The organism is Actinoallomurus sp. NPDC052308, assembly GCF_040679195.1.
Taxonomy (GTDB): domain Bacteria; phylum Actinomycetota; class Actinomycetes; order Streptosporangiales; family Streptosporangiaceae; genus Actinoallomurus; species Actinoallomurus liliacearum.
The window spans coordinates 1-54062 of sequence record NZ_JBFAUM010000034.1 but is presented as its reverse complement, the minus strand read 5'-3'; the positions used below and the strand labels follow the sequence as shown (position 1 = coordinate 54062).

57 protein-coding genes and 1 riboswitch (1 of these 58 running past the window's edge) are annotated in these 54062 nt (G+C 72.8%); of the genes, 20 read left to right on the top strand and 37 right to left on the bottom strand.

Annotated elements, in window-relative coordinates; translation table 11 throughout:
* On the top strand, positions 1 to 626 hold the 3' portion of the coding sequence (locus AB0L00_RS40640) for a DUF58 domain-containing protein (protein WP_364442997.1). It extends 607 nt beyond the left edge of the window; the window shows 626 of its 1233 coding nt (coding positions 608-1233); its start codon lies beyond the left edge, outside the window; the stop codon is at positions 624 to 626.
* The gene (locus AB0L00_RS40635; protein ID WP_364442995.1) at positions 623 to 3010 is read left to right on the top strand and encodes a DUF3488 and transglutaminase-like domain-containing protein; all 2388 of its coding nucleotides are present in this window, start codon (positions 623 to 625) and stop codon (positions 3008 to 3010) included. The genes AB0L00_RS40640 and AB0L00_RS40635 overlap by 4 nt, the downstream gene beginning before the upstream one ends.
* A 120-nt stretch (positions 3011 to 3130) precedes the next feature.
* On the opposite strand, the gene AB0L00_RS40630 is transcribed toward AB0L00_RS40635, so the two are convergent.
* From AB0L00_RS40630 to aroC, 11 genes are all read right to left on the bottom strand, one after another.
* Positions 3131 to 3523: a DUF3040 domain-containing protein gene (locus AB0L00_RS40630; RefSeq protein WP_364443015.1), complete on the bottom strand. Its 393-nt coding sequence runs from the start codon at positions 3521 to 3523 to the stop codon at positions 3131 to 3133.
* A 183-nt stretch (positions 3524 to 3706) separates the two neighbouring features.
* A complete protein-coding gene (locus AB0L00_RS40625; RefSeq protein ID WP_364442994.1) occupies positions 3707 to 4978 on the bottom strand; it encodes a DNA polymerase IV in 1272 nt (423 codons plus the stop codon).
* Between the two features lie 29 nt (positions 4979 to 5007).
* Positions 5008 to 5760, bottom strand: a complete 753-nt coding sequence (locus tag AB0L00_RS40620) for a methyltransferase domain-containing protein (RefSeq protein ID WP_364407024.1) — start codon at positions 5758 to 5760, stop codon at positions 5008 to 5010.
* A 195-nt stretch (positions 5761 to 5955) separates the two neighbouring features.
* Positions 5956 to 6372, bottom strand: coding sequence for a transcription antitermination factor NusB (gene nusB, locus AB0L00_RS40615; protein WP_345358402.1), 417 nt, complete (start codon positions 6370 to 6372; stop codon positions 5956 to 5958).
* A gap of 3 nt (positions 6373 to 6375) precedes the next feature.
* On the bottom strand, positions 6376 to 6933 hold the full coding sequence (gene efp, locus AB0L00_RS40610; RefSeq protein ID WP_345358399.1) for an elongation factor P: 558 nt from the start codon (positions 6931 to 6933) through the stop codon (positions 6376 to 6378).
* Positions 6934 to 6969: 36 nt separating this feature from the next.
* Positions 6970 to 8037: a Xaa-Pro peptidase family protein gene (locus AB0L00_RS40605; protein ID WP_364442993.1), complete on the bottom strand. Its 1068-nt coding sequence runs from the start codon at positions 8035 to 8037 to the stop codon at positions 6970 to 6972.
* A 208-nt stretch (positions 8038 to 8245) separates the two neighbouring features.
* A complete protein-coding gene (locus AB0L00_RS40600; protein ID WP_364407031.1) occupies positions 8246 to 9292 on the bottom strand; it encodes an LLM class F420-dependent oxidoreductase in 1047 nt (348 codons plus the stop codon).
* A 90-nt stretch (positions 9293 to 9382) separates the two neighbouring features.
* Positions 9383 to 9829, bottom strand: a complete 447-nt coding sequence (gene aroQ, locus AB0L00_RS40595; protein ID WP_364442992.1) for a type II 3-dehydroquinate dehydratase — start codon at positions 9827 to 9829, stop codon at positions 9383 to 9385.
* Between the two features lie 29 nt (positions 9830 to 9858).
* Complete coding sequence (aroB, locus tag AB0L00_RS40590) at positions 9859 to 10926, bottom strand: 3-dehydroquinate synthase (RefSeq protein ID WP_364407036.1); 1068 nt, start codon at positions 10924 to 10926, stop codon at positions 9859 to 9861.
* Positions 10923 to 11423, bottom strand: coding sequence for a shikimate kinase (locus AB0L00_RS40585; RefSeq protein WP_364442990.1), 501 nt, complete (start codon positions 11421 to 11423; stop codon positions 10923 to 10925). Before AB0L00_RS40585 ends, aroB begins: the two co-directional genes overlap by 4 nt.
* A complete protein-coding gene (aroC, locus tag AB0L00_RS40580) occupies positions 11420 to 12598 on the bottom strand; it encodes a chorismate synthase (RefSeq protein ID WP_364442988.1) in 1179 nt (392 codons plus the stop codon). The genes AB0L00_RS40585 and aroC overlap by 4 nt, the downstream gene beginning before the upstream one ends.
* Before the next feature lie 353 nt (positions 12599 to 12951).
* Between aroC and AB0L00_RS40575 the strand changes: the two genes are divergently transcribed.
* Positions 12952 to 14163: an MFS transporter gene (locus AB0L00_RS40575; RefSeq protein WP_364442986.1), complete on the top strand. Its 1212-nt coding sequence runs from the start codon at positions 12952 to 12954 to the stop codon at positions 14161 to 14163.
* A 49-nt stretch (positions 14164 to 14212) separates the two neighbouring features.
* On the opposite strand, the gene AB0L00_RS40570 is transcribed toward AB0L00_RS40575, so the two are convergent.
* From AB0L00_RS40570 to AB0L00_RS40555, 4 genes are all read right to left on the bottom strand, one after another.
* Positions 14213 to 14677 (bottom strand): hypothetical protein, encoded by a 465-nt coding sequence (locus AB0L00_RS40570; protein ID WP_364442984.1) that lies wholly within the window; start codon positions 14675 to 14677, stop codon positions 14213 to 14215.
* A 134-nt stretch (positions 14678 to 14811) separates the two neighbouring features.
* On the bottom strand, positions 14812 to 15375 hold the full coding sequence (locus AB0L00_RS40565; RefSeq protein ID WP_364442983.1) for an A24 family peptidase: 564 nt from the start codon (positions 15373 to 15375) through the stop codon (positions 14812 to 14814).
* A 150-nt stretch (positions 15376 to 15525) separates the two neighbouring features.
* Positions 15526 to 16212, bottom strand: a complete 687-nt coding sequence (locus AB0L00_RS40560) for an SseB family protein (RefSeq protein WP_364442981.1) — start codon at positions 16210 to 16212, stop codon at positions 15526 to 15528.
* A 37-nt stretch (positions 16213 to 16249) separates the two neighbouring features.
* Positions 16250 to 17419 carry a pyridoxal phosphate-dependent aminotransferase gene (locus tag AB0L00_RS40555; protein WP_364442980.1) on the bottom strand — a complete coding sequence of 390 codons (1170 nt, stop codon included), beginning with the start codon at positions 17417 to 17419 and terminating at the stop codon, positions 16250 to 16252.
* A gap of 76 nt (positions 17420 to 17495) precedes the next feature.
* Between AB0L00_RS40555 and AB0L00_RS40550 the strand changes: the two genes are divergently transcribed.
* Positions 17496 to 18287, top strand: coding sequence for a carbon-nitrogen hydrolase family protein (locus AB0L00_RS40550; protein ID WP_364442979.1), 792 nt, complete (start codon positions 17496 to 17498; stop codon positions 18285 to 18287).
* Between the two features lie 141 nt (positions 18288 to 18428).
* Here AB0L00_RS40550 and AB0L00_RS40545 read toward each other — a convergent pair whose 3' ends face one another.
* On the bottom strand, positions 18429 to 19811 hold the full coding sequence (locus AB0L00_RS40545) for an APC family permease (protein WP_364442978.1): 1383 nt from the start codon (positions 19809 to 19811) through the stop codon (positions 18429 to 18431).
* Between the two features lie 161 nt (positions 19812 to 19972).
* On the bottom strand, positions 19973 to 20590 hold the full coding sequence (locus tag AB0L00_RS40540) for a DsbA family oxidoreductase (protein ID WP_364442976.1): 618 nt from the start codon (positions 20588 to 20590) through the stop codon (positions 19973 to 19975).
* Positions 20591 to 20697: 107 nt separating this feature from the next.
* Between AB0L00_RS40540 and AB0L00_RS40535 the strand changes: the two genes are divergently transcribed.
* Entirely contained in the window at positions 20698 to 21072 is a 375-nt protein-coding gene (locus AB0L00_RS40535) for an FKBP-type peptidyl-prolyl cis-trans isomerase (RefSeq protein WP_345358352.1), read from the top strand.
* Positions 21073 to 21144: 72 nt separating this feature from the next.
* On the opposite strand, the gene AB0L00_RS40530 is transcribed toward AB0L00_RS40535, so the two are convergent.
* The gene (locus AB0L00_RS40530; protein ID WP_364442974.1) at positions 21145 to 21780 is read right to left on the bottom strand and encodes an SDR family oxidoreductase; all 636 of its coding nucleotides are present in this window, start codon (positions 21778 to 21780) and stop codon (positions 21145 to 21147) included.
* Between the two features lie 77 nt (positions 21781 to 21857).
* Here AB0L00_RS40530 and AB0L00_RS40525 point away from each other — a divergent pair, with 77 nt between their 5' ends.
* The 3 genes from AB0L00_RS40525 (at position 21858) to AB0L00_RS40515 (ending at position 24358) form a co-directional block, all read left to right on the top strand.
* Positions 21858 to 22439 carry a helix-turn-helix domain-containing protein gene (locus AB0L00_RS40525; protein ID WP_364442972.1) on the top strand — a complete coding sequence of 194 codons (582 nt, stop codon included), beginning with the start codon at positions 21858 to 21860 and terminating at the stop codon, positions 22437 to 22439.
* Positions 22440 to 22560: 121 nt separating this feature from the next.
* Positions 22561 to 23391: a polysaccharide deacetylase family protein gene (locus AB0L00_RS40520; protein WP_364442971.1), complete on the top strand. Its 831-nt coding sequence runs from the start codon at positions 22561 to 22563 to the stop codon at positions 23389 to 23391.
* Positions 23392 to 23488: 97 nt separating this feature from the next.
* The gene (locus tag AB0L00_RS40515) at positions 23489 to 24358 is read left to right on the top strand and encodes a polysaccharide deacetylase family protein (protein ID WP_364442969.1); all 870 of its coding nucleotides are present in this window, start codon (positions 23489 to 23491) and stop codon (positions 24356 to 24358) included.
* An 8-nt stretch (positions 24359 to 24366) separates the two neighbouring features.
* Here AB0L00_RS40515 and AB0L00_RS40510 read toward each other — a convergent pair whose 3' ends face one another.
* Positions 24367 to 25305 carry an alpha/beta hydrolase gene (locus AB0L00_RS40510; protein WP_364443014.1) on the bottom strand — a complete coding sequence of 313 codons (939 nt, stop codon included), beginning with the start codon at positions 25303 to 25305 and terminating at the stop codon, positions 24367 to 24369.
* A gap of 94 nt (positions 25306 to 25399) precedes the next feature.
* Here AB0L00_RS40510 and AB0L00_RS40505 point away from each other — a divergent pair, with 94 nt between their 5' ends.
* The 3 genes from AB0L00_RS40505 (at position 25400) to AB0L00_RS40495 (ending at position 28484) form a co-directional block, all read left to right on the top strand.
* Positions 25400 to 25966: a PadR family transcriptional regulator gene (locus AB0L00_RS40505; RefSeq protein ID WP_364442968.1), complete on the top strand. Its 567-nt coding sequence runs from the start codon at positions 25400 to 25402 to the stop codon at positions 25964 to 25966.
* A gap of 112 nt (positions 25967 to 26078) precedes the next feature.
* Entirely contained in the window at positions 26079 to 27080 is a 1002-nt protein-coding gene (locus tag AB0L00_RS40500) for a hypothetical protein (RefSeq protein ID WP_364442966.1), read from the top strand.
* 300 nt (positions 27081 to 27380) lie between these two features.
* Positions 27381 to 28484 carry a radical SAM protein gene (locus AB0L00_RS40495; RefSeq protein WP_364442965.1) on the top strand — a complete coding sequence of 368 codons (1104 nt, stop codon included), beginning with the start codon at positions 27381 to 27383 and terminating at the stop codon, positions 28482 to 28484.
* 89 nt (positions 28485 to 28573) lie between these two features.
* Here the strand turns inward: AB0L00_RS40495 and AB0L00_RS40490 are convergent, their stop codons facing one another.
* The 4 genes from AB0L00_RS40490 to AB0L00_RS40475 form a co-directional block, all read right to left on the bottom strand.
* Positions 28574 to 29428, bottom strand: coding sequence for an aldehyde dehydrogenase family protein (locus tag AB0L00_RS40490; RefSeq protein ID WP_364442963.1), 855 nt, complete (start codon positions 29426 to 29428; stop codon positions 28574 to 28576).
* Positions 29425 to 30849, bottom strand: a complete 1425-nt coding sequence (locus AB0L00_RS40485; RefSeq protein WP_364442962.1) for an aldehyde dehydrogenase family protein — start codon at positions 30847 to 30849, stop codon at positions 29425 to 29427. The genes AB0L00_RS40490 and AB0L00_RS40485 overlap by 4 nt, the downstream gene beginning before the upstream one ends.
* Before the next feature lie 4 nt (positions 30850 to 30853).
* On the bottom strand, positions 30854 to 31765 hold the full coding sequence (gene deoC, locus AB0L00_RS40480) for a deoxyribose-phosphate aldolase (RefSeq protein WP_364443013.1): 912 nt from the start codon (positions 31763 to 31765) through the stop codon (positions 30854 to 30856).
* Between the two features lie 369 nt (positions 31766 to 32134).
* Positions 32135 to 33004: a bifunctional 5,10-methylenetetrahydrofolate dehydrogenase/5,10-methenyltetrahydrofolate cyclohydrolase gene (locus AB0L00_RS40475; protein ID WP_364442961.1), complete on the bottom strand. Its 870-nt coding sequence runs from the start codon at positions 33002 to 33004 to the stop codon at positions 32135 to 32137.
* 24 nt (positions 33005 to 33028) lie between these two features.
* Positions 33029 to 33110: riboswitch (ZMP/ZTP riboswitch) on the bottom strand.
* 138 nt (positions 33111 to 33248) lie between these two features.
* On the opposite strand from AB0L00_RS40475, the gene AB0L00_RS40470 reads away from it, so the two are divergent.
* A complete protein-coding gene (locus AB0L00_RS40470) occupies positions 33249 to 33722 on the top strand; it encodes a GNAT family N-acetyltransferase (RefSeq protein WP_364442960.1) in 474 nt (157 codons plus the stop codon).
* Positions 33723 to 33924: 202 nt separating this feature from the next.
* Here the strand turns inward: AB0L00_RS40470 and AB0L00_RS40465 are convergent, their stop codons facing one another.
* The 3 genes from AB0L00_RS40465 to AB0L00_RS40455 form a co-directional block, all read right to left on the bottom strand.
* Entirely contained in the window at positions 33925 to 34323 is a 399-nt protein-coding gene (locus tag AB0L00_RS40465; protein WP_364442959.1) for an NUDIX domain-containing protein, read from the bottom strand.
* A 155-nt stretch (positions 34324 to 34478) separates the two neighbouring features.
* Complete coding sequence (locus tag AB0L00_RS40460; RefSeq protein ID WP_364442958.1) at positions 34479 to 35879, bottom strand: solute carrier family 23 protein; 1401 nt, start codon at positions 35877 to 35879, stop codon at positions 34479 to 34481.
* 100 nt (positions 35880 to 35979) lie between these two features.
* Positions 35980 to 37728: a PucR family transcriptional regulator ligand-binding domain-containing protein gene (locus AB0L00_RS40455; RefSeq protein ID WP_364442956.1), complete on the bottom strand. Its 1749-nt coding sequence runs from the start codon at positions 37726 to 37728 to the stop codon at positions 35980 to 35982.
* A gap of 224 nt (positions 37729 to 37952) precedes the next feature.
* On the opposite strand from AB0L00_RS40455, the gene AB0L00_RS40450 reads away from it, so the two are divergent.
* The 3 genes from AB0L00_RS40450 to AB0L00_RS40440 all read left to right on the top strand — a co-directional run bounded on the left by AB0L00_RS40450 (position 37953) and on the right by AB0L00_RS40440 (position 41184).
* Entirely contained in the window at positions 37953 to 38891 is a 939-nt protein-coding gene (locus AB0L00_RS40450) for a DUF2877 domain-containing protein (protein WP_364442954.1), read from the top strand.
* A 41-nt stretch (positions 38892 to 38932) separates the two neighbouring features.
* Positions 38933 to 39838 (top strand): aldose 1-epimerase family protein, encoded by a 906-nt coding sequence (locus tag AB0L00_RS40445; RefSeq protein WP_364442953.1) that lies wholly within the window; start codon positions 38933 to 38935, stop codon positions 39836 to 39838.
* A 149-nt stretch (positions 39839 to 39987) separates the two neighbouring features.
* Complete coding sequence (locus tag AB0L00_RS40440) at positions 39988 to 41184, top strand: aldolase/citrate lyase family protein (RefSeq protein ID WP_364442952.1); 1197 nt, start codon at positions 39988 to 39990, stop codon at positions 41182 to 41184.
* 18 nt (positions 41185 to 41202) lie between these two features.
* Here the strand turns inward: AB0L00_RS40440 and AB0L00_RS40435 are convergent, their stop codons facing one another.
* The 6 genes from AB0L00_RS40435 to AB0L00_RS40410 form a co-directional block, all read right to left on the bottom strand.
* Positions 41203 to 41526: a hypothetical protein gene (locus AB0L00_RS40435; RefSeq protein ID WP_364442951.1), complete on the bottom strand. Its 324-nt coding sequence runs from the start codon at positions 41524 to 41526 to the stop codon at positions 41203 to 41205.
* 142 nt (positions 41527 to 41668) lie between these two features.
* Positions 41669 to 42253 carry a nucleotidyltransferase family protein gene (locus AB0L00_RS40430; protein ID WP_364442949.1) on the bottom strand — a complete coding sequence of 195 codons (585 nt, stop codon included), beginning with the start codon at positions 42251 to 42253 and terminating at the stop codon, positions 41669 to 41671.
* Positions 42254 to 42315: 62 nt separating this feature from the next.
* A complete protein-coding gene (locus AB0L00_RS40425) occupies positions 42316 to 42456 on the bottom strand; it encodes a hypothetical protein (RefSeq protein WP_364442948.1) in 141 nt (46 codons plus the stop codon).
* A gap of 165 nt (positions 42457 to 42621) precedes the next feature.
* Positions 42622 to 43719: an XdhC family protein gene (locus AB0L00_RS40420; protein ID WP_364442946.1), complete on the bottom strand. Its 1098-nt coding sequence runs from the start codon at positions 43717 to 43719 to the stop codon at positions 42622 to 42624.
* Positions 43712 to 44812 (bottom strand): VWA domain-containing protein, encoded by a 1101-nt coding sequence (locus AB0L00_RS40415; RefSeq protein ID WP_364442945.1) that lies wholly within the window; start codon positions 44810 to 44812, stop codon positions 43712 to 43714. The genes AB0L00_RS40420 and AB0L00_RS40415 overlap by 8 nt, the downstream gene beginning before the upstream one ends.
* A gap of 2 nt (positions 44813 to 44814) precedes the next feature.
* Entirely contained in the window at positions 44815 to 45726 is a 912-nt protein-coding gene (locus tag AB0L00_RS40410) for a MoxR family ATPase (RefSeq protein ID WP_364442943.1), read from the bottom strand.
* 137 nt (positions 45727 to 45863) lie between these two features.
* Here AB0L00_RS40410 and AB0L00_RS40405 point away from each other — a divergent pair, with 137 nt between their 5' ends.
* On the top strand, positions 45864 to 47339 hold the full coding sequence (locus tag AB0L00_RS40405; protein ID WP_364442942.1) for a glycoside hydrolase family 71 protein: 1476 nt from the start codon (positions 45864 to 45866) through the stop codon (positions 47337 to 47339).
* Here AB0L00_RS40405 and AB0L00_RS40400 read toward each other — a convergent pair.
* Positions 47315 to 47803 (bottom strand): helix-turn-helix domain-containing protein, encoded by a 489-nt coding sequence (locus AB0L00_RS40400; protein ID WP_364442941.1) that lies wholly within the window; start codon positions 47801 to 47803, stop codon positions 47315 to 47317. The genes AB0L00_RS40405 and AB0L00_RS40400 overlap by 25 nt on opposite strands.
* 65 nt (positions 47804 to 47868) lie before the next feature.
* Here AB0L00_RS40400 and AB0L00_RS40395 point away from each other — a divergent pair, with 65 nt between their 5' ends.
* Positions 47869 to 48522: an NAD(P)-binding domain-containing protein gene (locus AB0L00_RS40395; protein ID WP_364442940.1), complete on the top strand. Its 654-nt coding sequence runs from the start codon at positions 47869 to 47871 to the stop codon at positions 48520 to 48522.
* Here AB0L00_RS40395 and AB0L00_RS40390 read toward each other — a convergent pair.
* Both AB0L00_RS40390 and AB0L00_RS40385 read right to left on the bottom strand, forming a co-directional pair.
* Entirely contained in the window at positions 48500 to 49510 is a 1011-nt protein-coding gene (locus tag AB0L00_RS40390) for an aldo/keto reductase family protein (RefSeq protein ID WP_364442939.1), read from the bottom strand. The genes AB0L00_RS40395 and AB0L00_RS40390 overlap by 23 nt on opposite strands.
* 89 nt (positions 49511 to 49599) lie before the next feature.
* Positions 49600 to 50052, bottom strand: coding sequence for a helix-turn-helix domain-containing protein (locus AB0L00_RS40385; RefSeq protein WP_364442938.1), 453 nt, complete (start codon positions 50050 to 50052; stop codon positions 49600 to 49602).
* A gap of 87 nt (positions 50053 to 50139) precedes the next feature.
* Here AB0L00_RS40385 and AB0L00_RS40380 point away from each other — a divergent pair, with 87 nt between their 5' ends.
* Complete coding sequence (locus tag AB0L00_RS40380) at positions 50140 to 50733, top strand: dihydrofolate reductase family protein (protein WP_364442937.1); 594 nt, start codon at positions 50140 to 50142, stop codon at positions 50731 to 50733.
* 76 nt (positions 50734 to 50809) lie between these two features.
* Positions 50810 to 51196 (top strand): PPOX class F420-dependent oxidoreductase, encoded by a 387-nt coding sequence (locus tag AB0L00_RS40375; protein WP_364442935.1) that lies wholly within the window; start codon positions 50810 to 50812, stop codon positions 51194 to 51196.
* Here AB0L00_RS40375 and AB0L00_RS40370 read toward each other — a convergent pair.
* Positions 51165 to 52073: a LysR family transcriptional regulator gene (locus tag AB0L00_RS40370; protein ID WP_364442934.1), complete on the bottom strand. Its 909-nt coding sequence runs from the start codon at positions 52071 to 52073 to the stop codon at positions 51165 to 51167. The genes AB0L00_RS40375 and AB0L00_RS40370 overlap by 32 nt on opposite strands.
* An 84-nt stretch (positions 52074 to 52157) precedes the next feature.
* On the opposite strand from AB0L00_RS40370, the gene AB0L00_RS40365 reads away from it, so the two are divergent.
* Positions 52158 to 52712 (top strand): NADH-quinone oxidoreductase subunit B family protein, encoded by a 555-nt coding sequence (locus AB0L00_RS40365; RefSeq protein WP_345358239.1) that lies wholly within the window; start codon positions 52158 to 52160, stop codon positions 52710 to 52712.
* A 24-nt stretch (positions 52713 to 52736) separates the two neighbouring features.
* Here the strand turns inward: AB0L00_RS40365 and AB0L00_RS40360 are convergent, their stop codons facing one another.
* Entirely contained in the window at positions 52737 to 53759 is a 1023-nt protein-coding gene (locus tag AB0L00_RS40360) for an aldo/keto reductase (RefSeq protein WP_364442932.1), read from the bottom strand.
* Positions 53760 to 54062: the final 303 nt, after the last annotated feature.

Genomic DNA, 54062 nt, shown 5'->3' with positions numbered 1-54062 from the left:
AGTACCGGCACGGCGACGACCTGCGGCGGGTGCACTGGCGGTCGACGGCGCGCCGCGGCGAGCTGATGGTGCGCCGCGAGGAACAGCAGTGGCAGACGAGCGGCACCCTCTTCCTGGACACGCGGAGGACGGCGCACTGGGGGGACGGTCCGGGCGCGTCGTTCGAGCACGCGGTGTCCGCGGCGGCCTCGATCGGGCTGCGGCTCGGCCGGGAGGGACTCGGCCTGCGGTACGTCACGGATGAGGGCGTGGCGCTCGCCCCGTCCGCGACGTTCGAGGGGGCGCTCCTCGATCTCCTCGCCGTCGTCCGCACGTCGCGGGGCCGGTCGCTGCGGCCGGGCCTGGCGGCCGTCCGCGAGACGGCGAACAAAGGCGACGGCCTGATCGTCGGAGTGTTCGGGCGGCTCACCCCCGAGGACGCCCGGGAGGTCACCGGGGCCGGGCACGGGACCGCCGCCCGCGTCGCGGTGATCATCGGGGAGGAGAGCGCGGACCCGGAGGTCACCCGGATCCTGCGCGCGGCGGGGTGGCGGGTCCTCCCCGTGGCCTCGGCCGCCGCGCTGCGGACGGCCTGGCCCGACGGCGGGGAACGGCGCGGAGGGCCGGACCGGACGGAGGCGCGATGAGGATACGTCTGACGATCGCGGCCTGCGCGGCCACGCTGCTCGCCTCGGTCGCGCTGTACCCGCTGTTCAAGACGGCCGGGTGGTTCGGCAGCGGGCTGGGCGCGGTGCTCACCGTGGGCGGGGCGGGCCTGCTGACCCGGCGCTTCCGCCTGCCCGTCCCGGCCTGTCTGCTGATCGCCGCGATCGCGCTGCTGTGCTACCTCAACGTGCTGTTCGCGTCCGGTGACGCGCTGCTCGGCGTGGTCCCGACCCCCGGGTCGGTGTCCTACCTGGCGGACCTGGCCCGCGACGGCTGGCAGGACTCGTTCCGCTACGCCCCGCCCGTGCCGATGCTGCCGGGGGTGGAGCTGCTGAGCACCGGCGGCATCGGGCTGATCGCGATCCTGGTCGACCTGCTCGCCGTGCGTCTGCGCCGCGCCGCCCCGGCCGGCCTGCCCCTGCTGGCGATGTACGCCCTCCCGTCGCGGTTCCGGCAGGAGAGCGCCGGCTGGCTGCTCTTCCTGCCGGGCGCGGCCGGATATCTCGCGCTCCTCGTGGCCGACGCCCGTGACCGCCTCTCCGGCTGGGGCCGTCCGGTGTTCACGCGGTACTGGTCGGGCGAGGCGTCCCGGGACGACCGCCCCGACTCGAATCCGCTGGCCGTGACGGGGCGGCGGATCGGGCTGACCGCCGTCGCCCTGGCGGTCGTGGTCCCCCTCGCGGTGCCCGACATCGATCCGCACTGGCTGCCCGAGGCCGGCGGCAGCGGCGGCACCGGGCTCACCACGGTGACGACCCCGGATCCGCTGGTCAGCCTGAAACGGCAGCTCGTACGCGCGGACGACGCCGTCGTCCTCACCTACCGCACGTCCGACGACGGCTCCTCCCCCGAGTACCTGCGGATGTACTCGCTGGACCGGTTCGACGGCGACGGATGGACGTACTCCGCCATCCACGGGGACAAGAACGCGCGCGTCGACGGCAAGACCCTGCCCTCGGCGCCGGGCCTGGAGCTGGACGCTTCCCTCCTCCATCCCGTGACCACCAGGATCTACGTCGACTCGCACGTGCGCGGGATGACCGTCCTGCCGACCCCCTACCCGCCGACCAAGGTGTCGATCAAGGGCGACTGGCGGGTCGACGCCCCCACGCTGATGATCTTCTCGCCGCACGAGTCGGCGGGCGGCCGGGCCTACACGGTGTCGAGCGTCCGTCCCACGCCCACGTACCAGCAGCTCGAGGCCGTCGCGCCGCTCCCCGCCGAGGTCGTGTCGCGGTACCTGCCCGTGCCGGCGACGGTCCCGGCCGACGTCGCCGCCCTGGCGCGCAGGCTGACCACGACGGCGTCGACGCCGTACGAACGGGCCGTCAAGCTGCAGCAGTGGTTCACGAAGCCCGGCAACTTCACCTACAGCCTCGACGCGCCCTCTCCGCGCAATGTCGGGGCGCTCCGCGACTTCCTGTTCGTCAGCAAGACCGGGTACTGCGAGCAGTTCGCGGCGTCGATGGCGCTGCTGGCCCGGATCGTCGGCATCCCCGCGCGCGTCGCCATGGGCTACACGGCCGGTGAGCGGCGGGCGGACGGCAGCTGGGCGGTCCGGACCAAGGACACGCACGCCTGGCCCGAGCTCTACTTCTCCGGAATCGGCTGGCTACGGTTCGAGCCGACCCCGGCCGGCGGGACGGGCCAGGGCAGCGCGACCGTGCCGGAGTACACGAGCCCGCAACTGCTCCCCGGCGCGCCGACCGCGGGTTCGACGGGCCGGCTCCCCTCGGGGGGAGAGACGTCGGGCGGCCGCTCGGCCACCGGCTCCGGGTCGGTCCCGCACCGCCGCGCCGACCCGATGGACCGGAGCGGTTCGGCCGGTCCGCTCGCCCCGGCGCACCGCGACGGCCTGCCGGTCGGCCCGCTGCTGACGCTGCTGGCCGTCGTCCTGCTCGCCGCGCTGCCCGCGGCACTGCACCGCCTGGCCCGAGTCCGCCGCTGGGCCCGCGGCGCCACCGAGGCCGACGTGGCGCATGCGGCCTGGGACGAACTACGGGTCGCCGCGGCGGACTTCGGCCTCCCGTGGCGGGCCGGCGACAGCCCGCGCGCCGCGGCCCGGCGGCTCATCGAGGCGCGGCCGCTGGACGAGCCGGCCGCCGAGGCGCTGGCCCGGCTCGTACGGGCCGAGGAGCTCGCCAGGTACGCGCCGGAGCCCGGTCCCGGCACGGGGCTGCGCGGTGACGCGTTCTCGGTACGGGCCGCCTTCGCCGCCGCGGCGGGCCGGCGCGGCCGGTGGCGGGCCCGGGTACTGCCGCCTTCCTCGGCGGCGTTCCTGCGCGGCGTGGGCGGCCGGACGCTCGACGCGTTCGACCGGATCGACCTCCTCGCCCTGCGCCGGCGACGCCGCTCCGCCGGCTGAACGCCGAGCGAAGCCCACCGGCGCGTCCACCCGCCGGCGCGTCCACCCGGCGGCCGGAGGAGGCCGGGAAGCGCGTCACCGCCCGGCGGCCTGCCGGGCGGTGGCGTGGGTCTTCGGACGCTAAAGCTCTCCGTGGCGGCGGCGCCAGCGCTCCTCGAGGCGCTCCATGAACCCGCCGCTGGCCGCCTTCGGCCGCCTGCCCCGCCTGCGCGGCGCCGGATCGGCCACTCCGTTCATCCGCTTCCAGCCGGCCAGCCCCCACGCGCAGCAGGTGACCATGAGCAGGAACCCCGCCACGCTGATCACGATGCTGATCGGCATGGTGTTCACGATCACGCCTGCCAACACCACGAACAGGCCCAGCGCGGAGCCGATCGCGGCCTTCCAGATCCTGCGCCTGTAATGCACCTGCGGATCGGTCGAGCGGACCGCCGAAGCGAACTTCGGATCCTCGGCGTACAGCGCGCGCTCGATCTGGTCGAGCATGCGCTGCTCGTGGTCAGAGAGCGGCACGGCGCCTCCCAAAGACAGCCCCACGAAGGGGAATCCCACGCCGGACGGGGACATGGCTATCGGTGATATGCCCAGAATACGAGCCCTGACGACCGGGGGAAAGAAAACGTTCGACTGTGGACAGGAGGATCGTCAAGTCATCACCCCTGATCACTCGCCGTGGTCACACTGATCACATCCGCCTCATACCTCATTTTCGGCCTCTCGACCGTGGCGAGCATCACGCTCGCGGTCCGCGCGGACCAGGGCGGCGGGGCGTACGGCGCCCGCGCCGAACCGACGGGCCGCCAGGTCCATGGCCGCCTCCGCCTGGCGCCAGCCGACCTCCGGCTCGCCCAGGGCCAGCTGCCGGGGGGTCGTGCCGGCCGGCACCAGATTCTCGACCCGCACGCCCACCAGCCGCAGCGGGACCCCCTGCAGCCCGGACGCCTCGTACAGCGCGCACGCGGTCGCGTAGATCTCCCGGGCCACGTCCGTCGCGTCCGCGAGCGTACGGGCGCGGGTCAGGGTGGTGAAGTCCGGCCGGCGGAGCTTGACCGCCACGGTGCGGCCCGACTGGCCGCTCCCCCGCAGCCGCGCGCCCACCCGGTCGGACAGCCGCAGCAGCTCGCGCCGGATCGCCTCCGGATCGGCGATGTCGTGGTCGAAGGTCTCCTCCGCGCCGATGCTCTTGTCCGGCACGCTCGCCGTCACCGGCCGCGGGTCCCGTCCCCAGGCCAGGTCGTGCAGGTGGCGGCCGACCGCCTCACCGACCTCGCGCCGCAGGGTGTCGACCGGCGTCCGCGCGAGGTCGCCGACCGTGCGCAGGCCCAGGCGCAGGAGGGACTCCTCGGTGCGCTCTCCCACCCCCCACAGGGCCGCGACCGGCAGCGGATGCAGGAAGTCGACCACCCCGTCCGCGGGCACGACCAGGAGACCGTCCGGTTTGCACCTGGTCGACGCGAGCTTGGCCACGAACTTCGTGCTCGCGACCCCGACCGAGCAGGTGATGCCCTGCTGCTCGTGGACCTGCTCCCGGATCATCCGGCCGATCTCCGCGGGCCGGCCGAGCCGGCGCCGCGCCCCCGCCACATCGAGGAACGCCTCGTCGAGCGCGAGCGGCTCCACCAGCGGCGTGATCGACCGGAAGATCTCCATGACGCCCGCCGACGCGGCGGCGTACCTGTCGTGGCGGGGCGGGAGCACGACCGCCTGCGGGCAGAGCCGCCGGGCCCGGCTCATCGGCATCGCCGAGTGCACCCCGAAGGCCCGCGCCTCGTACGACGCGGCGGACACGACGCCGCGCGGCCCCGCCCCGCCGACCACGACAGGACGGCCGCGCAGCTCCGGGTGCTCCAGCAGCTCGACGCTCACGAAGAAGGCGTCCATGTCCACGTGCAGGACCGTGCAGCCGGTGTCGTCCCCCGGCGGGCCGGGCTGTGGCCCGGGCCGGTGCAGCTGCTGTTTCCTGCTCATCGGTCGCTCACTGGTCGCCGTTCATGGTCCTATGACCGGCGCCGGTAGGCCAGGGCGTGGAGCTGGGTGGCGACGTCCTTCAGGACGGGGTGCATGGAGACGGCCCGCTCGAGGGCGACGAGCTCGTCGGCGGCCCCGCGCTCACCGTCGATGATGCCGCTGGGCACCAGGTCGGCGAACACCCGGACGCCGTGCACCGGCCCCGCCCGCAGGCCCGCCGCCTCGATCAGCTCGGCCAGCATCCCGGAGGTGAACCGGCGCGGCACCGGGTCGCGGTCCCCCCAGCGGCCCTGGGCGCTGGACAGCACGCGGCGGGCGTCCTCGAAGTGCCCGGCGAGCGCCCGGTGGAGCACCGCGGCGACCTGGTTGGCGGCCAGCACGCTGACCGCTCCGCCGGGCCGGACGGTGCGGGCGACGGCGGCCAGCGCCGTGGCCGGGTCGTCGACGTACTCCAGCACGCTGTGGCAGATGACGAGGTCCGCGCTGTCGGGGCCGACGACGTCGGGCAGGCCGTCGGCGTCGCCCTGCGCGGCGCGGACCGTGACGCCGGCCTCGGCCGCGCGCCGCTCGAGGCCGGCGAGGGCGTCCGGGCTGGCGTCGACCACCGTCACCCGGTGCCCGAGCTCGGCGAGCGGCACGGCCAGCCCGCCGGTGCCACCGCCCGCGTCGACGACGTCGAGCCGGTCACGGCCCGACTCCTTGGCGGTCTCGTCGAGGACGTCGCGCAGGATCTCCCACACGACGGCGGTGCGCGTCGACCGCGATCGCGGACGATCGGTCACGGCTTGCCCCCTCCCGGCTCGGTGTTCTCCCCACCCTAGGGCCTGTCCACCGGCTGAGCGTCCTCGGTCGGCGGGCGCGGTCAGGGGGATGGGCGCGGGCGCGCGGATACGCACGGACCCGTTCGCCCCCCGGCTTCGGGCGGGGAGACATCCGGCCGGCACCTCCCGGTGCCGGCCGGTCCCGCGTGGCCCCGTCTAGAGGGACAGGGACGGTTTCAGCTCCAGCAGCCGCGACAGCAGGCCGTTGACGAACCGGGGCGACTCGTCGGTGGACAGGTCGGTCGCGAGGGCCACCGCCTCGCTGACGGCGACCCCGTCGGGCACGTCCTCGCTCCACAGCAGCTCGTATCCGCCGAGACGCAGGATGTTGCGGTCGACGATGGGCATCCGGTCGAGCGTCCAGCCGACGGCGTACGTCGCGATCAGCTCGTCGAGGCGCTCGCGGTGCGCGGCGACTCCCTCGACGAGTCGCTCGACGAAGTCCTGCTCGGCGAGCCGGTGCTCCGACTGCCGGGTACGCCGGTCGAGGACCTCGACCGGCGACTCACCGCGGACCTCGGCCTCGTAGAGGATCTCGAGGGCGCGTCTGCGCGCCTTGCTCCGTGCCGCCACGGATCAGGCACGACCCAGGTAGTCGCCCGAGCGGGTGTCGACCTTGATCTTCTCGCCGGTCGTGATGAACAGCGGGACGTTGATCGTCGCACCGGTCTCGACCGTCGCGGGCTTGGTGCCGCCGGTGGAGCGGTCGCCCTGCAGGCCGGGCTCGGTCTCGGTCACCTCGAGCACCACGGCGGCGGGCAGCTCGATGTAGAGCGGCGTGCCCTCGTTGAAGGCGATCACGGCGTTCTGCTCCGGCAGGAGGTAGTCCGCCGCGTCGCCGACCGTCGAGGCCGGGATGTGGGGCTGGTCGTAGGTCTCGGTGTCCATGAAGACGAAGTCCTCGCCCTCGCGGTAGAGGTACTGCATCTCGCGCTTGTCGACGTTGGCCACGTCGACCTTGGTGCCGGCGTTGAAGGTCTTGTCGACGACCTTGCCGGACAGGACGTTCTTGAGCTTGGTGCGGACGAACGCGCCGCCCTTACCAGGCTTGACGTGCTGGAACTCCTGAACGGTCCACAGCTGGCCGTCGAGGTTCAGCGTCATGCCGTTCTTCAGGTCGTTCGTCGTCGCCACTGTGTGTCGTTCTCCCGCTTCGGCGGTCTGCCGCGTCTAGCTGACGAGCAGGTCCTTGGTGGTCTTGGTGAGCAGCTCCGGACCGTCCGCACGGACCACGAGCGTGTCCTCGATGCGGACTCCGCCGCGACCGGCGACGTAGACGCCGGGCTCGACGGTGATGGGAACTCGATCCGTCAGTTTACCGGTCTTGTCATACCCCATGAGCGGTGCCTCGTGGATCTCGAGGCCGACGCCGTGGCCGAGCCCGTGCGGGAATTCGTCGCCGTGTCCCGCCGCCTCGATCACACCCCGGGCCGCGGCGTCGACCTCCTTGGTCACCGCGTCCGGGCGCGCCGCCGCGAGGCCCGCGGCCTGGGCCGCGGCGACGAGCGCGTAGATCTCACGCTCCCAGGCGCCGGCCGCGCCGACCGCGATCGTGCGGGTCATGTCGGCGTGGTAACCGCCCTGGAGGGCGCCGAAGTCCATGGTGACCAGGTCGCCGTGCTCGATCGCGCGGCCGGAGGGGACGTGGTGCGGGATGGCGCCGTTCGGGCCGCTCGCGACGATCGTCGCGAACGCCGGCTGCTCGGCGCCGAGGTCGATCATGGCCCGGTCGAGCGCGATCGCGATCGCGCGTTCGGTGACGCCGGGCCGGATCGTCGGCAGCACCGCGTCGAAGGCCTGGTCGGTGATGGCGCAGGCCTCTCTGAGCAGGGCGATCTCCTCCTCGTCCTTGACCATCCGCAGCTCTTCCACGGCGTGGCCGAGGGGGACCAGCTCCGGCGCGCCCGGCTCGGCGGCCAGCTCATCGTGCGCCTCCACCGTGACGGCGTGCGCCTCGAACGCCAGCCGGCCCGCCGCCCGCGCGGTCAGCGCCCCCGCGGTGGCCCGGTCGACGACGCACTCCAGCTCCGGGCAGACCCGGGCGGCCGTGCCGGCGTACCGGCCGTCGGTCGCCAGCACGGCGGTCCCGTCGGCGCGTACGAGCAGCGCGGCGTTGGAACTGGCCAGCCCGGTCAGGTAGCGCACGTTGACCAGGCGGGTGATGAGGGCCGCCTCCGCGTCACGGGCGGCGACGAGCTCGGCCAGCCGCGCGCGGCGGGCCTCGTGGATCTCCGGCATGCCCCGCACTCTACGCTCGGCGCCGCCACACGACGCCGCCGAGCCCCGCGCGCGCCCGGACACGCCACGTCCGCGCCCTCAGGCGCCTACGCCCGCCCGCGCCATCAGACGCCAACGCCCGCACGCGCCATCAGACGCCTACGCCCGCACGCGCCATCAGACGCCTACGCCCGCACGCGCCGTCAGACGCCCACGCCCGCCTGTGCCGTCAGACGGACGCGGCCAGCTCGCGCACCCGTTCGATCAGCTTGACGCGGGACGCGTGGTCACCGGCCATCGGCGCGACGTTGAGCGTCGTGACGCCGGACTCCTTCAGCGCCGCGAGGCGGTCGCGGACGAAGCCCTCCGAGCCGATCAGGGAGGTCTTCTGCAGCAGTTCGTACGGGACCTTGGCGGCGGCCTCGTCCTTCTTGCCCGCGAGGTAGAGGTCCTGGATCTCCTCGGCCTCCTTCTCGTAGCCGTAGCGCCGGGCCAGGTCGTTGTAGAAGTTGCGGCCCTTGGCGCCCATGCCGCCGATGTACAGCGCCGCCATCGGCCGGCCGAGGTCGAGCAGGCCCTCGACGTCGTCGCCGATCGCCAGGAACGCCTGCGCGACGATGTCCAGTTCGCCGAGCGAGGGGTCGCGCTTGGCCTTGCCGCGGGCGAGCGCGTCGCCCCAGACGTCACCGGCCTTCTCCGGGACGTAGAAGATCGGCTCCCAGCCCTCGGCGAGCTCGGCGGTCATCTCGACGTTCTTCGGGCCGAGGGACGCGATGAAGATCGGGATGCGCTCGCGGACCGGGTGGTTGATGAGCTTGAGCGGCTTGCCGAGGCCGGTGCCCTCCTCGGCGGGAAGGGGGAGCTTGTAGTACTTGCCGTCGTAGACGACGCGTTCGCGGCGCCACACCATGCGGCAGATCTCGATGATCTCCCGGGTCCGCCCGATCGGCGCGGTGTACGGGACGCCGTGCCAGCCCTCGATGACCTGCGGGCCCGACGCGCCGAGGCCGAGCACGAACCGCCCGCCGGAGACGTAGTCCAGACCGGCCGCCGTCATCGCGGTGAGCGTCGGGGTCCGCGAGTAGAGCTGGAGGATGCCCGAGGCGATCTGCAGGCGCTCCGTCCGCGCCGCGATGAACCCCATCTGGCTCACCGCGTCGAAGCTGTACGCCTCCGGCACGAACACGATGTCGAGGCCGGCCTTCTCATAGTCCGCCAGTTCGTCGACGGTCTCCGTGAAACCGCCCGCGTAGTTGAGGGACATCCCGATGCGCATGTCGCCGCACCCCAATCCTGACCTGAACCGCCGAGTAACCGAATCTGATTCAGTCTTACCGTACGAAGGCGGTCGGCGGCACCCCGGGTGTCAGTCCTCGCTCTCCGCGAGGAGCTCGGCGACCGCCTGCAGCGCCAGCACGTACGACAGGAAGCCGAAGCCGGCGACCGTTCCGGTGGCCACCCCCGCGACGACCGAGTTGTGGCGGAACTCCTCGCGAGCCGCCGGGTTGGACAGGTGCACCTCGATCAGCGGGGCGGTGCGCTGGGCGATGGCGTCCCGCACCGCGTACGAGTAGTGCGTGAACGCGGCCGGGTTGAGCACGACCGGGATCCTGCCGTCGGCGGCCTCGTGCAGCCAGGAGATCAGCTCGGCCTCGTCGTCGGTCTGGCGCACCTCGGCGTGCAGGCCCAGCCGCCGGGCGGTGTCCCGGCACAGCGCCGTCAGGGCGTCGAAGTCCGCGGCGCCGTACACGTCGGGTTCGCGGCTGCCCAGCCTGCCGAGGTTCGGCCCGTTCAGGACGAAGACCTCACTCATCGACCGCCCGTCCTCTCGCGCGCCGCCGCTCATCGGGTCACCCGCTCGTAGGCCCGTACGAGCAGGTCTTCGTCCGGGTCCTCCAGGCGGCCCGGCTCGGCGATGCCGTCGAGGACCACGAAGCGCAGCCGCGCGCCGCGCGCCTTCTTGTCGACGCGCATCGCGTCGCGCAGCGACGGCCACACGTCGGGCGAGTACGAGGTGGGCAGGCCGACACCGGTGAGGATCTCCCGGTGCCGGTCGACGTCCGCGTCGCCGAGGCGGCCCGCCAGACGGGCCAGCTCGGCGGCGTACACCATGCCGATCGCGACCGCGTCGCCATGCCGGAAGCGGTACGCCTCGACCTTCTCGATCGCGTGGCCCAGCGTGTGGCCGTAGTTCAGGATCTCGCGCAGGCCGCTCTCCTTCAGGTCCTCCGACACGACCCGCGCCTTGACGGCGATGGCCCGCTCGATGAGCTCCAGGGTGTGCGGCCCGTCCGGCCGGCCCGCGGCCTCCGGGTCGTCCTCGACCAGCTCCAGGATCCTCGGGTCGGCGATGAACCCGGCCTTGATCACCTCGGCCAGCCCGGCGACGTAGTCCGCGCGCGGCATCGTGACGAGCGTCGTCAGATCGCACAGGACTCCGGCGGGCGGGTGGAAGGCGCCGACGAGGTTCTTGCCCTCGGGGATGTCGATCGCGGTCTTGCCGCCGACCGCGGCGTCCACCATGGCCAGCAGCGTCGTGGGCAGCAGCACGGCCTTGACGCCCCGGAGCCAGGTCGCGGCGGCGAACCCGGCCAGGTCGGTGGTCGCGCCGCCGCCGACACCGACCACCACGTCGGTGCGGGTCATGCCGAGCCGGGCGAAATCGGACCAGAGCCGGGCCAGCACGGCGACGTCCTTGCCGGCCTCGCCGTCGGGGACGGGCAGGGCGTGGACGTCGTAGCCGGCCTCGGCGAGCGCCCCGCACACCGGCCGGGCGATCTCCGGCAGGCCCTCGGCGTGCACGACGGCCACCGTCCTGGCCTCGCCGACCAGCGCCGGAAGCCCGCCGAGCACCCCGGTACCGATCACGACCTCGTACGGCGCGTCGCCTCCGACGTGGACGTGGGTCACGACAGTCCCTTGACGATCTCTTCGGCGATCTCGGCCGGCTCCCTGCCGTCCGTGGCCACCCGGAGCGCGGCGAGGCGCTCGTAGATGGGCCGGCGCTCCTCCATCAGCTTGCGGAACTGGCTGCGCGGGTTGAGCACGAGCAGCGGCCGCGCCGATGCCAGCCCGACCCGCTTGACCGCGTCCGACAGGCCCACCTCAAGGTAGACGACCCGGTGCCCGGCGAGGTCCTCCTGGGTGGCCGGGTCCAGGATGGCGCCGCCGCCGAGGGCGATGACGCCGTCATGGGTCTCGAGGGCCTCACGCACGGCCGCGCGCTCGAGGGCGCGGAAGCGCTCCTCACCGTCGTCGACGAAGATCTCCCCGATCGGCTTGCCGGCCGTGGCCTCGACGTCGTGGTCGGTGTCGCGGAACGGGACGCCGAGGCGCTCGGCGACGAGCAGGCCCACGGTGGTCTTGCCGGAGCCGGGCGGACCGATGACGACGACCTTGGAATTCACTTGATCACCAGAGTTGAGAGGTAGCCCTGCAGATTACGTGCGGTCTCCTCGACGGAGTCGCCGCCGAACTTCTCGACCACGGCCTCGGCCAGCACCAGCGCCACCATGGCCTCCGCGACGACCCCCGCGGCGGGGACCGCGGTCACGTCGCTGCGCTGGTTGATCGCCTTGGCCGGCTCGCCGGTCGTCACGTCGACCGTGTCCAGCGCGCGCGGCACGGTCGAGATCGGCTTCATCGCGGCCCGCACCCGGACCGGGTCGCCGGTCGTCATGCCGCCCTCGATGCCCCCGGCGCGGGAGGTGCGCCGCCGGATCCCCTCCGGCGTCTTCTCGATCTCGTCGTGCGCCAGGGAACCCGGGCGGCGCGCGGTCGTGAACCCGTCGCCGACCTCCACGCCTTTGATCGCCTGAATGCCCATCAGGGCACCGGCGAGGCGGGCGTCGAGCCGCCGGTCCCAGTGCACGTGACTGCCGAGGCCGGGCGGCAGGCCGTAGGCGACGACCTCCACGACGCCGCCGAGCGTGTCACCGGCCTTGCGGAGCTCGTCGATGTGGGCGACCATCGCGGCGCTCGTCTCCGGGTCGGCGCAGCGCACCGGGTCCGCGTCGATCCGCTCGAGGTCGTCCGGGCCGGGCACCACGCCGTCCGGCGTGCGGACCTCGCCCAGCGCCACGACGTGGCTGACGATCCGGGCGTCCGCGACCTGGGCCAGGAACGCTTTGGCCACCTCGCCGATCGCGACCCGCGCGGCCGTCTCGCGGGCGCTCGCCCGCTCGAGGATCGGCCGGGCGTCGTCGAAGCCGTACTTCTGCATGCCCGCCAGGTCGGCGTGGCCGGGCCGGGGCCGGGACAGCGGAGCGTTGCGGGCCTGGGCGGCCAGTTCGTCCGGGTCGACGGGATCGGCCGACATGACCGTCTCCCACTTCGGCCACTCGGTGTTGGCGACCTCGATCGCCACCGGACCGCCCTGCGTACGGCCGTGCCGTATCCCGCCGACGACCGTCACCTTGTCCTGCTCGAACTTCATGCGGGCGCCCCGCCCATGCCCGAGCCGGCGACGACGCAGCGCCTCGGCGATGTCGTCCGAGGTCACGCGCACTCCGGCGGGCAGCCCTTCCATGATCGCGACGAGGGCCGGGCCATGAGACTCCCCCGCGGTCAGCCAGCGCAGCATGAAGTGAATCCTTTCATCCTCACGGAAGGCTACGCCCAAGTGTCCGCAGCCTGAGACGAGCCCGCCTCGAGACCGGTCGGATCCGGCCACCCGTACGCGAGCGCCCGAATGTCGGCCCACGACGCGTGAGCCGCTTCGGGCCGCAGACCGTTCCCGCCGACGCTTGCGTCGGGAAGCTCGTATGAGCGCGCGGCGGATCCGCGGTCGGCTGCCGGTCCCTTCGGTCGCATGGCCACCCCTGTCGAACTCGCTGAGTCAAAGATCCATCACGATACGCGATGAGCGTTTCCTGTCGGAGAGCGGCGCGAGACGGGTTGACCCTCACATCGGTGTGAAGCTCTAGCGTGCGGCTCATGTCCTCGACCAAGCCGTCGTTCTCGTGGGGCGACCGGGCCGCACTGGCCGTGCTGACCTGCTGCGTGTTCGTCGTCGGCACGGCGGAGTACGTGATGGTGGGCCTGCTGCCGGACCTCGCGGCCGACCTCCGGGTGCCGCTGCCGACCGCCGGTTCGCTGGTGTCCTGGTACGCCCTCGTGGTGACCGTCGGCGGGCCGGTCGTGACGGCGCTCACCCTCCGGATCCCCCGCCGGCCGCTGCTGCTCGCACTGCTCGCCGTCTTCGTGGCGGCCAACGTGTGCGGCGCGCTGACCTCCGGGTTCGGGCTGCTCCTGGCGGCACGGGTGATCGTCGCGCTCACGCACAGCACGTCGTTCGCCGTGACGATGGTGCTGGCCGTCGGCATGGCGCCGGAGGGGCGCCGGGGCCTGGCGATCGCCGTCGTCTCGGCCGGCTGGAACCTCGCGGCCGTCCTCGGCGCGCCGCTGGGGACCTGGATCGGGCAGACCCAAGGCTGGCGGGCAACCTTCTGGGCGATCGCGGCGATCGGGGCGCTCACGCTCCTCGCGGTCGCCGCGGTCACCTCCGTGCCGGCCGACGAGACGGCCGGTCCGTCCCGCTCCGAGCTCGGAGCGCTTTGGGACCTGCGGGTCCTGACGGTCATCGGGATCATGGTCTTGTCCCAGGCCGGGGTGTTCGCGGTCTACACCTACATCACTCCGCTGCTGGGCCGGGTGAGCGGCTTCAGTCCGGCGGTGGTCAGCGTGCTGCTGGCCGTGCTGGGCGGCGCGGGTCTCCTCGGGAACGTCCTCGGCGGACGGCTGACCGATCGGTCCCCGTGGGCGGGCCTGTGCGCGGCGCTCGCCGCCCTGGCGGCCGTCCTCGGGGTCTTCGCGCTGATCGACGGGACCCGGCCGGGCGCCGTGGCCGGCGTCCTCGTCCTCGGAGTCCTCATGGGGACGCTCATCCCGCTGCTGCAGGAGCGGGCATTCGCCGCCGCGCCGTCGGCGCCCACGCTGATCACCGCGGTCGGCGCCTCGGCGGTCAACCTCGGGATCGCGTCCGGGTCCTGGCTCGGCGGGCGAGCGCTCGCCGGCGGCCTGGCGCTGGCGCACCTTCCCTGGGCCGGGGTCCTCCCCGTCCTCGCCGGGCTCGGGCTCACCGTTCACGCGACCGTGCGGGGCCGCCGCCCCGGCCGGGACCGCCGTCCCGTCCCCGCGTCCTCCTGACGGCCGCCCCGGGCCGTCGCCGCTTCGCGTCGGCCGCGCGCCTGACGGGTCAGTTGGAGCGGTGGTCGTGGAATCGGCGGTGGTGGATGAAGAAGAAGCGGCGGCCGCGGACCCGGGTGGGCGCGTTGCCGGGCGGCCGGACGGCGAAATCGATGCACACGACGCGGCGGCCGTCCTCGTCCGCGCCCTCGAAGTCGGGGTCGAACCAGCAGCCCATCGCGAGCTCGGGCCAGCCGATCGCGCCGGTGAACTCCAGATGGCGGCGGGTCCGGAACGGCCGGCGACGGAACCTGCGGTTCCGGTCGCGGTCGTCGTCCTCCGGACCGATGGTGACGTTGATCCCGTCGTTCGGCGTGCTGCTCGCGCTCGGCGACGGCTGGACACGCGGAACGCCTCCCCGGTGCGCCCGCCCGCCGGGGAGGGCGGCCGCCGGTTCCGGCGGCCACGAGATCGCGACCGTCAGCACCCCGGCCGAACCGGCGGTCAGCACGGCGATCCACCTGCGAGAAGTCAATTGTCGCCCCTCATCCGATCCAGCCCGATATAAGGCGGGTAAGCGCGCGGCACGCGCACGGGGGTCGGGATACCCCTCCGGGGCGGCCGGTGAGGTCGCGAGACGGCAAAGGTGCGGAAAGGGTTCCTGCGGTCTCAGCCGTACGCCAGCACCGCGGCGAGGACTCCGGCCAGCATGAACGGCCCGTACGGGATCTGGGTCCGCAGCGTGGCCCGGCGGCTCACCAGCAGCGCGAGCGACCACACCGCCGCGAGGACGTACCCGGCGCATACCCCGGCCACCCACGCCGGAAGGCCGAGCCAGCCCAGGTAGAGCCCCAGCACGCCCGCCAGCTTCACGTCGCCCAGGCCGATCTGGTTCGGCGCGACGAGCCACTGCAGCGCGTACAGGACGAACAGCGCCGCCATGCCGAGCAGCGCGTGCGTGAACCGCGCCCCGCCCCGGTCGGTGAAGAGGGCCGCGAGGCCGAGCAGCAGCAGGCCGGCCGCGTACGACGGGAGCGTCACCGGATCGGGCAGCCGTTTGAGCGCGACGTCGATGAACGTCAGCGCGACGCCCACCACCGCGAGGTAGCCGAACGCCGGAAGGTCGGGAGCCGGACCGACCCGCCACGCCACGAGCGCGAGGACGACCACGGCTGCTGCGAGGACGGCGAGCCGCCGACGGATCACCGGCTCGGCCCAGTCGGGGTTGGTCACGCCGGCAATCTACGGCCTATCACCGGCATCGACGGCCGAACTCCGACCGCCCGCGTCACCGACCTGTCCGGACAGCACGCCTAGGGCCTGTCTCAAAGTCCCCGTCCGTAGCGAGCGGCGCAGTAGGACAGTGGGGCTTTGAGACAGGCCCTAGCCAGGGACGACGCCGATCTCGACGCCTCCGGTGACGTGGCCGCGGAGGCGTTCGGCGAGGCGGTCCGCGGCGGCTCGTACGTCCTGCGCGCCGGCGCCCTCGGCCAGCCGGAGGCGTACGGCGAGCTCGGCCCGCTCGCCGGGCTCCACGCGCACGCCGGTGATGCCGGGCAGGCCGTCGACCGCCGCGTGCACGGCCACGAGAACGTCGGGGTCCTCGTGCGGAGCGGTGATCGCGCCGCCGTTCGCGAGGACGTGCAACCGGGCGCCCTCGATGGCGTACGGGACGGGCCCCGCCACGTCGACGACGAGCGCGTCGGCGGACTCTCCGACTGCGGCCTGGCACGCCTCCCGGGCGTGCACCGCGACGGGCCGGGCGTCCGGGCGCCAGCGGGCGAGGCTCTCGGTGGAGGTGAAGGCGAGCACGGCCCGCCGGCCGTCGGCTCCGACGAGAGTGGGCAGAGCCATCTCGCTCTCCTTCTCGCGCCGCAGGCCGTCGACGGTCTCGTCCTCGGTCAGCACCGCGACGACCGGCACGAGCAGGCGGGTGCCGGCGAGCGCCGCGAGCACGGCCCGCTCCCCCGCCCGTCCCTGGGCGTAGTCGCTCAGCGCCCGCTCGACCTCGGCGGGGGTCCGCCCGTCGTCGTCGGGGAACTGCGGCTGCGGGATGCGGTGTTCGGACACGGCAGTCCAGCGTATCCGAGCACCCGCGCGCGGCTGTTCAGAGGTCGTGGAGGCGCTCGACGGCCTCGTCGATCACCTCGTCGCGCTTGCAGAAGGCGAACCGGACGTACGGGTCACCGGCGTCGGAGTCGTAGAACACCTGCGTCGGAATGGCGACGATGCCGGCGCGCTCGTGCAGGGCGGTGACGAACTCCCGCCCGTCGCCGAAGCCGAGCGAGCGCACGTCGACCTGCGCGAAGTAGGTGCCCTGCGGCCGGAACGTCGTGAGCCCGGCGGCGGCCAGCCCGTCGCTGAGCCGGTCGCGTTTGGCCCGCAGCGACGCGCGCAGGTCCTCGACCCACTCCTGTTCCTCGCGCAGCGCGTACGCGACCGCGCGCTGGTACGGGGCGCTGGCGGTGAAGGTCAGGAACTGCTTGACCGTCTGCACCGCCCGCACGAACCGCGGCGGCGCGGTGATCCAGCCGATCTTCCAGCCGGTGACGGAGAAGGTCTTGCCCGCGGACGAGATCGCCACCGTGCGCTCGCGCATGCCGGGCAGGGTCGCGAGCGGCACGTGCGCGGCCGGGTCGTCGTAGGTCAGGTACTCGTAGACCTCGTCGGTGACGGCGATGAGGTCGTGTTCGCGGCAGACGTCCGCGACGACCTCGAGTTCCTCGCGGGTGAACACCGTGCCGGTCGGGTTGTGCGGGGAGTTGAGGAGCAGCACCCGGGTGCGCGGCGTGACGGCGGCGCGCAGCTCGGCCGGATCGAACGTGAACCGCCCGCCGTCGGGCCGCAGGGTGACCGGCCGGCGTACGCCGCCGGCCAGCGCGATGATCGCCGCGTACGAGTCGTAGTAGGGCTCGAACACGACGACCTCCTCTCCCGTCTCCACGAGGGCGAGCAGCACCGCCGAGATCGCCTCGGTCGCGCCGACCGTGACCAGGACCTCGTCGGCCGGGTCGTAGGTCAGGGCGTACCGGTCCGCGCGCTGTGCGGCGACGGCCTCCCGCAGCTCCGGCAGCCCGGGGCCGGGCGGGTACTGGTTCGCGCCGCCCATGATGGCCTCGACCGCGGTCTCCAGCAGCTTGGCGGGGCCGTCGGTGTCCGGGAAGCCCTGGCCGAGGTTGATCGCCCCGGTGCGAATCGCCAGCGCCGTCATCTCCGCGAACACGGTGGTGCCGAAGCCCTGCATCCGGGCGACGAGCGGATCGTTCTCAAGGGTCACCGGGTCAGCGTAGTAAACGAGGGTCCGCGGCCCCAGATCGCTACGGTGGAGGGAGGACGAGACGAGGAGGCCCGTCATGCGGATCGCGCTGTGCCAGATTCCCGTCGGCGACGACCCCAAGGACAACCTGGAGCATGTTCTGGAGGCGCTCGCCATCGCCTCGGAGGCCGATCTGGCGATCTTCCCGGAGGCGACGCAGGTGCGGTTCGGCCGCGCCATGGCCGCGGCGGCCGAGCCCCTCGACGGCCCCTGGGTGACCACGCTGGCCGAGGCCGCGCGCAGGCACCGTACGGCCGTGATCGTGGGGGTCTTCGAGCCGGCGCCGGACGGCCGGGTGTACAACACCGCCGTCGCGATCGACGCCGACGGGCGGGCGGCCGGCGCCTACCGGAAGATCCATCTGTTCGACGCGTTCGGGTTCCGGGAGTCGGAGCTGATCGCGCCCGGGGACACGCCGACGGTCGTCGAGCTGGCCGGGACGCGGATCGGCCTGGTCACCTGCTACGACCTCCGCTTCCCCGAGCTGGCCAGGGCGCTCGTCGATCAGGGCGCCGACCTCCTCGCGGTGATCGCCTCCTGGGCCCAGGGGAACTTCAAGGAGGAGCACTGGGTCACGCTCATCCGCGCCCGGGCCATCGAGAACACCACCTGGACGGTCGCCGTCGACAAGGCCCCGGACCCGCCGCAGGCGCCGGGCGGCGCGATCGGGGTGGGGCGCAGTCTGCTGGTGGACCCGATGGGGACGGTCCAGACCGACCTGGGGCCGTTCCCGGGCGTGCGGGTGGTGGAGATCGACGACCTGATCACCGAGCACGTGCGCAAGACCCTCCCGGCGCTGGAACACCGGCGTCCCGACCTGTTCGGCTGAGTCCCCGCCTCATCGGGACCGCCGCGTCGGTGGATAACGCCGGGTCGTCTCCTCAGACGCCGGGAAGGGGCCGGGGCGGCCGACCGCCGGGTCGAGGCACCGCCGGGCACCGGCTCCGGGGCGGCCGACCGCCGGGTCGGCTCACCGCGAGTGCCGGGTCGGGGCCGCGCCGGGCACCTGCTCCGGGGCGGCCGCGCCGGGCGCCCGGCGGCCGCGGCGGTACTGCAGGGCGACCAGGACGAGCCCGGCCAGGAGCCAGGCACCGCCGACGATCTTCGCCGTGGTCGTCGCCGACACGATGATCCAGACCGAGACGGCGGCGCCCGCGGCCGGGACGAGCAGGTGCGGAAGCCACGCGCGGCTCCGGCGCCGTACGACGAAGTAGCCGACCACCGAGGCGTGCAGCAGGGTGAAGGCCACGAGGGCGCCGACGTTCACGATGGACACGAGAACGTCGAGGCCGTTGGGCAGCAAGGCCGCCCAGAGGGACACGACGGCCGCGACGCCGGCCGTCGTGAGGAGGGCGGCCCGGGGCACCCGGGACCGCGCGTCCACGGTGGCGAGCGCCTTGGGCAGGCCATGGTCGCGGGCCATCCCGTACATCAGCCGGGACGCGGCGGCCACCGCGGACATCGCGGAGAACGCCGGCCCGACGCCCTTGACGACGACGAACGCCAGGTGGAGCCAGGAGCCGAAGGCGACGTCGGTCATCTTGTAGAACGCCGTGCCCTCCTCGGCGGGCGCCGACGCGAGGTGCTGCGGGCTCACCGGCATGAGCAGTCCGGCCAGGTACGTCTGCACGACGAACAGGAGGCCGGCGAGGGCGAGGCAGAACAGCACCGCGCGCCCGACCTGGCGCTCGTCCCCGGTGTTCTCCTCGGCGAAGGAGGCGATCCCGTCGAAGCCGAGGAAGGACAGCACGGCGACGGAGACGGCGCCCATGACGGCGCTCGCGGTCATCCCGCCGGTGCCGCCGAACGGCGACGTCCACGGCCGGGCGGGCCCGTGCATGATCAGGACGACGACGGCGGCGATGACGAAGACCGCCAGGAGCAGGATCTCGATCACGAGCACGACGAACCCGACCCGCGCCGCGACGCGCACGCCGGCCAGGTTGAACGCGGTCGTCGCCACGAACGCGACCGCGGTGAAGACCCAGGCGGGCACCGAGGGGATCTGCGAGTGCAGGGCGATCCCGCAGAACAGGTACGCCACCGCGGGGATCAGCAGGTAGTCCAGCATCGCCATCCAGCCGGCCAGCAGACCCGCCGGCCGGCCGAGCCCCGCGCTGGCGTAGGCGAACACCGAGCCGGCGTTCGGCACCCGGCGCGACATCTGGGCGTACGACAGGGCGGTGAAGCCCATGGCGATCGTCGCCACCAGGTAGACGAGGGCGACCGCCCCGGAGCTCTTGGCGTCGAGGACGCCGAAGACGCCCACCGGCGCGAGCGGGCCGATGAACAGCAGTCCGTAGACGATGAGGTCGCGCAGCGACAGGCTGCGGCGAAGTGCCTGCGGCTCCAAAAGGGGTCTCCCGGGGGATCGGATGTGACCGTATGTCGGAATGTATCCGCTCGCGATTCGGGACCCCAAAGCGTTTTACCAGGTCAAGCGGTTTATATGACCTGGAACCGACCCAGCGTTCCCCTCAGTCCCAGCGGACCCGCCCGTGCCCGCCCGGTGGGTCAGCCGGCCTTGGCCGCGACCTCGGCGAGGGCGCTGCCGAAGAACTCCCGCGACTGCGCCCCGGACACCGCCCAGGCGCCCTCGAACACGAAGAACGGGACGCCGGTGACGCCGATCGTCCGCGCCACCTCGAGCTGCGCGGTGACCGCCGCGTCGCCCTCGCCCGCCGCGAGCCGCTCCGCCACGCCCGCCAGCCCGGCCTCGGCGGCGAGTTCGTCGAGCGTCCCGTGGTCGTTCAGGTCCCGGCCCTCGGCGTGGTGGGCCCGGAAGAGGCGGCCCACGACGGCGTCCTGCACGCCCGCCTCGGCGGCGAGCGCGATCACCCGGTGCGCGTCGCGGGTGTTGGCGCTCAGCGCCTTCTCCGGCGCGTACGGCAGGTCCTCGGCCGCCATCAGCTCACGCATCCGGGCGTGCGCCTCGGCGACGCGGTCGGCGCCGCCGAACTTCTCGGCGAGGCTGTCGTTCATCAGCCCGCCGCCCGAGGCTCCGGGGTCGAGCTGGTACGGCCGCCAGGTCACGTTCACCTCGCCGCCGAAGCCACGGGCGGCGGCCGCGAACCGCGCCCGGCCCAGGTAACACCAGGGGCATACGACATCCGAGAAGATCTCAACGTTCACAACGGATGGCAACGAGCCCGGAGGGGCACGCATTCCACCTGCCGCACACCGGTCCCCGGGTGGCTACGCTTGGACACTCGTTATCACCGACAATGAGAGACATCCCCATGGCGCTTGAGCGACCCGAGATCGACTTCCCCGAGGGCGAGCCGCCCGCCGACCTGCAGATCACCGACATCACGGTCGGCGACGGCGCCGAGGCCACCCCCGGTTCGACCGTCTCGGTGCACTACGTCGGCGTGGCGCACTCGACCGGCGAGGAGTTCGACGCCTCGTGGAACCGCGGTGAGGCCTTCAACTTCCCGCTCGGAGCCGGCCGCGTCATCGCGGGCTGGGACCAGGGCGTCGCCGGCATGCGGGTCGGCGGCCGCCGCAAGCTCGTCATCCCCCCGCACCTGGGCTACGGCAACCGCGGCGCGGGCCGCGCGATCAAGCCGGGCGAGACGCTGATCTTCGTCGTCGACCTGCTCGGCGTCGGCTGACCATTCCCTCGGAGGCCCGCCCGACGGCCCCGTCGCCGAACCCTCGGCGGCGGGGCCGTCGGCCGTCCGGGGTCAATGCGCGATCCAGACGTGCCGGCGCACCGACGAGTCCTCGGGGATGAGGGTGAGGATGCCGGTGGCGAGGTCGGCGCGGGAGATCTGCACTCCGCCCCGGACGCTGCGGTCGATCCCCGTGCGGTACCGCCCGGTGCCCTTCTTGTCGACGAGCCGCGGCGGCCGGACGATCGTCCAGTCCAGGTCGCTGCCGCGGACCGCCTCCTCCGCCCGGCCCATGTCGGCGAAGCCGTGCCGCAGGAGCCGCTGCAGGATCGGCTTGGCGACGTAACGCGTGAGGGGGCCGTCGCCGGGGTCCGTGACCATGCCCGCGGCGCTGACCATGAGGAAGCGGCGGGCGCCGGTCTTGGTCATCGCCTCGATGATGCTGCGGGCGCCGTCGTGGCACACGGTCGTCGGGCCGGTGTCCCGATGCCCGAGCGCGGAGACGACGGCGTCGGCCTCGCCGACGGCGGTCGTGATGGCCGCCGGGTCCATCACGTCGGCCGTGACGACGTTCAGGCGCTCGTGGGCGGGGACGTCGAGCCGCGCCGGATCCCGCACCACCGCCGTCACCTGGTGGCCGCGTTCCAGTGCCTGCCGGACCAGATGGGTGCCGGTCCTTCCGGACGCGCCGAAGATCGTGAGCTTCATGGCTTGTCGCCCCTTTGTGGTTAGTGAGTGCTCACTAACCACCATAATGGAGGAACGCCCGACCACCAAGGGGGACCGTGACGACCCGGGATCGCATCCTCGACGCCGCCGCCGGCCTGATGCGCGAACGCGGCATCGCGCGTACCACCACCAAGGAGATCGCGAAGGCGGCCGGCCTGTCCGAGGCCGCGCTCTACAAGCACTTCGCCGACAAGACGGAGCTGATGCTCGCGGTCCTGCGCGAACGGATGCCCGGGGTCGCCCGCGTGGACGTCCGTCCCGGCGCCGGAAGCGTCGCGGAGAGCGTCGCGGCGCTGACGCGGGCCACCGTGGACTTCTACCTCGAGGCCCTGCCCATGCTCGGCTCCCTGCTGGGAGATCCACGGTTGATGGCCGCCCAGCGCGAGTCGCTCCGTAGGTACGGCGCCGGACCGGAGCATCTGGTCCGGCGGCTGGCCGACCACCTGCGCGCCGAACGCGACCTGGGGCGCATCGCCGCCGACGCCGACCTCGACGCGGCCGCCGCCCTGCTGGCCGGCGCCTGTTTCCAGCAGGCCTTCTTCCGGTACTTCGCCGAGGGCCCCGACGCCAAGCCGGTGCCGGACGCGACGGTGACCGCGCTGAGCGGCACGCTGCTGCGCGCCCTGGGCGCGGACTGAGTCCCCCTCTCCAACCCCTCGTCGTCCAAAAGTGACGGCGGATTGCCCGAACCTGGCCACCACTTCCGGGCATCAACCCCTATGCGGATACTTAAGATCCACTGAGGGAAAGCTGGGTTGGATGCGTGAAAAACGGTTGATCGCGTCGTGCCTGCTCGCGGCGGTGCTCGGAGTGACCTCCGGCGCGTGGCCCGACATCCGCGGACGGGTGGAGGGCTCCCCCGCGCACGCGGCGGGTCCTCCCGCGATGGCGCAGGTCATGGCGCCGCCGCGGTGGCCCGCGCCGAAGCCCGGCACCTGGCAGGTGTCCTACGAGCGGCACGGGGACGGCCTGCCGCCGGTGGTCGACCGGATCAAGACGAACGACAAGGTCGTCTTCATCACCATCGACGACGGCTGGGAGCACGACACCCGCTTCGTCGACATCGTCCGGACCCAGCGGGTCCCCATCATGGTCTTCCTCACGGACCAGGCGGCCCGCACCGGTTATGAGTACTTCTGGGCGCTGCAGCACGCCGGCGCGCCGATCGAGGACCACACGATGGACCACGCCGCGCCGTACAACGACATGCGCCGGCTGTCCGCGGCGGCACAGCACCGGCAGATCTGCGACTCGGCCGACATCGACGCCCGGCAGTACGGGCGGCGGCCGCAGATCTTCCGGCCGCCCGGCGGATCGTACGACCAGGTCACCCGTACCGCGGCCCGGGATTGCGGCATGAAGTCGGTCGTCATCTGGTCGGTGGAGTTCTACAACGGCCTGTCCGGGAAGCTGGCGCGCATGGACGGGGGCTCGGACCTGCGGCCCGGCGACATCATCCTGATGCACTTCCGCCGCGGCCTGGCCGGCGACTTCGAGCGCCTGCTCACCTGGATCCGGCAGGCGGGGCTGCGCCCCGCGGCGCTGGCGAACTACCTGCCCCGCTCCCAGGGCGGAGAGGCGGCGGGGTGAGCGATCCCACGCCCACAATTCGGCAGGAACAGGTTGATCACCGGCCGAATCCGGACAGTCTCGTAACCGTCGCACCGCCGCTTCGAGGGGAGATCCGATGCGCCCACAGCTGCGCGCTCTGACCGCGGCCGCCCTCGCCGTGCTCACCGCGGGCGGACTGACGGCCTGTCACCAGGGCACCCCGCACTCCAGATCGGCGGCGCCGGTCGCCTCACGGGGGCCGGGTGGCGCCGAACCGAGCCTGACCCCCGGCCACGGGCCGCCGTCGTCGGCTCCGGTGACTCCGCCCGCGTCAGCCTCGCCGTCGGCGAGCCCGAGCGGCTCGCCGAGCGGTTCGCCCACCGCGACGACGCCCTCGGCGATCCCCCGATCGCGGGACGGGCTGCCCCCGGTGATCAGCCGCATCCCGGTCCAGGACAAGGTCGTCTTCATCACCATCGACGACGGCTGGGAGAAGGACGCCGACTTCGTCCGGCTGATCCGCGACGAGCGGATTCCGGTGACGCTCTTCCTCGAGAACCTGGCGGTGAAGAAGAACTACGGGTACTTCCGCGAGCTGCAGCAGGCGGGCGCGCTGATCGAGGACCACACGATGACGCACCCGTACATGCCCCGGCTGTCGTACAAGCGGCAGAAGCAGGAGATCTGCGACGCGGCGGGCATCTACACCACGCAGTACGGCGCGCGCCCGACGCTGTTCCGCGCGCCGTACGGGTCCACCGACCATGACACGCTGCGCGCCGCCCGGGACTGCGGGATGAAGGCGATCTTCTTCTGGCGCGAGGTGGTCAGCAACGGGAAGATCGCCTACCAGGTCCCCGGCCGTCTGCACCCGGGGGACATCATGCTCGTGCACTTCAACCCGAACATGACCGCCGACTTCAAGAAGATGCTCCGCACCATCCACAAGCAGGGTTTCCGTCCCGCCGCGGTGCGGGATCACCTGCCGGCCGAGTTCTTCCAGTAGTCCCCCGGTCAGGGGTGCAGGGCGGCGCGCAGCGCCCGGAGCCAGTGCGCGGTCGTCGACCTGGCGACCGCGCTCTCCGGCGCGAACGCCTCGAAGAAGTGCCAGGCCCCGGGCACGTGGTGCAGCTCGACCGGCACGTCCGCCTCGATCAGCCGCCGGGCGTAGTCCACGCCCTCGTCGCGGAGCGGGTCCAGCCCGCAGGTGAGGGCGTACGCCGGCGGCAGGCCGCGCAGGTCCTCCGCCCGCGCCGGCGCGGCGTACGGCGGGGCCTCCTCCCGGCCCGGACCGAGGTAGTTGTCCCAGGTACGGGTGATGCCCGGGCCGTTGATGATCCTCCGGTCGGTGATGTTCCGCCGGGAGGCGGTCGTGGACCGGTCGTCGAGCAGCGGGATCAGCAGGCACTGGTAGGCGATGGACGGCCCCTGCCGATCCCGCGCCATGAGGGTCATAGCGGCGCTCAGGCAGGCGCCCGCCGACGCGCCCGCGACGGCGATCCGATCCGGGTCGACGCCGAGCCCCGCGGCGCCGTCCGCCATCCAGCGCAGCGCCGCGTAGCAGTCCTCGGCCCCGGCGGGGAACCGGTGCTCCGGAGCCAGCCGGTAACGCGCGTCGACGACGACGGCGCGCGTCTCGGCACAGGCGTCCCGTGCCATCGGGCTCGGGCCGTCCAGCTCGCCGTAGGCGAAGCCGCCGCCGTGGATGTAGAGGATGCCGGGCAGCACCTCGCCCTCGGCGGCGTCGGCCGGCCGGATGACGTGCAGGTCGATCGTGTCGCCGTCCGGTCCCGGGATGACCGCGCGGTCCACGGTGACGCGGGGGTCCGGGCCCATCCGCGGGGCCATCAGCGCCGCGAAACCCGCGCGGGTGGCCTCGATGTCGGCGTAGGGGTCGGCCGGGCGGTCCGGCAGCGCGGCGAGGACGTCCGCGAGTTCGGGGTGGACGTACATGAGCACCTCAATAGTCTCAGTGATACGGTTGCAATGAGACGAAAGTAAGGTCCCAGTGAGACGGTGTCAACGGGAGGCGCGCGTGGAGTTGAGCATGTCGGCCTACGTCGTGCTCGGCCTGATCGCCCGCCACGGCCCGATGACCCCGTACGAGCTGAAGGCGCGCGTCGAGGAGAGCATCGCGCCGTTCTGGCCCATCCCGCACGCGCAGCTCTACCGCGACCCGCCCCGGCTGGCGGAGCTGGGCCTGCTGACCGAGGAGACCGAGGAGGGCGGCAGACGCCGCCGCTTCTTCCACCTCACCCCCGCGGGTGAGAGGGCGCTACGGGAATGGCTGTCGGCGCCGGAGCTCCCCCAGGCCGAGTTCCGTGACCCCGCCCAGGTCAGGCTGGCCTTCGCCGACCTCGGCGACCCCGCCGACCTGGTGCGCCTCGCGCGCACGCAGGCGCGGCAGCACCGGGAGCTCATGAAGACGTACGAGCAGCGGCGCGCCGCGCTCGACCCGGGCGACGCCGGCACCGTCTCCCGTGAGCGCATGCTGTCCTACGGCATCCTGCACGAGCAGGCGCACGCCGCCTTCTGGGAGACGATCGCCGCGGCCGACGAGGACCCGGACGACCCCTCCGGGCCGACCCCCAAGGACCGCTGGCAGCACAACTGAGCCGCCGCACCCGAATACCGGGACGACGCACCGGCCGACCGGGGAGCCGAGGCCGTCCGGACCGCCGGGAATCCACTGGCGGGGAGATCCCGTCCCGAGCAGGATGGAGCGCATGGGGCACCCCGCGCACTTCATCCTGGTCGACGACGCAGGCCCGCGGCTGTACTACGACCACTGGGCCGCCGACACGATCGGCGACGTCCTGATCGCCGGCCCGCGGTCGGCCACCCGGTACGTCACCGCTCAGCGCCCCTGCGGTGAGCGGGATGACGAATGGCTGGAGGAGGTCTCGGCCGAAGGGGGCGCCACCATCGACCACCGCGCCCGCCGGCTCGTCTTCTTCGGCGATGACCTGATGCGGGAGATGCCGGCCCGGCGCGCCTTCCTGCGGCTTCTCGCGCTGACCTGGCCGGGATGGGACGTCCGCTGGGCGTACGACGGCCTCGGCGACCTGGCCGAGCAGGCCGGCCTCGGCCGCGCGGCGGTCCGCAGGGACGCCGGTCGCGAACACCCCATGCCGGAGGTCCCGATGCCCTCCGGCGAGGGGGACCGCGTCGCGCATCTGGTGACCGTCCGCGACGGGACCGGCGCCCTCACCGCCCATCCTTTCGCCCGCGCGGGCGAGCACAGCGCCTGGCAGGGGCCGGGCCTCCTCGACCGGCTGCCCGACGGCGGCCTGACGCGGCTGGACCTTCGCGTGGTGCCGGAAAGCGGCCTGCACATGGACGTCCGTACGCGCACGGCGGAGGCGTGGACGGCCGTGGCCGTACCCGGGCTGTGGCCGCTTCCGGCGGAGCTGTGGCCGGGCTGGCGGGTGCGGTTCCGGGAGGATCGGTACGAGGAGCAGCTGCGCCGCTGTGCCGACGCGGTGACGTTCCCGCCGCTCGACCTGGCCGCCGGCCTCGACGAGGTGCTGACGGCGATGGTGCGGCGATGCGGCCACGACCCCGTGCCCGCCCTGCTCGAGTCGGCCGGCCGGCGCTCGCCCCAGGCCGGTTCGAACCTGACGGTGGAGCTGAACCCGCTGTTCACCGCCGCGAGCCCGATCGAGGCGACCCCCGAGGAGTGGTCCGCCGTCCTGCGTGCCGCGACCAGGTCGCGCGGCGGCCGCTGAGCCCGCGCCCGGCCGAAGCGGGACACGGCGGGCGGCCTCACGGGGTCCCATTCAATCCCGTGGACGAGGCCGTCCCGCCGACCCGTGCGCCCCTGCCGACAGGTGACCAACCCGCCGCTTCGCAGAGAGGCTTACACAAAGCGGAGCTTACCCGGAACCGTCGCCAGGGCACGTGCGTCACACAAGTACAACACCAAACAAGAGCCACCCGGCTCTCGGTGTTGCGTCCCATTCACAGGGCGCACGGGAGCCGGGCTGACCACCCGGGACTTGCGTGCGCCACGGCATGAGGAGTCATGCATGTCCATGTCCAAGGGGGAAACCCGTCATCCTCTGGCCCTGGCCGAAGAGGCCCTGCCGATCCGGTGGGTGTTCGACCCGGGGTTCCGGGCCAAGTTGCTGGACGCGTGCGGGTTCACGTGCGTGTTCTGCCACAACGAGGGCACTCCGGTGACCTCTGACCAGGTTCCCGGAACGCCGATCACGGCCGGTCCGGGCAACCAGAGCCAGCGGGTGTCGATCTACGCGGAGAAGAACGGGGTGGACTTCCTCGCGGACCGCATGCGGCCCGACGAGGAGTTCAAGCGTGTGATCACGCTTCTCCGCGACAAGTGCGGTCTCACCGAGATGCACGGCACCGGCGGCGAACCGACGTTGCACCCTCAGCTCAGCGAGCTGATCGCCCTCGCCCACGGCGCGGGCTACCGCAACATCGGCGTCACCAGCAACGGCGAGAACGGCGCGCTGGCCCTGCCGAAGGCCGCCCGCGCGGGCCTGCGGAAGGTGAACTTCTCCATCTTCGGCACCACGGCGCTCGAACTGGCCGAGGTGCAGGCGGAGAAGTACGGGCGCCTGAAACTGGCCGAAAAGAAGATCGTCGCGTTGCAGCGGTCGATCGAGGCGGCCTTGGAGAGCGATCTCAAGGTCAGTGCGAACATCGTCGTGCCCGACGAGTCCCACATCGAGCGGGTACGGCATCTCATCGAGAGGTACGGGCGCCGGGTCGAGATCCGGCTCCTTCGCTCCATCGCCGAGCCGGCGAGCGCGAACGCGATCTGGACCCTCCTCGAGTCGCTCGGGGCCACGCCCGTCGAGCGGGTCGACGCCTGGAACGTCTCGGGCGGGTACAAGGTCACGTACGCCCTGCCGGACGGCAGCACGGTGAGGCTCAAGCAGATCCGGCCGGTCTTCCTGCCGGAGACCTGCGGGAAATGCCCGCTCGCCCCGTGGAACGGTGGCGGGTGTGACGAGGGCTACTACGGCCTTCGTCTGTACAAGGCCGTCGGCGGGCCGTACATGGTGGGCGTCTGCATCCAGCGGATGGACCTCACCATGCCCGTCGACGAGTTCGTAGTGTCCGAGCTCTGCGCGGAGGTCATGCGGCGGGAACGCCGCCGCGCCTGACGCGCTGAGCTAGCAGAACCGATGGTGCCCGCGGCGCAGTCGCGCCGCGGGCACCAGCCCTGTTTCACCGAAAAGATCGTCCTGCGGACTCAGACGCCGACGGGGTGCCAGACGGTCTTGGTCTCCAGGAACGCGGTCATCCGGGCGGTACCGGGGTCGGCGGTCCAGTCGTCGGCGGCCGGGCGGTGCACCCGCTTGAGGTTGTCCGCCGCCGCCCGCGCGCAGTCGGCCGCCAGGTCGTCCGGCGCGCCGGCCAGGTCGATCGCGTTGACGTCCTGGTGGGAGGCGAGCCAGGGGGCCAGCTCGGCGCGGTGCCCGGTGAGGAGGTTGACGACGCCGCCCGGCACGTCGGAGGTGGCGAGGACCTCGGCGAGGGTGATCGCCGGGAGCGGCGCGGGCTCCGAGGCGACGACGACCGCCGTGTTGCCGGTCGCGATCACCGGCGCGATCACCGACACGAGCCCGAGCAGCGGCGAGTCCGGCGCGACGACGCCGACCACGCCGGTGGGCTCGGGCGTGGAGAAGTTGAAGAACGGCCCGGAGACGGGGTTGGCCGACCCCGTCACCTGCGCGATCTTGTCGGCCCACCCCGCGTACCATACCCAGCGGTCGATCGCCGCGTCGACCTCGGCGGCGGCGGCCGTCTTGCCGAGGCCGGCGCCGCGCAGCTCCTCGACGAACTGGCCGCGGCGCCCTTCCAGCATCTCCGCGACGCGGTAGAGGATCTGGCCGCGGTTGTAGCCGGTCCGGCCCGCCCAGCCGGCCTGGGCCTTCCGCGCGGCCACGACCGCGTCCCGGACGTCCTTGCGCGAGGCCCGCGCGGCGTTGGCCAGGAACTTTCCCTTGGCGTCGTTCACGATGACGGTCCTGCCGGACTCCGACCGGGGGAACGCGCCCCCGATGAACAGCTTGTAGGTCTTGCGAACACTCAACCGCTCGCTCATCGAAGGTAGGCCTCCAGCCCGTGCCGTCCGCCCTCGCGCCCGAAACCGGACTCCTTGTACCCGCCGAAGGGCGAGGCGGGATCGAACTTGTTGAAGGTGTTCGCCCAGACGACCCCGGCCCGGAGCCGCTCGGCCATCCACAGAATGCGCGACCCCTTGTCGGTCCAGATGCCCGCCGACAGGCCGTACGGCGTGTTGTTCGCCTTCTCGACCGCCTCGGCCGGGGTACGGAACGTCAGCACCGACAGGACCGGGCCGAAGATCTCCTCGCGGGCGATCCGGTGCGAGGCCGCGACGCCGGTGAACACGGTCGGCGCGAACCAGAACCCCCGCTCGGGCAGCTCGCACGGCGGCGACCAGCGGGTCGCGCCCTCCGCCTCACCGCTGTCGGACAGTTCGCGGATCTTCGCCAGCTGGGCGGCCGAGTTGATCGCGCCGACGTCGGTGTTCTTGTCCAGCGGGTCGCCGACCCGCAGCGTCGCCATCCGCGCCTTCAGCCGGTCGAGCAGCCCGTCGACGACCGACTCCTGCACGAGCAGCCGCGAACCGGCGCAGCACACGTGGCCCTGGTTGAAGAAGATGCCGTTGACGATGCCCTCGACGGCCTGGTCGAGCGGCGCGTCGTCGAAGACGATGTTGGCCGCCTTGCCGCCGAGCTCCAGCGTGAGCCTCTTGTCCGTCCCGGCGACCGAGCGGGCGATCTGCCGGCCGACCTCGGTCGAGCCGGTGAAGGCGACCTTGTCGATCCCGGGGTGCTCGACCAGCGCGCGGCCCGTCTCCCCCGCCCCGGTGAGGATGTTCACGACGCCGGGCGGCAGGTCCGCCTGCGCGCAGATCTCGGCGAACGCCAGCGCCGTCAGCGGAGTCGTCTCGGCCGGCTTCAGGACGACGGTGTTGCCGCAGGCCAGCGCCGGCGCGACCTTCCACGCCAGCATCAGCAGCGGGAAGTTCCAGGGGATGACCTGACCGGCGACGCCCAGCGGCCTCGGCTCGGGGCCGAACCCGGCGTGCGAGAGTTTGTCGGCCCAGCCGGCGTAGTAGAAGAAGTGCGCGGCGACCAGGGGCAGGTCGACGTCCCGCGACTCGCGGATCGGCTTGCCGTTGTCGATGGACTCCAGGACGGCCAGCTCGCGCGACCGTTCCTGGATCAGCCGCGCGATCCGGAAGAGGTACTTCGCCCGTTCGGCGCCCGGCATCGGGCCCCACACCGTGTCGTACGCGCGGCGGGCCGCCGCGACGGCGCGGTCGACGTCGTCGGCGCCGGCCTCGGCGACCTCGGCCAGGGTCTCCTCGGTGGCCGGGTCGATGGTCTTGAAGGTGTTCTTCGCCTCGACGAACTCACCGGCGACGAACAGGCCGTACGACGGCTTGATGTCGACGATGTCCCGTGACTCCGGCGCGGGGGCGTACTCGAAACTCATCCGCTCAGTCCATCGTGAAGTAGTCGGGACCGCCGTACACGCCGGTCGTGAGCTTGCGGCGCTGCATCAGCAGGTCGTTGAGCAGGCTGGACGCGCCGAGCCGGAACCAGTCGGGCGTCAGCCAGTCCGGCCCGGCCGTCTCGTTCACGAGCACGAGGTACTTGATCGCGTCCTTGGTCGTGCGGATGCCGCCGGCCGGTTTGACGCCCACCTGGCGGCCCGTCGCCGCCCGGAAGTCGCGCACGGCCTCCAGCATCACCAGGGTGACCGGCAGTGTGGCGGCCGGGCTCACCTTGCCGGTGCTGGTCTTGATGAAGTCGGCGCCGGCCAGCATCGCCAGCCACGACGCCCGCCGTACGTTGTCGTAGGTGACCAGTTCGCCGGTCTCCAGGATGACCTTCAGGTGCACGTCGCCGCACTCGGCCTTGACGGCGACGATCTCGTCGTACACCTTCCCGAGGTCGCCCGCGAGGAACGCGCCGCGGTCGATCACCATGTCGATCTCGGTGGCGCCGTCGTCGATCGCCCGGCGGGTGTCGGCGAGCTTGGCGTCGAGCGGCGCCCGCCCCGACGGGAACGCCGTCGCGACGCTCGCGACCCCGATCCCCGTGCCGTCCAGCGCGCGCACCGCCTCGCCGACGAGGTCGGAGTAGACGCAGACCGCCGCGACCTTCGGCACGCTCGCGTCGGCCGGGTCCGGATGGGCCGCCTTGGCGCACAGCGCCCGCACCTTGCCGGAGGTGTCCGCGCCCTCGAGCGTCGTCAGGTCGACCATCGAGATCGCCAGGTCGATCGCGTACGCCTTCGCCGACTTCTTGATCGAACGGGTCGCCAGGCGCGCGGCCCGCTCCTCCGCTCCCACTTGGTCCACCGCCGGCAGACCGTGCAGGAAGCCGCGGAGCTCGGCCGGCGACATGGCCGTGTCCGCGAAGGTCGACAGGTCAGGCACGTCTCCCCCTGTGTTCGAGTGTCCGATCGAGGATAAGCGCCGCCGTGCGGAAGATGACCACCGGGAGTCGCGCGATCCCCCAAGATTCAACAACCTACGCATAACGGACGGCAACACCACGCCGAACGGCCCCCGAACACTGGGACGCGCCGGAAGCCGCAGACGTACACTCACCCGTCTTCTTCGCCGAAAGGGGAACATGTTGCTCCGTCGTGTGATGGCGGGAATCGCCCTCCTGGCGCTGGCAGGGTGCTTCGGGCACGCGGATCGGCCGGTGTTCCGGCCCGACCGACCGGCCACGGGCGCCGCTCACCGCGAACTGAGCCGCGCGCGGACTCACCGAGCGGAGTCCAGGCCCAGTTGACGGGCCGCCGCGTCCACGGTCTGTTCGAGCAGGACGGCGATGGTCATGGGGCCGACGCCGCCGGGGACCGGCGTGATGAGGCTCGCGCGGGTGAGGGCGGTCTCGAGGTCCACGTCTCCGACGTTGCCGGGGTTGTAGCCGGCGTCGATCACGACGGCGCCGGGCTTGACGTCCTCGCCGCGGATGAACCGCGGCCGGCCGACGGCGGCGACCAGGATGTCGGCCTGCCGCACGATCGACGCCAGGTCGGCCGTGCGCGAGTGGCAGTACGTGACCGTGGCGTCGCCGGCCAGCAGCATCATCCCCACAGGCCTGCCGAGGATGGCGCTCCGGCCGACCACGACGGCGTGCCGACCCGCGAGCTCGACGTCGTACTCCTCGAGCAGCCGCATGATGCCGCCGGGAGTGCAGGACGCGAAGCCCGGCAACCCGAAGCTCATCGCGCCGAACGAGTGCAGCGTGAGCCCGTCGACGTCCTTTCCCGGGGCGATGGCCTCGAACGCGGCGCGCTCGTCGATGTGCGGCCCGACCGGATGCTGGAGCAGGATGCCGTGCACTCCGGGATCCTGCGACAGGGCGGTGACGGCGTCGACCAGTTCCGCCGTCGTGGTGGTGGCCGGCAGTCCCACGTGCCGCGAGGCGATGCCGGCCTTCTCGCAGCGGGCGCGCTTCATGCGCACGTAGGTCACGGACGCGGGGTCGTCGCCGACCAGCACGGTCGCCAGGCACGGCGGCGTGCCGGTCTCCCGGGTGATCTGCGCGGCCCTGGCGGCGCTGCGCTCGACGATGCGGCGGGCCGGGCCCGCGCCGTCCATGAGACGGGCGGTGTGCGTCTGGGTCACGGGCTGCTCCTGAACGGTCTGCGTGAGGGCGGCCCAGGCGCACGGCACGATCGAGTGGGCCGCTCCCCGGTGGTGCTCCACCTCAGCGCCAGTCACGGCCCGAGATCCACCGTACCGCCCTTCCCCGATCACCGGTGTCCACTGCCGACAGGCGACAATGCGCGCCGGTGACCGTGCGTCCCGAAGCCGTTCCGGCCGCCGATATCCAGTTCGTTTCTTCGGAGGGGCTGAGTACGGTGTGCTGGTGATCACTGAAGCGACCTGGGCGATCGGGCCGGAACCGGTCGAGACGGCGGGGCTGCTGCGGACCTATTTCACCGACGTCGCCTCGCGCTACTACGGCAGGCCGGCCACCGAGGCCGAGGTCGACGCCGCGATGGCCGAGGATCCCAGCGACGACCTCGCCTGCTTCCTGGTGGGACGGTACGCCGGGGTGCCGGCCGGGTGCGTCGGCCTGCGGCTGATCTCTCCCGGCGTCGCGGAACTGACCCGGCTGTACGTCATCCCGGCGGCGCGGCGCACCGGCGGCGGCCGCGCGCTGCTGGCGGCGGCCGAGGAGGCGGCGCTCCGGCTCGGCGCGCGCACGATGCGCCTCGACACCCGCCGCGACCTGGTCGAGGCCCGCGCCCTGTACGCCGCCCAGGGATACCAGGAGATCGAGCCGTACAACAACGGCCCGTACGCCGACCACTGGTTCGAGAAGCACCTCGGCCACTGAGATACCCCAGACCCTGATGCCTGGCGATCGCTGCCCCTACAGCGCAGTGAACGCCAGTGGGCGAATGCACCACCGTCGCGAAAGGGGAGACGGACGACGTGCCTCATGGTTGGACGGCCGATCCGGTCCTCGGGGGCGTCGTGCTGGCGGGCGCGTCCGTGCAGCGGCTCGCGCGGATCGGGTTCGCGCCCGTCGCAGGCGCTCAGCGGAGGTGACCGGACGCCCGCAGGTCGTCGAAGATGAGCTGATCGACCGGGGACACGCGGTCACGGTCGGCGTAGGAGAGCCAGACGACCTCCTCGATCTCGCTACTGGGCTCGAGGGTGCCGTGGTAGTCGCCGGTATAGCAGGTCATCCGCACCGTCACGCCGTCCCGATGGCCGTGCGCCTGCGCCTCGTACGTGCCCAGGGGCGCCACCGTCTCGGGGACGATCGAGACGGTGAGCTCTTCTCGGACCTCGCGGGCCAGGGTCTGCATGTCGCTCTCCCCCGCCTCCCGCTTGCCGCCGGGAAAGTAGTAGGCGTCCTTGCCGCGCGAACGCGTGCTGAGGACCCTGCCATCCTCGACCCTGACCCACGCCACCTTGTCGATGACCGGCATCTCGCCTGCTCCGATCCCCGGACGACCCTGACCCGCCCGACCCTACCGAGCGGGCACGCGCCGCCCGGGGACGGGCGTCGCGGGCCGCCGCGGAGCACCGGGCGCAGTCGGGCGGCTCGGGTCGCGTGGGCATTTCGTGACCGTCGACCCGGCCCCTACCCCTCGTCGGTCTCGGTGCGGCGCTCCGGGGCGCCGGGGACGACGTCGCGCTCGCCGGGCGCGATGACGCCCGCGCCGGTGTCGCGTGGGGTGCGCTGGACGGCGTTGAGGACGTGGTAGCCGAACAGGACGGCGACGGTGCCGAGCGCGATGCCCTGCAGCGGGAAGTCACTGGTGATCTTCAGGGTCACGTTGCCGATGGCCAGGATGAGGCCGGCGGCGACGGGGACGAGGTTGACCGGGTCGCCGAAGTCGACGCGGTTCTCGATCCAGATCTTCGCCCCGAGCAGGCCGATCATGCCGTACAGCACGACCGTGATGCCGCCGAGGACGCCGCCGGGGGTGGCGGCCACCAGCGCGCCGAACTTCGGGCACAGGCCGACCAGGACCGCGACGATCGCGGCGACGTAGTAGGCGGCGGTCGAGTAGATCCGCGTGGCGGCCATGACGCCGATGTTCTCGGCGTACGTCGTGGTCGGTGCGCCGCCGACGGCGGTCGCCAGCACGGTGGTGGCGCCGTCCGCGGCGATGGCGCGGCCGAGGTACGGGTCGAGGTCGGCCCCGGTCATCGCGGCGACGGCCTTGACGTGGCCGGTGTTCTCCGCGATCAAGGCGATCACCGGGGGCAACGCGACGAGGATGGCCGAGGTCTTGAAATCGGGGGCGTGGAAGTGCGGGAGGCCGAACCAGTCCGCCGTCTTGACGCCGCTCAGGTCGACGCGGAAGTGGGTGGTGACCTTGCCGCTGCCGTCGGGGGCGGTGATCCGGCCCGCGGTCCGGTCGAGGACCCATGACAGGAGGAAGCCGAAGACCAGGCCGATGAGGACCGCGATCCGCGACCAGAAGCCGCGCAGCACGACGGCGCACAGGACGACGACGGCCAGGGTGGCGAGCGCGACCCACTGGTCCTGTGGCCAGTAGACGTCGGCGACCACCGGGGCGAGGTTGAAGCCGATCAGCATGACGACCGCGCCGGTGACCACGGGCGGGAAGATCCGGTGGATGACCTGGGCGCCGAGGACGTGGATGACCAGGCCGACGACGGCGAGCGCCGCACCGGCGACGAGGATCGCGCCGGTCACCTGGGCGGTGCTCCCGCCGGCCGCGCGGATGGCCGCGACGGCGCCGACGAAGGAGGCGCTGCTGCCGAGGTAGCTCGGCACCTTCCCGGCGGAGACCAGCAGGAACAGGATGGTCGCGATCCCGGACATCATGATCGCGAGGTTCGGGTCCAGCCCCATTACGACGGGGAACACGAACGTCGCGCCGAACATGGCGACGACGTGCTGGGCGCCGATTCCGACGGTGCGGCCCCAGGACAGGCGCTCGTCCGGTCCGACGACCTCGCCCAGCGCGGGTGTGCGCCCGTCACCGTGCAGTTTCCAGCCGATCGCCATGGGGTCCTCCCGGGGGGTGTCGCCGCGCGGGCATGGCGTAGCGGCCCGCCCGCGCTCGTGGAGCCGGTGCCTGCCCGGCCCGCGCGCGGGCGGTCGGGCCTCAGATTCCCCGCATGCGCAGGACGTGCAGCGCGAGCGTGAGGTTGAGGCGGAGATGGGCGTCGTCGGTGAACGGGCCCAGCAGGCGCTCCAGTTTACCGATGCGGTAACGGAGCGTGTTGTAGTGGAAGTGCAGCCGGCGGGCGGTCTCCGCGACGTTGAGGTTGGTCTCCAGCAGCACCTGCAGGGTGCGCCGCAGGTCGACGGCCTCGGGGTCCTGGTCACCGGCGAGCTCGCCGAGGGTCTCCTGGACGAAGGCGTGCAGCTCGGCGGTGTCCTCGACCAGGCTGAGCAGCCGGAAGACGCCGAGCTCGTCGAAGTGCACGACCGCTCCGTCGCCGTTCATCTGCCGCCCGACGCGTACCGCCCTGATCGCCTGGTCGTACGCGGACGGCAGGTCGCCGGGCTGCTGTGCCACCCGGCTCACCCCGGTGGAGAACGTCCGGTCCTGGTCGGCGAACACGGCGGCGGCGTCCTTGGCCAGCGCCGGCACGTCGCAGGCGTCGGCGGCGACGACCGCGACGACCTCGCCAGAAAATCCGGCCACCGCGGCGTTGCGGTCCCGGCGCCGGACCGCCGAGGTCCACGCGGCCACGAGCCGGTCCTGGAGGACGCGCTCCTCGGGACCGCGCGCCGGTCCACGGTCGAGGGCGGCGACGACCACGGTGGCGGGCCGGCCCAGGTCCCAGCCGAAGCTCGCACTGTGCGCGATGACGTGCTCGTCGGTGCCGGACCGGCCGGTGAGGACGTCGCGCAGGAAGTCGGCGCGGTACTTGCTCTCCACGGCCGACACGGCCTGCTGCTTGGTGATGACGAGGGCGACGACGGTGGCCACGCGCTCGAGGATCCCGACGTCGGCCGCCGCCACGCCGGCCACCGCCATCCGCCCGTAGGTGAACCCGCCCGCGACGACGGGCACCACGATCAGCCCGTCCGGACCGGTCCCCGGGGCGTCGTCGCGCGTGGCCGGCCCGGCGGGATCGGGCGCGGGCTCCCCCGGCGCGGCGTCGGTGGGCCACACCGGAGCGACGTCGGCCGGCGGCACGTCCGGGAGGACCTCCGGCGTGGGCGCCTCGCCCTCCACGGCCGGTGGGACATCCGTCAGCGCGCTCTGCAGCCGGGCCAGGAGCGCCTCGTCACCGGAGGCCGCGAGCCGGCGGCCGTCGCCGTCCAGGACGGCGACGGCGGCGTCCAGGAGGGTGGCGACCTCGTCGGTCACCTCCTGCAGGCCGCCGCCGCACAGCACGATCTGGATGAGGGCGCGGTGGACCTCCTCCCCGCGCGCCAGGACCGCGGCCTGCCGGTTGAGGACGCCGGTCAGGACCTGGTTGAGGATGTCGTCGAACCCGGCGTCCTCGGGCAGCCGGATCAGCGGGAAGTCGAGCCGGTCGGCCTGCTGGAGCATCTCGTCCGGCAGGCGGTCGAGATAGCGGCCCGGTTTGACGGCGAGGGCCGTCAGGCCGCAGGCGTCCAGGTCGGCGACCAGCCGGCCGAGGGTCTCGGGACTGTGGCGCAGCGGATAGCCGGTGGTCAGCAGCAGCTCGTGCGGCTTGACGTAGGCGAGGACGTCGGGGACCTCCATGACGCCCAGGCGCTGCACGACACGGTCGAGGCCGCCCGCCCCGGCGACGAGCCGGGCGCCCGCCAGAGTCGACAGGTCCAGAACCTCTTCAACGGACAGTCCGTACGCCGGCGTGCCGGAGCCGGCGGGACGCAGAGCCGGAGGACGAGATCCGCAAGAAGACGACATGGCCGCCCAATCTGCCGAAGTGACCCCCGAGTAACGATCACACGATGACGAGAAACACGAACGCTGGCAAGCATCCTTGGCAGGATTATCCATACGGCCATGGCTCGGAGCGGTTTACGTTCACGACCATGACACCCCGGCCGGGGCCCCGCGACCGAACCTGACGGTCCGCGCCGTGCGGGCCGGCGGGGGCGATCCGACCCATCGCGCCGCGGGAGGTCCGGGTGAGGCCGTCCACCACCGCGGGGCGGCGACGCGGCCCGCGCACCGCCCCGGCCCTGAGCCTGCCCGGTGCCGCCAGCCTCGGCGTCCGTGCCGTGCTCGGCGGTCCCCGGCGCGCCGCCCGCGCGGTCGCGGTGTTCCCCGCCACGACGTACCTGAGGGTGGACGGGCCCGCCGAGCCGATCGTCGTCGCGCTCGTCACCACGGACGCCGTCCGGCCGCCGAACGCCGTGGTCCTGGCCGCGCCGGCACGGCAGGAGCCGTTCCGCGGCGTCCGCGAGGGAGACGTGGCGTTCGTCGGTGACGGCGGTGTGGAGGTCGCCGCCCGGCTCCGCGTGCGGATCCGCCGCTGGTGGGATCCCACCCCGGTGCTCGGCCCGCTGTCGCTCGTCCGGCTGGCGCACGGGGCCCGCGCGCTCGGCGAGCTCGCCGGGCCCTGGGGGCTGAGCGGGCATCCGGTGCCGGACGTTCTCGCCGACAGTTGCGCGGCGGGCGACCTCGCCCACGCCGTCGACGCTGCGGAACGGATCGTCGGTCTGGGACCCGGGTTGACGCCGAGCGGCGACGACGCGCTGGCCGGCCTCCTGCTCGCGCTGCGCCTGCTGGGCGGGGCGGTCCCCGGCGGGGGCCGGGCCGTCCGGCTGGCCGACTGGATCGGCGCCGCCGTCACCGCGTACGCGTGCGAGCGCACGACCGCCCTGGCGGCGACTCTGCTGCAGTGCGCCGCGCGGGGGCAGGCGAGCGTGGAGACCGCCGCCGTGCTGCGGGGCATCGCCGGCCAGGAACCCGTCGCGCCCGCCGCGCGCCGCCTCATCGACATCGGTCACACCTCGGGCAGCGACGTCGCCTGGGGCCTGCTGACCGGCTGCCGCGCCGCCCTCGCGCTCAGCGGCCGTGACCGCGGCGGCCGATCCGGCACCCCGCGCCCCGGTCAGCCGTGACCGGGGAACGGCGCCGTCCTCCCACCGGCCACAATCGACCCATGACACTTTCCGGGATCCAGTACGAGATCGCCGCCGGCCCGTACGCCGCCGTCGTCACCGAGCAGGGCGGTTCGCTGCGCGCGCTGTCGAGGGACGGCCGGCCGCTGGTCCTCACGCACGACGCCGACGAGCAGCCGCCCGCGGCCTCGGGACAGTTGCTGGCGCCGTGGCCGAACCGGATCGACCGGGGACGCTATGAGTTCGGCGGCGAGGCGTACCAGTTGCCGATCAACGAGCGCGCGCTCGACAACGCCATCCACGGCCTCGTGCGCGAGGGCGCGTGGGCGGTCGCCGAGCACGAGCCGCACCGGGTGCTCCTCACGTACCGGCTCCTCGGTCACGGCGGCTATCCGTTCCGGCTGAACCTGACCGTGGACTACTCCCTCGACGCCGAGCAGGGCCTGACCGTACGCCTGTCGGCGCACAACGCCGGCACGCGGCCCGCCCCGTACGGACACGGCGCGCACCCGTACCTCACGCTGGGCCGCCCGCTGGACGAGTGTGTCCTGACGATCCCCGCCGACCGGTACCTGGAGGTCGACGAGCGCGCCGTCCCCGAGCCGGCGGCCCGGGACGTCGCCGGCACCGCGTACGACCTGCGCGACGGGCGGCGTCTCGGCGACCTGAAGATCGACAACCCGTTCACGGAGCTGCGCCGGGACGCGGACGGGCGCGCGTGGGTGCGCCTGGAGGACGGGGCCCGCTCGGTCGCGCTGTGGACCGACGAGGCGCATCCGTGGCTGGAGATCTACACCGCCGACGCGGCGCCCGGGGACATGCGCCGGGCGGGGGTGGGCGCCGAGCCGATGACCTGCCCGCCCAACGCGTTCGTCACCGGGACGGACCTGATCACACTCGAGCCGGGCGCGGAGTTCGGCGGCTCCTGGGGGATCGTCGGTCACTGAGGGGCGGCCCGCGCGAACCGACCGCCGCGGACGGCGATCACACTCCCGGGAGTTCTCCCCCGGCCCCGGTGCCCGCCTGTCGGCGATCACCGCGGGCGGGTGGCCCCGGATCGGTAACGTGTGACGCGGTGTCTATGGGAAGGAACTGCATGAAGCTGACCCTGTCCTCCGTCGACGACCTGAGCGCCCGGGTGGAGGAGGCACGCGCGGAGTACGACCGCCACCACCCCGGCCTGCCGGACCAGCGCCGTCCGGTGCACACCCTGTACGTCCCGGCCGACCAGTTCACCGCCACCACCCCGGCCGACCTGGGGAAAGAGGCGCTGCGGCTGCTCGAGACGCACGTCGCGGACGGCGCCGCGGCGGCGGGCGCCTTCGGCATCGACGCGGCCCTGGCCGAGACCGTACGGGAGCGGGTCGCCGCGAAGCTGACCCGCGAACCGGTGGAGGACCTGCGCATCGACTTCGAGGACGGCTACGGCGTCCGCGACGACGCCGAGGAGGACGGGCACGTCGCCGCCGCCGTGGAGGCGGTCGCCCAGGCGTACGAGACGCGTTCCCTCCCCTATTACTGGGGGCTGCGGGTCAAGTCGTTCGCGGACGGCGGGCACGGCCGCGCCATGCGCACGCTCGACGGATTCCTCACCGGGCTGGCCGAGCGCCTCGGCCGGCTGCCGGGCGGCTTCGTCGTGACCTTCCCCAAGATCGTGACGCCCGAGCACGTGCGGATCTTCGCCGACTTCCTCGCCCGCTTCGAGGCGGAGATCGGCCTGCCGGAGGGGCTGCTGCGCCTCGAGATCCAGATCGAGACCCCGCAGTCGGTCGCCCGTCTCCCGGAGGTCGTGTCCGCCGCCGGTGACCGGCTCAGCGCGGCGCAGTTCGGCGTCCGCGACTACACGGCCGCGTGCGGGCTGCCCCCGTCGGAGCAGCGGCTCGACCACCCGGCCTGCGACCACGCACGCCACGTCATGCAGGTGACCCTCGCCGGCACCGGCATCCGCCTGTCGGACGGCGCGACGAAGATCGCCCCGGCCGGCGAGGACACCAAGGACGTGCACAAGGCGTGGCGACTGCACGCCGGGCTCGTCCGCTACTCCCTGATGCACGGCTTCCCGCAGGGATGTGACCTGGATGTCGCGCAGCTGCCGAGCCGCTACGCCGCGGTGTACGCGTTCCTGCTGAACGGCCTGGACGACACCCTCGACCGCCTGCGCGCCCACCGTGCCGGGCAGGCCGACGCCGCCCTCGACGACCCGGCGGCGGTCGCGGCGCTGACCGCCCGGCTCCGGCACGCGGTCGACTGTGGCGCCGTCGACCGCGACGACGTCCGCGACCTGATCGGCTGATCGGGCGGAGCGGGCGCCCTACCGGTCCACCGCCGCGCCCGGGCGGGGCAGCGGCACGCCGTCGTCGACGAGCCGGTCCTCACCGCGGTCGTCGACCCCCATGAGCTGCCGCAGGTCCTCGATCGCCATGGTCTGCTCGCGCATCTTGGCCATGATGTCGCGCAGCGTGTGGACGACGACGAGGGTCGCCTCCGCCTGGGCGAGGGTGGCGTGGACCTGTGCCGCCGCCGTGTCCGGGGGCGTGCGCGCCAGGGCGTTCTCGGCCTTGAGCAGGTGGGAGGCGGCACTGTCATTGTGCGTCACCCAGTGGTAGCCGGGTTCCTCCGGCCAGGCAGACGTCATAGCGGGCTGCTTACCTCTCCAGCCGGTGCCCCCGGCCCGGCGATCTTGTCCGTCCGTACACGTCCCCGCGCGTCAGTATGACGCGCGAGTCAGCCCGCCGGTTGACAGTCGGGACTTCACGCTCCGGCCGTCCTCTCCCGCTTCACGGCCGGCTCAGGCGCTCGAGATCCTCGGGGGTGTCGATGTCGTCGGGGGCGGCGACGTCGTCGCAGGGCACGGTGGCGACCAGCTCGGGATGGGCGCGCAGGAAGGCGCGGGCGCCGACGTCTCCGGAGGCGCCGGCCGCCGCCTCCGCGAAGTACTCGTGCGCGATGAGGACGGGGTTCCTGGGCCGGCCCGCGTAGGTGGCGACCGCCGCCCGCGCCCCGGAGTCGTACGCCGCGCGGAGCCGGCGCACGGCCGCCGCGGTCACGCGCGGCTGGTCGACCAGGGCGATGACGACGGCCGGGCAGTCGGCCGCCAGCGCCGACAGCCCGGCGCGCAGCGACGAGCCCATGCCCGTGGGCCAGTCCGGGTTGTGGACGACGACTGCGCCGGCCACGTCGATCGCGGCGGCGCCGGTGACGACGACGATCGGGGTACAGCCCGCCTCGTGGAGCATGCGGACCCCACGGTCGACGAGCCGCACCCCGCCGATCTCGACGAGCGCCTTCGGTGTACCGAGCCGGCGCCCCTCCCCGGCGGCCAGCAACAGCCCGGCCGGGGCGCCCGCGTGTCTGATCCCCACCTTGGGAGCGTATCCGTCGGTGTGGTCCCGGTCACGTGCTGATCGAGAGCCCGACGGATCCGTCAGCGGTGGCCGGCGACGGGTGGCAGCACGCCGTGGCCGGTGTGGTGCGGGGCCGCCGCCGTCCCTCCGGCCACCGCCGCGGCGATGAACGCGGCGACGACGAGCCGGCGCACGACGATCTTCCGGGCGTTCTGCGACATGATGATCGGCCTTCTTCCCCGTTCGACTGGACTCTTCCGAGTCTGGGCCCCGGCGCGCGCCCGCGCAGTGGGGCCAGGCCGACTCTTGGACGGTGGGGCCAGCCCCCCTGGATCCCTCGCGGTGGCACGACCGCCGCGGATTCCCTCGGCCCGGTCCCGGCGGGGTCACTCCCCGTGGATCCGGCCCTCCGTCTCGCTGAGGGGGCGCCCGGTGCCGCCCCAGCGGAGCCGGATGAGCTCGGCCGCCACCGACACCGCGGTCTCCTCCGGGGTGCGGGCGCCGATGTCCAGGCCGATGGGCGAGCGCAGCCGCGCGAGCTCGTCCTCGGTCACGCCGGCGTCGCGCAGCCGCTTCAGCCGGTCGTCGTGGGTGCGCCGGGAGCCCATCGCGCCGATGTAGCCCGCCGGGGTGCGCAGCGCCACCTCCAGGAGCGGCACGTCGAACTTCGGGTCGTGGGTGAGCACGCAGATCGCCGTGCGCTCGTCCACCTCCGTCTCGGCCAGGAACCGGTGCGGCCACTTGACGACCACCTCGTCCGCGTCGGGGAACCGCTTGGGGGTGGCGAAGACCGGACGGGCGTCGCACACGGTCACGTGGTAGCCGAGGAACCTGCCGACGCGGACGACCGCCGCGGCGAAGTCGATCGCGCCGAACACCAGCATCCGCGGCGGGGGCGCGAAGGAGTGCACGAAGACGGAGAGTTCGTCGCCGCGTCGCTCGCCGTCCGGCCCGTAGCGGCGGATGCCGGTGCGGCCCTGGGCGAGCATTCCGCGGGCGTCGTCGTCCACGGCGGCGTCCAGCCGTTCGAGCCCGAGCGAGCCCGCTACGCGGTCGGGCCAGACGATCCGCCGGGCACCGGTCTCCCGAGGGCCGTCGACGACCGTCACGACCGCCACCGGCTCGTGCCGTTCGATGGACGCCGCGACGTCCGCGAACTCCGGGTACGTCGCCGGACCGACCGGCTCGACCAGCACGTCGAGGATGCCGCCGCAGGTCAGGCCGACGGCGAAGGCGTCGTCGTCGCTGACGCCGTACCGCCGCACCACCGGCCGGCCCGTCTCCATGACCTCGCGCGCCAGCTCGTACACCGCGCCCTCGACACAGCCGCCGGACACGCTGCCCACGGCCTCGCCCGCGGCTGACACCGCCATGGCGGCGCCCGGCGGGCGGGGCGCGCTGCGGAACGTGTCCACGACCGTGGCCAGGCCGAACGTCTCCCCCGCCGCGTACCAGGGGCGGACCTCGCCGAGGACGTCACGCATCGCCGATCACTCCCGCCAGTTCCTCGAGGGCGGCCAGGCTGTGCCCGGCCACGAAGTCGTCGACGTGCGGCAGGGCCGCCGCCATCCCGGCCGTGAGCGGTTCGTACCCCGGCCGGGCCTTGTGCGGGTTGGCCCACACCACCCGGTGGGCGAGCCGCCGCAGCCGCGCCATCTGCGCGCCCAAGAGCGTAGCGTCGCCGCGTTCCCAGCCGTCCGAGGCCACCACGACGACCGCGCCGCGCGCCATGCCCCGCTGACCGAACCGGTCCAGGAACTCCTTCAGCTCCTCGCCCAGCCGGGTGCCGCCGCTCCAGTCGGGGATCGCGGACGACACCGCCGCCATCGCCGCGTCGGGTTCGCGGTGCCGCAGTTCCCGGGTGACCCGGGTCAGCCGCGTGCCGAACGTGAAGACCTCGGTGCTGCGCGGGGCGCAGCGCAGGGCGGCGTGCGCGAACCGCAGGAGCACGTCGGCGTACGGGCTCATCGACCCGCTGACGTCGACGAGGAGCACCACCCGGCGCGGGCGGGTCCGGTGCGCGCGGTGGTGCGGCCGGGAGATCTCCCCGCCGCGCCGGAGGATGGCGCGGACCGTCCGGCCCGGGTCGAGACGTCCCCGGTGGGCCGGGGCGAACCGCCGGGATCGGCGGCGGGCCGAGACGTTGTCGAGCAGCGCGACGAGCCGCCGCACCTCGTCCCGCTCGGCCGCGCTGAGCCGGGCGACGTCGCGTCTGCGCAGGACCTCGGCCGCGCTCGCGGCCGTCACGCTCGGGTCGCCGCCCACCTCGGTCCCGTCCCCTTCGGACCCGGCGGCGGGCCGAGCGGTGAGTACCGGCGACCGGGACACGCGGCGCACCGAGGCGGACTCGCCGGAGAAGTACGCGGCGAAGCACCGGTCGTAACGCGGCAGGTCCGCCGGGTCGGCGCACAGGGTGAGGCGCCCGGCCCAGTAGACGTCGCGCGGATTCCGCACGTCGAGGCGGTCGAGCGCGCCGATCATCGCCTGGAGCCGCTCGGGGTCGGCGGGCACGCCGGCGGCGCGGAGCGTACGGGCGAAGGCGGTCAGCGTCTCGACCAGGTCGCGCGGCACGCCCATCGTCAGGACCCGTCGAGCAGCGTGTCGAGGCCCTTGGCGACGCGCTCGGTGTCCTCCCGGTACTTCAGGACGGCGCCGAGCGTGCCGGCCGCGGTGTCGGGATCCAGTTCACGGGCGCCGAGGGCGACCAGCGCCTCGGTCCAGTCGAGGCTCTCGGCGACCCCGGGCGTCTTCAGCAGATCGAGCCCGCGAAGCCGGGCGGCCGCGCCGGCGACCTGGCGGACGAGCCGTTCGGACGCCTCCGGCAGCCGCCGCCGGATGATCGCGACCTCCCGGTCGAACGCCGGGTGCTCCAGCCAGTGGTAGAGGCAGCGGCGCTTCAGCGCGTCGTGCACCTCGCGCGTACGGTTCGAGGTGACGATGACGACGGGCGGGCGCTCGGCCCGTACGGTGCCCAGCTCGGGAATCGAGATCGTGAAGTCGCTCAGCACCTCCAGCAGGAACGCCTCGAACTCGTCGTCGGCGCGGTCGATCTCGTCGACCAGGAGCACGCTCGGCCGCTCCGCCGAGGAGGTCTCCAGCGCCCGGAGCAGCGGCCGGGCGACGAGGAAGCGCCGGTCGTACAGCTCCGACTCCAGCCGCTGCACGTCGGTCACGCCCGCGGCCTCGGCGGCGCGCAGGTGCAGCAACTGGCGCGGGAAGTCCCAGTCGTAGAGCGCCTGTGCGGCGTCCAGGCCCTCGTAGCACTGGAGCCGGATGAGCGGGACGTCGAGCACGGTGGCGAGCGTCTTGGCCAGTTCGGTCTTGCCGACGCCGGCCTCGCCCTCCAGGAAAAGCGGGCGGCTCATGCGCAGGCTCAGGAAGCAGGCCGTGGCGAGCCCCTCGTCGGCGAGGTAGGCATGCCGGTTCAGGGCCTCGCTCAAGGCCGCCGGCGAGGTGAGGTCGGATGCCGGGAACGCGGTGGGGTGCGGCACGCCTCAAGGCTACTTCGCCCGCCAGATCTCGCACGGAACCCGAAATGGTCGCCTTGTCGGAACTGCCGGATTCTGCGGACGGTGCGCACTACGCTCCGATGATCATGAAAAGAGCGACCATGGCGAGGAGCCGTTCGATGGGCTGGAGATCTCCGGTGATGGGCGCCGCCGCCGCGGCGCTCCTGGTGGTCGGGATGGCCACGGCCGCGTGCTCGCCGGCGCAGCAGGCGTCGCAGACCGCGGCCGGCGCGACGGCGAACACGGGGCCGCTCCCGTTCCAGTTGCCCGCCCAGAGCGTCCTGCGCTCCTCCGGGCACAAGGTCTTCGCGCACTACTTCACGCCGTATCCCGTCTCCCTGGACAACAAGGACGCGGCGAGTGACTACTACACGAGGAACTACCTGTCGCCGACCGGTGAGAGCGGCAAGCACGCCGCCTACGGCGGGCTGCTCCGGGACCGGCCGATCGGCCGCGCCCCGATCAGCGGAAACTGGCAGTTGGAGGACATGAGGACGGAGGTCCGGCGCGCCGCGGCGGCCGGTCTCGACGGCTTCACCGTGGACCTGCTGTCGGTCAGTTCCTCCAGTCCCAACTGGGCCCGCGTCAAGCTGCTCATCCAGGCGGCCGAGCAGGTCGACCCCGGCTTCAAGATCGTCCTGATGCCCGACATGAACGGCCTCGCGAACGTGGACGCCGCCACGCTCGCGGCCGCCGTCGCGAGCGTCGCCAAGTCGCCCGCCGTCTACCACCTCGCCGACAAACGCCTCGTCGTCTCGCCGTTCAAGGCCGAGGGCAGGACCGCGGCGTGGTGGTCGTCCTGGATGACCACCATGCGCGACAAGTACGGCATCGAGGTCGCGCTCGTCCCCTGCTTCCTCAACTTCGGTCCCAACGCGAGCGCCTTCGCCCCGATCAGCTACGGCTTCTCCAACTGGGGGAACCGGAACCCGGCCGCCAACGCGGGCCTGGCCGCGAACATCACCAAGGCGCACCAGCTCGGCAAGAAATGGATGCAGCCCGTCTCGGTCCAGGACGAACGGCCGAACCAGGGCAAGTACGACGAGGCCGGCAACACCGAGAACCTGCGGGTCACCTGGAACGCGGCGATCAACGGCGCCGACTGGGCGCAGATCCCCACCTGGAACGACTACTCCGAAGGCGCGCAGCTCTCCCCTTCGGCCAAGCACGGGTGGACCTACCTCGACCTGTCGTCGTACTACCTCACCCGGCTGAAGACCGGGAAGTACCCGACCATCACCAAGGACGTCGTGTACGTCACGCACCGCGTCCAGCCGGCGGCGGCCAAGCCGACGTTCGCCGAGACCAAGCTCATGACGCTGCGCTCGGGCAGCACCCCCGCCCGCGACCAGGTCGAGGTGCTCACGATGCTGACCGCCGCCGCGACGGTCACCGCGACGATCGGCGGCACCGCCCACACGTACAGCGCGCCGGCGGGCCTGCACGTCCAGACCTTCCCCCTGAAGGCGGGCACCAACAGCGTCTCGGTGACGCGGAACGGCACGGTCACGGCGAAGGTCACCTCGCCGTTCACCGTGACCGCCAAGCCGCGGGTCCAGGACGAGCAGTACTACGGCGTGACCAGCGGCCGGTAGGCCTCTGAGCCCGGCACGGACCGGCGGTTCCCGTCGCCGGTCCGTACGGCGTCCTCCGGCCGGCGGCTCGCGTCGCCGGCCCGTCGGCCGTCCTCCGGGCCGCGGACGGCCGCGCGCTCGTGAGCCGCGCGCTCCTGGGCCGCCACCACCGCGTCGGCGTACTGCTCGGTCCAGCGGCCGAACGCCTCGATCGGCTCCAGCAGGCCGCGACCGGCCTCGGTCAGCTCGTACTCGACCCGTGGCGGCGCCTCGGCGTAAGCGCGCCGCGTCACCAATCCGTCGTCCTCCAGCCGGCGCAGTGTCTCGGTGAGGACCTTGCCGCTGATGCCGCCGATCACCTTGCGCAGCTCCACCGGCCGCCCGGGCCCGTGGCGCAGCGCGTAGATGACGACGGCGTTCCAGGTGTTCGCCAGCAGGTCGAACGCCAACCGCGTCTGGCAGTCGGCGAGGAGATCCCGGTCCATCCCTATGTCCTTACCGCATCGGCCGGGCACCGATCGGTGCCCATCGGAACTCCTAGTGTCGCGCCATGCGAATCGGAATCCTCGGAGCGGGGAACATGGCGGGCGCGCTCGGCGCCCAGTGGGCGCGCGCGGGGCACGAGGTGCTCGTCGGCGCGCGCGACCGGGACAAGGCGGCGAAGCGTGCCGCGGAGATCGGACCGGGCGCTCTCCCGGGCGGCCTGCGGGAGGCGGCCGCCTTCGGCGACGTGACGCTGCTGGCGGTGGCGTACGAGGGCGTGGAAGAGGTCCTCGGGCAGGTCGGGGACGTTCTGCGCGGGCGGACGGTGATCGACTGCGTGAACGGCATCGTGCATCCGGGCGTCACGCTCGCCACCGGCACCGGGCCGTCCGTCGCCCGGCGGATCGCCGACGCGACCGGCGCCCACGTGGTGAAGGCGTTCAACCTGTGCCCCGACGCGATGTGGCGGATGACGCCGCCCCGGGTCGACGGCCGCCCGCTGACCGTGCCGATCTGCGGCGACGACTCCGGCGCCCTGGCCGCGGCACGGACCTTGATCACCGATCTCGGCTGCGTCCCGGCCGACGCCGGGGACCTCGACCGGGCCGGCGTCCTGGAGGCCACCGCGGCGTACGTGATCGGCCTGCACATCGCCGGCGTCGATCCGCGCTCCGCCCTCCCCTCGCCCGAACAGGAGGTCAGCGGCGCCAGGCCGGCATGACGGCGAACATCGTCGCGGTCTTGGCGGGATCGCGGTCGACGAGTTCGTCGAGCACCTCGTCGATCCGCTTCATGATCGAGTCGTCGAGACGCCGCCCGCTGACGGCGGCGTTCTCGGCGACCTGCTCGGGCCTCGAGGCACCGATGATCGCCGCGGCGACGTTCGGGTTCCGCAGGACCCAGGCGACGGCGAGCTGGGCCATCGTGAGCCCGGCCTCCTCGGCGATCGGCCGCAGCCGCTGGACCCGTTCGAGCACCGTGTCGGACATATAGCGGGTGACGAAGCGCGAACCCTGTGCGTCATCGGCCCGCGACCCCGCGGGGGCCTCGCGTCCGGGCAGATACTTGCCGGTGAGAACGCCCTGGGCGACCGGGGAGAACACGATCTGGCTCAGGCCGAGACGCTCACACGCGGGCACGACCTCCGGCTCGATGACGCGCCACAGCATGGAGTACTGCGGCTGGTTGGACACCAGCGGCACTCCCAGCGGGCGGGCGAGCTCCTGCCCCTTCGCGATCTGGGCGGCCGTCCACTCCGACACCCCGATGTGGAGCGCCTTCCCCTGCCGCACCAGATCGGCGAACGCGCGGATGGTCTCCTCGAGCGGAGTGTTCCCGTCGAAGCGGTGCGCCTGGTAGAGATCGACGTAGTCGGTGCGGAGCCGCCGCAGGGATGCGTGGCAGCTCTCCATGATGTGCTTGCGAGAGAGCCCCCGGTCGTTCGGACCCGGACCGGTCGGCAGGCACACCTTCGTCGCGATCACGAGTGACTCGCGACGGACCCCGGCCAGCGCGCGGCCGAGCACCTCCTCGGCGCGTCCCCGGGAGTAGATGTCGGCCGTGTCGAACGTCGTGATGCCGGCGTCCAGGGCCGCCCGGACGCATGCCGCCTGCGTGTCCTCCGCGATCTGGCCGTCCAGCGTCAGCCAGTTCCCGAAGATGATCTCGCTGACCTTCAGGCCGCTGTGCCCGAGGTATCGATGCTCCACGATGATCATCGTAACGACACGCCGACGACCGCCCTGGTCCGCCTACCAGCGGCATCGACCCGCGTCGGAGTCTCTGGACGCGGCCTCGGTCACACGGCCGCGCCGGGGCCCGGCAGCAGGTCGACGTCGCCCGCGTGCATCGGCTCGCCGCAGTGGGCGCAGCGCAGGTCGACACCGCTGATCTCACCGCACGCGTGGTGGCGGTAGAGCACCGGCGGGCCGGCCTCGCCCGCGAGCCACTTGTCCCCCCAGCCGACCATGACCATGAGCAGGTCGACGAGCTCGGTGCCCTTCTCCGTCAGGCGGTACTCGTAGCGCGGCCGCCTGTCATAGGGACGGCGCTCGAGCACGCCCTGGTCGACGAGATGGTTGAGCCGCTCGGTCAGCACCTTGCGCGAGATCCCAAGGTCGGCCTGAAGCTGGTCGAACCGGCTCACCCCGACCCACACGTCCCGCAGGATCAGCGGCGACCACGGCTCACCGATCACGTCGAGGGTGCGCGCGATGGAGCAGGCCATCTCCCCGAAGTTCGTGCGTTGCATGGAAGCAGTCTAACGATTTGAGTTCCCTTACGGAACTCCACCTGCTACTGTCGTGGCGTCTCTTGAAGGAACTCGGAAGGAACAGAGATGAGCAAGGTCTTCAGCGCGATGGCGGTCTCGGCCGACGGCTATGTCACCGGTCACGGTCCTGACGCCGGGCGAGGCCTCGGCGACGGGACGGCGCTCTTCGACTGGTACTTCGACGGCGACACCCCCAGCCGGGTGTTCGACGGTTTCAAGCTCAGCGAGCCCAGCGCCCGGGTCTTCGACGCCGTCGCCGGTCGCGTCGGCGCCGTCGTCGCGGGCCGCAACACCTACGAGGACTCCGAGGGCTTCGGCGGCGGGAGTCCGCACCCGGCGGCGCCGCTCTTCGTCCTCAGCCACCGGCCGGCGCCGGAGATGACCGACCGCCAGACACTGGTCACGGCCGGGATCGGTGAGGTGGTCGCGGCGGCCCGGGAGGCGGCCGGCGGCAAGGACGTCGCGCTCATGGGCGGCGGCGTCGTGACCGAGGCCCTGAAGGCGGGGCTCGTGGACGAGCTGGTCCTCCACCAGGTGCCGGTCCTGCTCGGCGGCGGCCGTCCCTACTTCCAGGAGCTGCCCGAGCACGTCCGGCTGCGCCTCGTCGAGGTGGTGCCCGCGCCGGGCGTCACCCACCTCCACTACGAGGTCGAGCGCTGATCCTCATCACCGACGGCCTCGCGATGATCAGCGATGAGGTCGTCGTCCACGACATCGACAGAACCCACGCCAGGAGATGACCACGATGCTGAACCCCGACGTACGCCGCGTGCTCGACGGCACCTCGCTCGCCCACCTCGCCAGCGTTCTTCCCGACGGCGCTCCCCACTCCGTTCCCGTCTGGGTCGGCACGGAGGGCGACCACGTCGCGATCCTCACCGGCCCGGACTCCCGCAAGGCCCGCAACCTGCGGCGCGACCCGCGGGTCGCGCTCTCCCTGACGCCGGCCGACAACCCGTTCCAGCCGGTCATCGTCCGCGGCAGGGTCGTCGAATGGCTGGAGGGCGACGCCGCCTGGGAGATCGTCGACCGGATCTCGACGAAGTACATCGGCGGCCCCTACTCGCGCGACGAGGAACGGGTCGTCGCGCTCATCGAGCCCGACCGGCAGAGCGTGGGCTGAGACCGGTGACTCGGGCGAAGTCGCGGATGACGGCGCTGTCCGTGCCGGCCGGCCAGACCGGGGCGCAGATCATCGGCGGCAGTCCGGTCACGGGCACGGTGACGACGTGGGGGTTGTCCGGGCGTACGGCCGCGATCGTCAGGTGGACCACGTCTCCCCCGGCGACCAGGACGATCGCCTCCTCCAGCGACGTGGACGTGTGCCGGGGAACCCGGCGGAGCGGGACGCCGCCGGGGGTGACCGGCGGTATCCACAGGTCGGCGAGCTGCTCCGGCATGTTGCTCGGATACAGGATGGCGTGGTCGGCCAGTTCCTCGGCGTCGACGGCGACGCGCCGGGCCAGCGGGTGTCCGGCCGCCACCAGCACCGCGCGTTCCTCGCGCAGCCACGCCGGGCCGACGCCGAAGCCCATGGCCTGGACCAGCGTGAGGTCGGCGGGCAGCCAGCCGACGAAGACGTCCACCGGCCAGTCGACACCCCAGCGGACCGGGTCGGTGTTGGGATGCGCGGACCGCACCACGGCACAGTGCGGGCGGACCCGTTCGAACGCCCGGATCGGCCCGTCGATCACGGCGTCGGGCAGGCTGGTCGCGACGCCGACGCGGAGCGCCGCGATACTCGCGCTGCGCCGCGCCTCCCCCAGCGCCCGCTCCATCCGCTCGTACGCGGGCCGGAGCTCGGCGTGCAGTCGTTCGCCCAGCGGCGTCAGCCGGACCCGCCTGCTGGTGCGCTCGAACAGCGGACCGCCGACCCGGCGCTCCAGCGCGCGCACCGCCTGGCTCACGCGCGGCGTGGAGACGCCCAGCCGCGTCGCCGCCCGGCCGAAGTGCAACTCCCGGGCGACCTCCAGGAACGCCTCGATCTCCCGCATCTCCATGCACCCATTGTGTCGCCTCGCTTAACGATCGTGGCGCGATCCGTCATTGATCGGCCTTCCCGGCGCGGCCAGCCTGGAAGGGCTATGGGACTCGAAGAGCAAATTCCCGGCGGTTTCCTTCTCACGACCGTCGAGGCGGTGGCCGGCATGGCCCGCAAATCGTCGATGTGGCCGATGACGTTCGGCCTGGCCTGCTGCGGCATGGAGCTGATGGCCGTCGGCGACCCGCGGCACGACTTCTCGCGGTTCGGCATGGAGCGCCCGTCGGGCTCGCCCCGGCAGGCGGACCTCATGGTCGTCGCCGGCCGGGTGAGCCAGAAGATGGCACCGGTGCTGCGGCAGTTGTACGACCAGATGGCCGCGCCGAAGTGGGTCATCGCGATGGGCGTGTGCGCCTCGTCGGGCGGCATGTTCAACAACTACGCCGTCGTACAGGGCGTCGACCACATCGTGCCGGTCGACATCTACCTGCCCGGCTGCCCACCCCGGCCGGAGATGCTGCTGGACGCCATCGTCAAGCTGCACGACAAGGTCCAGAACACGAGACTGGGCGCGCACCGGCGGGCGGAGATCGTGGCCGAGGAACGCGCCCGCCTGACGCGACTCCCCCTGGCCGACGCCTGCTCGACCGCCCACTGAGGCTCCGGCACCGACGGCCGTCCGTCAGGCGGCGGCGCGTTCGCCGGCAGGCCGGCGGCGGAGGCGCGCCTGCTGGAGGGCCGGCGGCACGTACGCCTGGTCGAGCGTGCCGACGTCGGTGCCCGGCGGGACGATCTCGTCGATCCGGTCGAGGACGTCGTCGGTGAGCGTCACGTCGATGCCGGCCAGGAGGTCGTCGAGGTGGCTCATCGTGCGCGGCCCGACGATCGCGCTGGTCACGCCGGGATGAGCGATCGCGAACGCCATGGCGAGGTGGGTCAGCGGCAGTCCCACCTCCTCGGCCAGCGAGATGAACCGCTCGACGGTTTCGAGCCGGCGTTCGTCGTTGACGTGCTTGACGAAGGCGGCGCGGCGGAGTTCGTTCGGCTCGTCCTTGCGGACACGCCCGGTGAGCAGTCCCTGCCCGAGCGGCCCCCACACCAGGGTGCCCATCCCATGGCGCTGGGCGACCGGCAGCACCTCGCGTTCGATGCCGCGGTTGAGCAGCGAGTACGGCGGCTGCTCCGTGCGGAACCGTGCCAGACCGCGCCGGTCGGCGACCCACTGGGCTTCGACGATGTCGGACGCCGGCATGCCGGACGACCCGATCGCACGGACCTTCCCGCTGTGGATCAGGTCGGAGAGCACGGAAAGCGTCTCCTCGATGTCCGTGGTGGGGTCCGGCCGGTGGATCTGGTAGAGGTCGATGTGGTCGGTCCGCAGGCGGCGCAGCGAGTTCTCGACCGCGGTCACGATCCACCGCCGCGAGGCGCCCTGGTGATTGGGATCGTCACCCATCGAACGGCTCACCTTGGTCGCGAGGACGACCTCGTCCCGTCGCCCCTTGAGCGCCTTCCCGACGATCTCTTCGGAGTCCTGGTAGGCGTCGGCCGTGTCGATGAGGTTGATCCCCGCGTCCAGCGCCTTGTGGATCATGCGGGCCGAGTCTTCGGGGTCGGGGTTGCCGACGGACGTCGCGAACATCAATGCGCCGAGCGCATAGGGACTGACCTTGATACCGGTCCGGCCGAGCGTGCGGTACTGCATACGGAGAATGCCTCTTTTCGCAGGAAGGGGCGGAACGAGCTACGACGTCGGCGAATCCACACCCGGCGGATATGGCAGTCGTGCGGCTGCCGCAGGTGCCACGCGGCGGCTCTTCGGTGCTCGTCTCGTCGAACCCGCGGGTGCCGCCGGTCCGCCGAGCCGGTTCCCAGCCTGCGGCGGTACGGGCGCCGGCGGAAGAGACGTCCTTAGACGTCGTTTCATTTGGGGTGATCAGTAGGATCCTGCCGTGTCGATGGTGGAGCGTCTGGTTCCCGATGAGTTGTGGGAGTTGTTCGAACGGGT

What these genes read in the sequence shown, in the direction of transcription:
- AB0L00_RS40360 (WP_364442932.1), bottom strand. Translation starts at nt 53,759, where the DNA reads ATGCAGTACCGCACGCTCGGCCGGACCGGTATCAAGGTCAGTCCCTAT.
- AB0L00_RS40400 (WP_364442941.1), bottom strand. Translation starts at nt 47,803, where the DNA reads ATGGACCGGGATCTCCTCGCCGACTGCCAGACGCGGTTGGCGTTCGAC.
- AB0L00_RS40375 (WP_364442935.1), top strand. Translation starts at nt 50,810, where the DNA reads ATGACCACGATGCTGAACCCCGACGTACGCCGCGTGCTCGACGGCACC.
- AB0L00_RS40575 (WP_364442986.1), top strand. Translation starts at nt 12,952, where the DNA reads ATGTCCTCGACCAAGCCGTCGTTCTCGTGGGGCGACCGGGCCGCACTG.
- AB0L00_RS40435 (WP_364442951.1), bottom strand. Translation starts at nt 41,526, where the DNA reads ATGACGTCTGCCTGGCCGGAGGAACCCGGCTACCACTGGGTGACGCAC.
- AB0L00_RS40600 (WP_364407031.1), bottom strand. Translation starts at nt 9,292, where the DNA reads ATGCGCATCGGGATGTCCCTCAACTACGCGGGCGGTTTCACGGAGACC.
- AB0L00_RS40605 (WP_364442993.1), bottom strand. Translation starts at nt 8,037, where the DNA reads ATGCCGGAGATCCACGAGGCCCGCCGCGCGCGGCTGGCCGAGCTCGTC.
- AB0L00_RS40635 (WP_364442995.1), top strand. Translation starts at nt 623, where the DNA reads ATGAGGATACGTCTGACGATCGCGGCCTGCGCGGCCACGCTGCTCGCC.
- AB0L00_RS40535 (WP_345358352.1), top strand. Translation starts at nt 20,698, where the DNA reads ATGGCGCTTGAGCGACCCGAGATCGACTTCCCCGAGGGCGAGCCGCCC.
- AB0L00_RS40415 (WP_364442945.1), bottom strand. Translation starts at nt 44,812, where the DNA reads ATGGGCGTGCCGCGCGACCTGGTCGAGACGCTGACCGCCTTCGCCCGT.
- AB0L00_RS40515 (WP_364442969.1), top strand. Translation starts at nt 23,489, where the DNA reads ATGCGCCCACAGCTGCGCGCTCTGACCGCGGCCGCCCTCGCCGTGCTC.
- AB0L00_RS40500 (WP_364442966.1), top strand. Translation starts at nt 26,079, where the DNA reads ATGGGGCACCCCGCGCACTTCATCCTGGTCGACGACGCAGGCCCGCGG.
- AB0L00_RS40520 (WP_364442971.1), top strand. Translation starts at nt 22,561, where the DNA reads ATGCGTGAAAAACGGTTGATCGCGTCGTGCCTGCTCGCGGCGGTGCTC.
- AB0L00_RS40425 (WP_364442948.1), bottom strand. Translation starts at nt 42,456, where the DNA reads ATGTCGCAGAACGCCCGGAAGATCGTCGTGCGCCGGCTCGTCGTCGCC.
- AB0L00_RS40460 (WP_364442958.1), bottom strand. Translation starts at nt 35,879, where the DNA reads ATGGCGATCGGCTGGAAACTGCACGGTGACGGGCGCACACCCGCGCTG.
- aroQ (WP_364442992.1), bottom strand. Translation starts at nt 9,829, where the DNA reads ATGAGTGAGGTCTTCGTCCTGAACGGGCCGAACCTCGGCAGGCTGGGC.
- AB0L00_RS40420 (WP_364442946.1), bottom strand. Translation starts at nt 43,719, where the DNA reads ATGCGTGACGTCCTCGGCGAGGTCCGCCCCTGGTACGCGGCGGGGGAG.
- AB0L00_RS40625 (WP_364442994.1), bottom strand. Translation starts at nt 4,978, where the DNA reads ATGAGCAGGAAACAGCAGCTGCACCGGCCCGGGCCACAGCCCGGCCCG.
- AB0L00_RS40365 (WP_345358239.1), top strand. Translation starts at nt 52,158, where the DNA reads ATGGGACTCGAAGAGCAAATTCCCGGCGGTTTCCTTCTCACGACCGTC.
- AB0L00_RS40510 (WP_364443014.1), bottom strand. Translation starts at nt 25,305, where the DNA reads ATGTACGTCCACCCCGAACTCGCGGACGTCCTCGCCGCGCTGCCGGAC.
- AB0L00_RS40445 (WP_364442953.1), top strand. Translation starts at nt 38,933, where the DNA reads ATGACACTTTCCGGGATCCAGTACGAGATCGCCGCCGGCCCGTACGCC.
- AB0L00_RS40455 (WP_364442956.1), bottom strand. Translation starts at nt 37,728, where the DNA reads ATGTCGTCTTCTTGCGGATCTCGTCCTCCGGCTCTGCGTCCCGCCGGC.
- AB0L00_RS40530 (WP_364442974.1), bottom strand. Translation starts at nt 21,780, where the DNA reads ATGAAGCTCACGATCTTCGGCGCGTCCGGAAGGACCGGCACCCATCTG.
- deoC (WP_364443013.1), bottom strand. Translation starts at nt 31,765, where the DNA reads ATGTCGCCGGCCGAGCTCCGCGGCTTCCTGCACGGTCTGCCGGCGGTG.
- AB0L00_RS40465 (WP_364442959.1), bottom strand. Translation starts at nt 34,323, where the DNA reads ATGCCGGTCATCGACAAGGTGGCGTGGGTCAGGGTCGAGGATGGCAGG.
- AB0L00_RS40370 (WP_364442934.1), bottom strand. Translation starts at nt 52,073, where the DNA reads ATGGAGATGCGGGAGATCGAGGCGTTCCTGGAGGTCGCCCGGGAGTTG.
- AB0L00_RS40380 (WP_364442937.1), top strand. Translation starts at nt 50,140, where the DNA reads ATGAGCAAGGTCTTCAGCGCGATGGCGGTCTCGGCCGACGGCTATGTC.
- aroC (WP_364442988.1), bottom strand. Translation starts at nt 12,598, where the DNA reads ATGCTGCGCTGGCTGACCGCGGGGGAGTCTCATGGCCCGGCCCTCGTC.
- AB0L00_RS40440 (WP_364442952.1), top strand. Translation starts at nt 39,988, where the DNA reads ATGAAGCTGACCCTGTCCTCCGTCGACGACCTGAGCGCCCGGGTGGAG.
- AB0L00_RS40495 (WP_364442965.1), top strand. Translation starts at nt 27,381, where the DNA reads ATGTCCATGTCCAAGGGGGAAACCCGTCATCCTCTGGCCCTGGCCGAA.
- AB0L00_RS40395 (WP_364442940.1), top strand. Translation starts at nt 47,869, where the DNA reads ATGCGAATCGGAATCCTCGGAGCGGGGAACATGGCGGGCGCGCTCGGC.
- AB0L00_RS40550 (WP_364442979.1), top strand. Translation starts at nt 17,496, where the DNA reads ATGCGGATCGCGCTGTGCCAGATTCCCGTCGGCGACGACCCCAAGGAC.
- AB0L00_RS40505 (WP_364442968.1), top strand. Translation starts at nt 25,400, where the DNA reads ATGTCGGCCTACGTCGTGCTCGGCCTGATCGCCCGCCACGGCCCGATG.
- AB0L00_RS40385 (WP_364442938.1), bottom strand. Translation starts at nt 50,052, where the DNA reads ATGCAACGCACGAACTTCGGGGAGATGGCCTGCTCCATCGCGCGCACC.
- AB0L00_RS40485 (WP_364442962.1), bottom strand. Translation starts at nt 30,849, where the DNA reads ATGAGTTTCGAGTACGCCCCCGCGCCGGAGTCACGGGACATCGTCGAC.
- AB0L00_RS40490 (WP_364442963.1), bottom strand. Translation starts at nt 29,428, where the DNA reads ATGAGCGAGCGGTTGAGTGTTCGCAAGACCTACAAGCTGTTCATCGGG.
- AB0L00_RS40405 (WP_364442942.1), top strand. Translation starts at nt 45,864, where the DNA reads ATGGGCTGGAGATCTCCGGTGATGGGCGCCGCCGCCGCGGCGCTCCTG.